General features: G+C 64.4%; 51 protein-coding genes (1 of these 51 cut by a window edge). 20 read left to right on the top strand and 31 right to left on the bottom strand.

The window, feature by feature from the left end; all coding sequences use genetic code 11:
• Positions 1 to 157 precede the first annotated feature (157 nt).
• Positions 158 to 1213 (top strand): sigma-70 family RNA polymerase sigma factor, encoded by a 1056-nt coding sequence (locus AB3X95_RS07500; RefSeq protein ID WP_368621007.1) that lies wholly within the window; start codon positions 158 to 160, stop codon positions 1211 to 1213.
• Here AB3X95_RS07500 and AB3X95_RS07495 read toward each other — a convergent pair.
• The 3 genes from AB3X95_RS07495 to AB3X95_RS07485 all read right to left on the bottom strand — a co-directional run bounded on the left by AB3X95_RS07495 (position 1169) and on the right by AB3X95_RS07485 (position 5772).
• Positions 1169 to 2443: an EAL domain-containing protein gene (locus tag AB3X95_RS07495; RefSeq protein ID WP_184226513.1), complete on the bottom strand. Its 1275-nt coding sequence runs from the start codon at positions 2441 to 2443 to the stop codon at positions 1169 to 1171. The two genes, AB3X95_RS07500 and AB3X95_RS07495, sit on opposite strands and share 45 nt — an antisense overlap.
• 320 nt (positions 2444 to 2763) lie before the next feature.
• Positions 2764 to 4149, bottom strand: coding sequence for a multidrug transporter subunit MdtD (gene mdtD / locus AB3X95_RS07490; protein WP_176121934.1), 1386 nt, complete (start codon positions 4147 to 4149; stop codon positions 2764 to 2766).
• 204 nt (positions 4150 to 4353) lie between these two features.
• Positions 4354 to 5772: a PLP-dependent aminotransferase family protein gene (locus tag AB3X95_RS07485; protein WP_176121691.1), complete on the bottom strand. Its 1419-nt coding sequence runs from the start codon at positions 5770 to 5772 to the stop codon at positions 4354 to 4356.
• A gap of 183 nt (positions 5773 to 5955) precedes the next feature.
• On the opposite strand from AB3X95_RS07485, the gene AB3X95_RS07480 reads away from it, so the two are divergent.
• A complete protein-coding gene (locus tag AB3X95_RS07480) occupies positions 5956 to 6261 on the top strand; it encodes a DUF2917 domain-containing protein (RefSeq protein ID WP_176105221.1) in 306 nt (101 codons plus the stop codon).
• Between the two features lie 78 nt (positions 6262 to 6339).
• Here AB3X95_RS07480 and AB3X95_RS07475 read toward each other — a convergent pair whose 3' ends face one another.
• On the bottom strand, positions 6340 to 7581 hold the full coding sequence (locus AB3X95_RS07475) for a citrate/2-methylcitrate synthase (RefSeq protein WP_368596498.1): 1242 nt from the start codon (positions 7579 to 7581) through the stop codon (positions 6340 to 6342).
• Positions 7582 to 7707: 126 nt separating this feature from the next.
• Here AB3X95_RS07475 and AB3X95_RS07470 point away from each other — a divergent pair, with 126 nt between their 5' ends.
• Entirely contained in the window at positions 7708 to 9117 is a 1410-nt protein-coding gene (locus AB3X95_RS07470) for a CoA transferase (protein ID WP_176365707.1), read from the top strand.
• 73 nt (positions 9118 to 9190) lie between these two features.
• Here the strand turns inward: AB3X95_RS07470 and AB3X95_RS07465 are convergent, their stop codons facing one another.
• Positions 9191 to 9937, bottom strand: coding sequence for a GntR family transcriptional regulator (locus AB3X95_RS07465; RefSeq protein WP_013090333.1), 747 nt, complete (start codon positions 9935 to 9937; stop codon positions 9191 to 9193).
• Between the two features lie 196 nt (positions 9938 to 10133).
• Between AB3X95_RS07465 and AB3X95_RS07460 the strand changes: the two genes are divergently transcribed.
• Positions 10134 to 10979: an aldo/keto reductase gene (locus AB3X95_RS07460; protein ID WP_176365687.1), complete on the top strand. Its 846-nt coding sequence runs from the start codon at positions 10134 to 10136 to the stop codon at positions 10977 to 10979.
• 93 nt (positions 10980 to 11072) lie between these two features.
• Here AB3X95_RS07460 and AB3X95_RS07455 read toward each other — a convergent pair whose 3' ends face one another.
• The 12 genes from AB3X95_RS07455 to AB3X95_RS07400 form a co-directional block, all read right to left on the bottom strand.
• Entirely contained in the window at positions 11073 to 11534 is a 462-nt protein-coding gene (locus AB3X95_RS07455) for a Rap1a/Tai family immunity protein (RefSeq protein ID WP_176121687.1), read from the bottom strand.
• A 328-nt stretch (positions 11535 to 11862) separates the two neighbouring features.
• Positions 11863 to 12111: a hypothetical protein gene (locus tag AB3X95_RS07450; protein WP_368621006.1), complete on the bottom strand. Its 249-nt coding sequence runs from the start codon at positions 12109 to 12111 to the stop codon at positions 11863 to 11865.
• A 405-nt stretch (positions 12112 to 12516) separates the two neighbouring features.
• Positions 12517 to 14706, bottom strand: coding sequence for an ABC transporter ATP-binding protein (locus AB3X95_RS07445; protein ID WP_368621005.1), 2190 nt, complete (start codon positions 14704 to 14706; stop codon positions 12517 to 12519).
• Positions 14703 to 15617, bottom strand: a complete 915-nt coding sequence (locus AB3X95_RS07440; RefSeq protein WP_368621004.1) for an ABC transporter permease — start codon at positions 15615 to 15617, stop codon at positions 14703 to 14705. Before AB3X95_RS07440 ends, AB3X95_RS07445 begins: the two co-directional genes overlap by 4 nt.
• Positions 15614 to 16642, bottom strand: a complete 1029-nt coding sequence (locus tag AB3X95_RS07435; RefSeq protein ID WP_368621003.1) for an ABC transporter permease — start codon at positions 16640 to 16642, stop codon at positions 15614 to 15616. Before AB3X95_RS07435 ends, AB3X95_RS07440 begins: the two co-directional genes overlap by 4 nt.
• 41 nt (positions 16643 to 16683) lie before the next feature.
• The gene (locus AB3X95_RS07430) at positions 16684 to 18357 is read right to left on the bottom strand and encodes an ABC transporter substrate-binding protein (RefSeq protein ID WP_176121682.1); all 1674 of its coding nucleotides are present in this window, start codon (positions 18355 to 18357) and stop codon (positions 16684 to 16686) included.
• A 288-nt stretch (positions 18358 to 18645) separates the two neighbouring features.
• Positions 18646 to 19689: a HoxN/HupN/NixA family nickel/cobalt transporter gene (locus tag AB3X95_RS07425; RefSeq protein WP_176121681.1), complete on the bottom strand. Its 1044-nt coding sequence runs from the start codon at positions 19687 to 19689 to the stop codon at positions 18646 to 18648.
• A gap of 50 nt (positions 19690 to 19739) precedes the next feature.
• Positions 19740 to 20267, bottom strand: a complete 528-nt coding sequence (locus tag AB3X95_RS07420; RefSeq protein WP_176105232.1) for a cupin domain-containing protein — start codon at positions 20265 to 20267, stop codon at positions 19740 to 19742.
• A gap of 159 nt (positions 20268 to 20426) precedes the next feature.
• Positions 20427 to 22535: an elongation factor G gene (gene fusA / locus AB3X95_RS07415; protein ID WP_368621002.1), complete on the bottom strand. Its 2109-nt coding sequence runs from the start codon at positions 22533 to 22535 to the stop codon at positions 20427 to 20429.
• Positions 22536 to 22869: 334 nt separating this feature from the next.
• Positions 22870 to 23385, bottom strand: coding sequence for a DUF192 domain-containing protein (locus AB3X95_RS07410; protein WP_176121679.1), 516 nt, complete (start codon positions 23383 to 23385; stop codon positions 22870 to 22872).
• Positions 23386 to 23529: 144 nt separating this feature from the next.
• Positions 23530 to 23724, bottom strand: a complete 195-nt coding sequence (locus tag AB3X95_RS07405) for a hypothetical protein (RefSeq protein WP_084585235.1) — start codon at positions 23722 to 23724, stop codon at positions 23530 to 23532.
• Positions 23725 to 24164: 440 nt separating this feature from the next.
• Positions 24165 to 24734, bottom strand: coding sequence for a pseudouridine synthase (locus tag AB3X95_RS07400; RefSeq protein ID WP_176105235.1), 570 nt, complete (start codon positions 24732 to 24734; stop codon positions 24165 to 24167).
• A gap of 261 nt (positions 24735 to 24995) precedes the next feature.
• On the opposite strand from AB3X95_RS07400, the gene icd reads away from it, so the two are divergent.
• Positions 24996 to 26252 (top strand): NADP-dependent isocitrate dehydrogenase, encoded by a 1257-nt coding sequence (icd, locus tag AB3X95_RS07395; protein ID WP_184226384.1) that lies wholly within the window; start codon positions 24996 to 24998, stop codon positions 26250 to 26252.
• Positions 26253 to 26445: 193 nt separating this feature from the next.
• Here icd and cspD read toward each other — a convergent pair whose 3' ends face one another.
• Complete coding sequence (gene cspD, locus AB3X95_RS07390; protein WP_176105238.1) at positions 26446 to 26652, bottom strand: cold shock domain-containing protein CspD; 207 nt, start codon at positions 26650 to 26652, stop codon at positions 26446 to 26448.
• A gap of 556 nt (positions 26653 to 27208) precedes the next feature.
• On the opposite strand from cspD, the gene clpS reads away from it, so the two are divergent.
• Positions 27209 to 27523 carry an ATP-dependent Clp protease adapter ClpS gene (gene clpS, locus AB3X95_RS07385; protein WP_008919570.1) on the top strand — a complete coding sequence of 105 codons (315 nt, stop codon included), beginning with the start codon at positions 27209 to 27211 and terminating at the stop codon, positions 27521 to 27523.
• Entirely contained in the window at positions 27520 to 29817 is a 2298-nt protein-coding gene (gene clpA / locus AB3X95_RS07380) for an ATP-dependent Clp protease ATP-binding subunit ClpA (protein ID WP_176105239.1), read from the top strand. The genes clpS and clpA overlap by 4 nt, the downstream gene beginning before the upstream one ends.
• 146 nt (positions 29818 to 29963) lie before the next feature.
• On the opposite strand, the gene dut is transcribed toward clpA, so the two are convergent.
• The 6 genes from dut to AB3X95_RS07350 all read right to left on the bottom strand — a co-directional run bounded on the left by dut (position 29964) and on the right by AB3X95_RS07350 (position 37418).
• Positions 29964 to 30410 (bottom strand): dUTP diphosphatase, encoded by a 447-nt coding sequence (dut, locus tag AB3X95_RS07375; RefSeq protein ID WP_176105240.1) that lies wholly within the window; start codon positions 30408 to 30410, stop codon positions 29964 to 29966.
• Between the two features lie 65 nt (positions 30411 to 30475).
• Entirely contained in the window at positions 30476 to 31492 is a 1017-nt protein-coding gene (locus tag AB3X95_RS07370) for an LLM class flavin-dependent oxidoreductase (protein ID WP_368621001.1), read from the bottom strand.
• An 81-nt stretch (positions 31493 to 31573) separates the two neighbouring features.
• Positions 31574 to 32791: a bifunctional phosphopantothenoylcysteine decarboxylase/phosphopantothenate--cysteine ligase CoaBC gene (gene coaBC, locus AB3X95_RS07365; protein ID WP_176121677.1), complete on the bottom strand. Its 1218-nt coding sequence runs from the start codon at positions 32789 to 32791 to the stop codon at positions 31574 to 31576.
• A gap of 123 nt (positions 32792 to 32914) precedes the next feature.
• A complete protein-coding gene (gene lspA / locus AB3X95_RS07360) occupies positions 32915 to 33421 on the bottom strand; it encodes a signal peptidase II (protein ID WP_013090301.1) in 507 nt (168 codons plus the stop codon).
• On the bottom strand, positions 33421 to 36258 hold the full coding sequence (gene ileS, locus AB3X95_RS07355) for an isoleucine--tRNA ligase (protein ID WP_368621000.1): 2838 nt from the start codon (positions 36256 to 36258) through the stop codon (positions 33421 to 33423). The genes lspA and ileS overlap by 1 nt, the downstream gene beginning before the upstream one ends.
• A gap of 164 nt (positions 36259 to 36422) precedes the next feature.
• Positions 36423 to 37418, bottom strand: a complete 996-nt coding sequence (locus AB3X95_RS07350) for a bifunctional riboflavin kinase/FAD synthetase (protein WP_176105244.1) — start codon at positions 37416 to 37418, stop codon at positions 36423 to 36425.
• A gap of 138 nt (positions 37419 to 37556) precedes the next feature.
• On the opposite strand from AB3X95_RS07350, the gene purN reads away from it, so the two are divergent.
• The 6 genes from purN to nadC all read left to right on the top strand — a co-directional run bounded on the left by purN (position 37557) and on the right by nadC (position 44518).
• Positions 37557 to 38210: a phosphoribosylglycinamide formyltransferase gene (purN, locus tag AB3X95_RS07345; protein WP_176121674.1), complete on the top strand. Its 654-nt coding sequence runs from the start codon at positions 37557 to 37559 to the stop codon at positions 38208 to 38210.
• On the top strand, positions 38207 to 39466 hold the full coding sequence (locus AB3X95_RS07340; protein WP_176105246.1) for an RsmB/NOP family class I SAM-dependent RNA methyltransferase: 1260 nt from the start codon (positions 38207 to 38209) through the stop codon (positions 39464 to 39466). The genes purN and AB3X95_RS07340 overlap by 4 nt, the downstream gene beginning before the upstream one ends.
• A 72-nt stretch (positions 39467 to 39538) precedes the next feature.
• Positions 39539 to 40927 carry a mechanosensitive ion channel family protein gene (locus tag AB3X95_RS07335; protein ID WP_368620999.1) on the top strand — a complete coding sequence of 463 codons (1389 nt, stop codon included), beginning with the start codon at positions 39539 to 39541 and terminating at the stop codon, positions 40925 to 40927.
• 200 nt (positions 40928 to 41127) lie between these two features.
• Positions 41128 to 42324, top strand: a complete 1197-nt coding sequence (locus AB3X95_RS07330; protein ID WP_176121672.1) for an acyl-CoA desaturase — start codon at positions 41128 to 41130, stop codon at positions 42322 to 42324.
• Between the two features lie 131 nt (positions 42325 to 42455).
• Positions 42456 to 43595, top strand: a complete 1140-nt coding sequence (nadA, locus tag AB3X95_RS07325) for a quinolinate synthase NadA (RefSeq protein ID WP_368621103.1) — start codon at positions 42456 to 42458, stop codon at positions 43593 to 43595.
• Positions 43595 to 44518, top strand: coding sequence for a carboxylating nicotinate-nucleotide diphosphorylase (gene nadC, locus AB3X95_RS07320; protein WP_368620998.1), 924 nt, complete (start codon positions 43595 to 43597; stop codon positions 44516 to 44518). Before nadA ends, nadC begins: the two co-directional genes overlap by 1 nt.
• Positions 44519 to 44642: 124 nt before the next feature.
• Here the strand turns inward: nadC and nadB are convergent, their stop codons facing one another.
• The 4 genes from nadB to radC all read right to left on the bottom strand — a co-directional run bounded on the left by nadB (position 44643) and on the right by radC (position 48001).
• The gene (gene nadB / locus AB3X95_RS07315; RefSeq protein ID WP_176121670.1) at positions 44643 to 46241 is read right to left on the bottom strand and encodes an L-aspartate oxidase; all 1599 of its coding nucleotides are present in this window, start codon (positions 46239 to 46241) and stop codon (positions 44643 to 44645) included.
• A gap of 226 nt (positions 46242 to 46467) precedes the next feature.
• Positions 46468 to 46635, bottom strand: coding sequence for a 50S ribosomal protein L33 (rpmG, locus tag AB3X95_RS07310; protein ID WP_008919555.1), 168 nt, complete (start codon positions 46633 to 46635; stop codon positions 46468 to 46470).
• 10 nt (positions 46636 to 46645) lie between these two features.
• Positions 46646 to 46879, bottom strand: coding sequence for a 50S ribosomal protein L28 (rpmB, locus tag AB3X95_RS07305; protein ID WP_006050117.1), 234 nt, complete (start codon positions 46877 to 46879; stop codon positions 46646 to 46648).
• Between the two features lie 210 nt (positions 46880 to 47089).
• Positions 47090 to 48001 carry a DNA repair protein RadC gene (radC, locus tag AB3X95_RS07300; protein WP_368620997.1) on the bottom strand — a complete coding sequence of 304 codons (912 nt, stop codon included), beginning with the start codon at positions 47999 to 48001 and terminating at the stop codon, positions 47090 to 47092.
• A 211-nt stretch (positions 48002 to 48212) separates the two neighbouring features.
• Between radC and AB3X95_RS07295 the strand changes: the two genes are divergently transcribed.
• From AB3X95_RS07295 to AB3X95_RS07265, 7 genes are all read left to right on the top strand, one after another.
• Positions 48213 to 48668, top strand: coding sequence for a peptidylprolyl isomerase (locus tag AB3X95_RS07295; protein WP_008919553.1), 456 nt, complete (start codon positions 48213 to 48215; stop codon positions 48666 to 48668).
• Between the two features lie 2 nt (positions 48669 to 48670).
• On the top strand, positions 48671 to 49630 hold the full coding sequence (ispH, locus tag AB3X95_RS07290; protein ID WP_176121669.1) for a 4-hydroxy-3-methylbut-2-enyl diphosphate reductase: 960 nt from the start codon (positions 48671 to 48673) through the stop codon (positions 49628 to 49630).
• A 544-nt stretch (positions 49631 to 50174) separates the two neighbouring features.
• Positions 50175 to 51377, top strand: a complete 1203-nt coding sequence (locus tag AB3X95_RS07285; RefSeq protein ID WP_368620996.1) for a branched-chain amino acid ABC transporter substrate-binding protein — start codon at positions 50175 to 50177, stop codon at positions 51375 to 51377.
• Between the two features lie 228 nt (positions 51378 to 51605).
• Positions 51606 to 52556, top strand: coding sequence for a branched-chain amino acid ABC transporter permease (locus AB3X95_RS07280; protein WP_176105253.1), 951 nt, complete (start codon positions 51606 to 51608; stop codon positions 52554 to 52556).
• A gap of 26 nt (positions 52557 to 52582) precedes the next feature.
• Positions 52583 to 53752, top strand: coding sequence for an ABC transporter ATP-binding protein (locus tag AB3X95_RS07275; RefSeq protein WP_176105254.1), 1170 nt, complete (start codon positions 52583 to 52585; stop codon positions 53750 to 53752).
• A gap of 20 nt (positions 53753 to 53772) precedes the next feature.
• On the top strand, positions 53773 to 54564 hold the full coding sequence (locus AB3X95_RS07270; protein WP_027198609.1) for an ABC transporter ATP-binding protein: 792 nt from the start codon (positions 53773 to 53775) through the stop codon (positions 54562 to 54564).
• Positions 54564 to 55286, top strand: a complete 723-nt coding sequence (locus AB3X95_RS07265) for an ABC transporter ATP-binding protein (protein ID WP_176105255.1) — start codon at positions 54564 to 54566, stop codon at positions 55284 to 55286. The genes AB3X95_RS07270 and AB3X95_RS07265 overlap by 1 nt, the downstream gene beginning before the upstream one ends.
• A gap of 133 nt (positions 55287 to 55419) precedes the next feature.
• Here the strand turns inward: AB3X95_RS07265 and AB3X95_RS07260 are convergent, their stop codons facing one another.
• The 3 genes from AB3X95_RS07260 to AB3X95_RS07250 all read right to left on the bottom strand — a co-directional run.
• Positions 55420 to 55713, bottom strand: a complete 294-nt coding sequence (locus AB3X95_RS07260; protein WP_176105256.1) for a GYD domain-containing protein — start codon at positions 55711 to 55713, stop codon at positions 55420 to 55422.
• Between the two features lie 256 nt (positions 55714 to 55969).
• Positions 55970 to 56443: a GNAT family acetyltransferase gene (locus tag AB3X95_RS07255; RefSeq protein ID WP_176124448.1), complete on the bottom strand. Its 474-nt coding sequence runs from the start codon at positions 56441 to 56443 to the stop codon at positions 55970 to 55972.
• A gap of 19 nt (positions 56444 to 56462) precedes the next feature.
• On the bottom strand, positions 56463 to 56972 hold the 3' end of the coding sequence (locus AB3X95_RS07250; RefSeq protein ID WP_176124447.1) for an acetylornithine transaminase. It continues 675 nt past the right edge of the window; the window shows 510 of its 1185 coding nt (coding positions 676-1185); its start codon lies beyond the right edge, outside the window — the gene reads right to left on this strand; the stop codon is at positions 56463 to 56465.

Genomic DNA, 56972 nt, shown 5'->3' with positions numbered 1-56972 from the left:
CAGCGGCCCGAGTTGTGACAGAAAATTTTTTGCGCCGAGCTGTCACATCACCCGTTGCCCATGCGTCAAGCTCAGGAATACCGAACACGACGCGCGCCTGACCCATGCCACTGGTGTACAGCCGCTTTTTCACGACGCAACATCTGGAGGTCTACGCATGACGGAACAGGGAATCGACAAGGCATCCAGTTTCGAGGCCGCGCGCGCCCGTCTGCTGGCGCTCGCATATCGGATGCTTGGCAGTCGTGCGGAGGCCGAAGACGTGGTGCAGGACGTCTGGCTCAAATGGCATCTGGCCGATACGCAGGCGGTGCAAACGCCGGTCGCGTGGCTCACCACGCTCATCACCCGCACGGCGATCGACCGTCTGCGGCACGCGCAGCGCGAGCGCGCGTCGCAGGCTAGCGGCTGGTTGCCGGAGCCGTGGCTCGACGAGCTCGCACCATCGGCGGAGGAGTTGGCATTGCGTGCGGCCGATATGTCATATGGCGTGATGTTGCTGCTCGAACATCTGAAGCCAGACGAACGCGCGGCGTTCGTCCTGCATGAAGCGTTCGAGTGCGGTTATGCCGAAATCGCGTCGATTCTCGAGCGCACACCGGCCTCTTGCCGGCAAATGGTTCATCGCGCCAAGGAGCGTCTGAAACGGGCGGGCGCGCCGTTGGAGCGGCCCGATCCAGCGGTGCATGGGCGAATCGTCGAGCGATTGCGCGCGGCGCTCGAAGCGCAAGACCGGGCAGGCTTGCTGCAGCTTTTCAACGACGCGCCGCAACTGATCAGCGACGTACCTCTGTACGCTACGCCCACTCCATTCCCTACGGCCAACCTGGCCCTTCGGGCACAAGGGCCAACACCTGGAGCCGAAGCGCAGCGCGCCGGCGAACCGGGCTCAGGTCCGAAGTGGATCGCTGTGGTTACATCGCTCGCGCAACAGGCGAGCTATACCGAGGTGGTGTCGATGGCGGGTGCCGTGTGTATCGCACTGTTCTGCGACGGCGATATCGTCGGGCTAATCGACGTGGTGACGGACGGCGCAACGGACCTTTCGGCGAGAATCGTCTCGCTGCGCATCGTGGCCAGCGCCGCGCATTTGCGGGCGGCCAACCGAATGCTGGGCCGTGAGGCGGTCAAGGAACTGCTTGCCCGCATCAAGGGCCATCCGGAGGTGTCAGCTGCGGTGAGCCGCGACTTCCCAGTTGATGTCGACGCATAGCACCTGCGTACCATGCGAGTTATGCGCGGCAATCGAGGCCGTGACGCACAGATGCGCTTCGTTGATCGACAGATACGGCGGTGTTAGATGAACCCGCCCCGGTTGACGCATCGCCTGAATGAAGTACGGGCGGCGCTCCCAACTGGCGCCTTCGGAATGCAGCAGCGGGCTGAAGCGCTTTGCGCGTTGCGATGTGCGGCCCGGCGGCAGCACGTTGTCGCCGATCTGCCGGCCCGATCCGTCCAGGACAAAGCAGCGCGCCGTTTCTCCCAGCGCGAGCAGAGGTGCGGTCGCCTGCGTGATCGATTCCCCGGCAATCAACTGAGCTGCGGCAGCCTCGAGCGCGGTGACATACGGCGCGAGCCGCGCGGATTGCGCTTTCTCTCTAGCGGCAACGCGTTCGCGCAGCGAAGCGGAAAGCGAATCCATCAGGCTAGCGGCAACCTGCGGCTTGACGGGTTCGACGCTCGGGCCCGCGAAAAATGCGCCCTGGACGAAGTCCACATTGCATTCGAGCGCGATCAGCGCGTCACGCTCGGTGCTCAGACCGCCCATCAGCACCAGTTGCCCGGATTCGTGCAACAGGGAGACGAGGCCCGGCAACACGCGTTCGATGTGCGAGTGTTCACTCGCTTGCGCGAGGATGCAGCGGTCGAGCGTCACGATGTCCGGCCGCAGATTCCACACGCGGTCGATGTTCGAATGCTTGGCGCCAAAGCCGTCGAGCGCGATCAGAAAACCGGACTTGCGCAGCGAATCGATGATTTCGGCGAAGCGCGTGGTTTCGCCGCCGGCCTGTTCGGACACTTCGAGCACCACGCGTTGCGGCGGCAGGCCGAGCGTCTTCAGGCTGGCAAGCAGCGCGTCGCCGTAGCTGGTGTCCATCAGCGCGGCCGGATGCAGGCTGAGGAAGAGCCATTCGTCGTGGCTGTCGAACGCGTTGAAGTTGCCGAGGTGCAGCGATTCGGCCAGCCGTCCGAGTTCCAGCAGGTCGCCGCGTCGCGCGGCCTGCGTAAAGACTTCGTGCGAGGGCACTTGCTGCTCATGCTCGTCGTGCACGCGCAGCGACGCGTGATACCCGATCGCGCGCCGGTGCGAGACCGAGAAGACCGGTTGAAACACGCTGAAAACGGTGTAGCCGCCATACAGAACGGTACGGCGGGAGCCTTCGTCGCCGGCCATCGGGCGTGGTGGCTGGAAGCCGGGATGTTCGAGTTCGATCATGCTCATCATGTCGGTCGTGTGGAAACGGCGGCGCTTGCGGGGCTCGGCAGGAGTTCGCACGCGCAGACTAAGAGTTTACAGGATAGTCGAGCAAGAACTATGCGCGTGTACCAACAATGCTCGAGCGCCCACCAGCAATGCTCCGAGGAAAACGTGCCGCGCCCGCGCCGCTACGAAGGCGACGACACGCACTTCGCTGGTGCGGCACGCGCCCTGTTGCGGGTCGCTGACGCTGTTCAAGGATGCTGCGTGCGGGCCGCGCGGAGCGATGCCAGGAAATCCGTTTGTGAGCGCGCGAGGATGCGACGTCGTGGAGCGCGCGGCTTTCAGGTTCGCTCTGAAGGATCGGTCTTCGTCGCTGGCGTGCGGATCTCCGGCGACAACTGCGCAAAGATCCATGACGAACATGCGGTAATCACGCCGACACACAGGAACGTTGCATGAAACGCCGGCAGCGAATTCGCGGCGGTCACACGCTGCATGATGCCGGTAAAGGTCGTCAGCAACGCACCGGCCACGGTCACGCCGAGACTCATCGAAAGCATCTGCACGAGCGAAAACAGGCTATTGCCGCTGCTCGCGCCGCCGGTGCCCAGGTCCTTCAGCGTCAACGTGTTCATCGCGGTGAACTGCATCGAGTTCACGCCGCCAAAGATCGCCAGTTGCACGAGCCGCAGCCACAGCGGCTGATTCGTGCTCGTGAGCGCGAAACTCGCCATCATCAGACCCACCAGAATCGTGTTCGCCATCAGCACGCGCCGGTAGCTGTACTTCTGAATCAGCGTCGTCACGAGACGCTTCGTTGCCATGCCCGCGGCCGCCACGGGCAGCATCATCAGCCCGGCTTCGAATGCGCTATAGCCGAGGCTCACCTGCAACAGCAGAGGAATCAGGTAGGGCATCGAGCCGCTGCCGATCCGCGCGAACAGATTGCCGAGCAGCCCGACGCTAAACGTGTGAATCTTGAACAGATCGAGCGGAAAGATCGGCACGGGCTCGCGCACCGCGTGCAGACCATAGGCAACGAAGCACGCCATGCTCAGAATCAGCAGCACCAGCACCGTCGCATGTTGAATGCCGAACTCGGTGCGGCCATCAAGCGCGAACGAAAGTGCCACCATGCCCACCACCAGCAGCAGGTAGCCGCCGAGGTCGAATTTGCCAGTGTGTTCGTTGCGGCTATCCGGCATGAAAATAAACGTGGCAATGCAGCCCACGATGCCTACCGGCACGTTGATCAGAAAGATCCAGTGCCACGACGCGATTTTGACGAGCCAGCCGCCGAGCGTCGGTCCGATCAACGGTCCGATCAGGCCCGGGATCGCCACGAAGGCCAACGCCGGCAGATAGCGCTCCGCCGGAAAGGTACGCAGCACCGCGAGCCGCCCAACCGGCAGCAGCATCGCGCCGCCCACGCCTTGCAGAATGCGGAACAGCACCAGTTGGTTCAGCGTGCGCGCGTTCGCGCACAGCAGCGAGCCCACCGCGAACACGAGGATCGCACTGAAGAACACGCGCCGCGTGCCGAGTCTGTCGGCGAGCCAGCCGGACACGGGGATCATCACCGCCATTGTCAGCGAGTAGGCAATCACCACCGATTGCATGCGCAGCGGCAACTCGCCGAGGCTTGTCGCCATCGCGGGGAGTGCGGTGTTGACGATCGTCGAATCGAGCGTCTGCATGAAGAAGCCGGTGGCGACCAGCCACAGCATCACCGTCAGTGCGCGGGGCGACGGGCCAGAGGGGAGGTTGGGAGCGAGGGCGGGCGGAGTCGGCGTCGTAGACATATGAAGCGGCTGGGCGCGCTCGGTCGGGCTGGGACTCGCTATTCTAGGGAAAAGCGAGTCCTGACGCAGCGAGCGGCGAAGTCTTGCGCAGGTGTCGGCGCTGCGTCTCGGCGGCGCTCTGCGCCGTGTTCACACATCAGCCGGCAACTGCGCCGCCGCCTGAAAAAACGCCTGCGCCCGTGGCTCGTTGCCAAACGCCACATGAATCCTGATCCACGGGCTCGCCTCCCGATTCGGCCTGAAGTGTTGTCCAGGCAGCACCGTCACACCGAGCGGCACACCGCATTCAACGAGCCGCTCGGCGTCCGCGACATGGGGCACGCGCGCCCACACGAACTTGCCGCCCGCTGGTTCTTCGAAAATTTCCCAGCCGGAATCTTCGAGTGTCTGGACGGTCGAGCCGAGCGCGCCGCGCATCTGGCGGCGCAGTCGCTCCAGATATTTGCGATATGCGCCGCGCTCCAGCATCGACACCGCCACCGCTTCGGCAAACCGCGAGCCGCCGATGCTCGTCAGCATCTTGATATCGACCAGATCCTTGATGATCGCGTGACTCGCAACCACGCAGCCGATCCGTAGCGACGACGACAGCGTCTTCGACAGTCCGCCGATGTAGATCACCTGTTCGAGTTGGTCGAGGGTCGCGAGGCGATCGGTGAGCTCGGTCTGAAAATCCGCGTAGATATCGTCCTCGATGATCTGGAAGCCATGCTCACGCGCCAGTTGCAGCAAACGGAACGCGACCTGCGGTGCGACCGTGGTGCCGGTCGGATTGTGGAACACGGTGTTGATGAGCAGCAATCTGGGCCGGTGCAGCTTCAGTTGCGCCTGCATCGCATCGAGGTCGGGACCGCTGCCGGTGCGCGGAATGCCGATCAGCTTCATGCCGTGCAGTCGCAACAGGCCGTAGAGGTTGTAGTAACCGGGGTCCTCGACAAAGATCGTGTCGCCAGGCTTCAGCATGTAGCGCACGAGCAGATCGAACGCCTGGCTCGCGCCATTGGTGATCAGAATCTGCGACGCGTCCGCCTGGATGCCCAACTGGCCAATACGGCCGCGCAACTGTTCGCGCAAGACGGGATTGCCGAGCGGCGTCGCGTATTCGACCATGCTCGCCGGATCGGTTCGCGACACGTGGCGAATCGCCTGCGCAATGCCATCGATGTCGCGCCAGCTTTCGGGAATGAAGCCGGTGCTGAGCTTCAGCGTCTCGCCCGGAAAGTTGAATTGCTCGAGCAAATGGTCCGACTCGACATCGGCGCGGCGCGGGTCCGACGTGCCTTGGCAACGCATGTCCGTCGGCTGGCGATCGGCGACGTAAAAGCCGGAGCCGTGGCGCGAGTCGACATAGCCGAGCGACACCAGCCGGTCGTATGCCTCGATCACCGGGAAGCGGCTCACGCCGAAGTCGGCGGCGAACTGGCGGATCGACGGCAGCTTCGAGCCAGGATGCGCATTGCGCGAACGGATCCACGCCGAAACGCCCGTGACGATCTGCTCGGTAAGCGGTACGCCGTTGTCCCGATCGAGCTGGATTTCGAGTTTCATACGCTTGCCTTTTGCTGCCGGCCCGCGAGCGCGCAAGCTCGTAACCTGCGTCGGGCGAGCCATGCCAACTGTTCGGTTTTTTAACTGAACAGTTCCGATGAAAGTGTTCGGAACTGTGCATGGGTTTCCGATCATCGCACGCCAATAATCGGTACAACAGAAAGTTCTTCGAGGAGAACGGCGATGCGAGAAGTGCGAGTTTTCGAACTGGAACATGGCGAGCCCGTCACGGCCTGGCGCGTTGCGCGCCCGTCGATTTTCAAGATGATCAGCGGCAAGGTCTGGCTGACCGTCGAGGGCGAGCATGAAGATCACTGGCTCGCGGCAGGGCAGTCGATCGAGTTGGCGCGCGGATCGGTGGCATGGATCAGCGCGGGGCGGGAGGGGGCGCGTTTCGCGCTGGCGAGTGGCTCGCAACGCAAGCTGCCGACGCTGCTACTCGGCTGGCCGGTCCCGGCTTGGCTGGCGCGTCGGCCGGGCGTGGTCTGATGCGGGGCGAACGGCGAGCCGCCGCTTTGCAGGTCCGACGTAGCGCCTAAGCAGACCGTAGCAGCCCGTAAGCAGGCCCTAAGCAGCCTCTCCCGCCTGATACTCCCCGATATACCGCGCTCGCGGCCGGATCAACCGGCCATCGCGCGTCTGCTCCATCGCGTGCGCGATCCAGCCGACCACCCGCCCGAGCGCAAAGAGCGTGAACGCGGCGCCAGTCGGCAAGCCGAGCACGCGCTCGAGCGCCGCAAGCGCGAAATCCACGGTCGGCTCGGCGCCGGTCGTGTCGCGCACCGCACGTGCAAGCTGCAGCACCTCGTTGAGCGGCGAGCGGGCCGGCGCGCAGTCGGCGAGCATCGTCAGCAACAACCGCGCGCGCGGATCGCCGTCCGGATAGAGCGGATGACCGAAGCCCGACAGCACCGGACCTTGCGCGCCGTGCTCGTGCCGCGCGAGGCGGTTCGCCAGATAGCGGTCCAGATCGGGCGAGCGCGACGCTTCATCGAGCAGGGCCGCAATGCGCACGGTTTCGCCGCCGTGACGCGGCCCGGAGAGCGCCGCGAGGCCTCCCGCGACCGCGCCGAACAAGTGCGTGCCCGTCGACGTGATGCAGCGGACCGTGAACGTCGACGCGTTCAGCTCGTGATCCGCGCACGCGACCAGCGCCGCGCGCAGCAGCCCGCTTTGCGGCCGGCTGCGCACCCGCCAGGCCGTCGCGATCTGCCGATGCAGCGGTTCGTTCGACGGCGCCGCCGGCAGCATCGCGGCGGCCAGCAGCCGCATCACGGCGCATGCGGTGTCCAGTTGGGCGTCGCGGCCGAGCGCCCACACGCGCGGCATCTGCGCGGCGGCGGCCGGCAGCAGCACGAGCGCGCGATCGAGCGGCGTGCTGTCACTCCACAGCTTGAGCCACGCGGCCCATTGCGCGGGGGCGAGCGGCACGGCGGGCGCATCGGCGATGCGCCGCGCGCTGCATTGCCACAGCAGCGCCGCGACGTCTTCGAGTGACGCACTGCGTGCAAGCTCGATCGCATCGTGCCCGCGATACAGCAGCCGACCGTCCGCGACCAGCGTGATCGACGATTCGAGCACCGGCACGCCCCAGTCGAGCACCTTCTGCGCGACCTTGCCCGCTCGCTTGCCGTCCGCCTTGCGACGCGCAAGGCGCCGCACCTCGGCGGCATCGTAGAGGCGATGCCTGCCTTGCGCATCCGGCGACGAGCCGAGCATGCCGCGGCTCACGTACGCGTACAGCGTCGGCAAGCTGACGCCGAGCGTCGCGGCCGCTTCGGCGGCGGTCAGATAAATCGGGGCTGACATGAAAGCGAGTGGAAACCGAAGAAATCAATATATATTGATTATCATAATCAAGATTGATTGCAGCAAGGCGCAAATTTAGACTCGTTGCACCTGCTTTCTGTGCGCGCGGTCAACGCGCCCGATGCCATGACACCTGAACTCGCCCTCAAGCACATCTGGACCCTCGCCGGCTGCGATCCGGTCGCGCTGCACGCCGTGTCGCTTGCCGGCGCGGACCCCGGCTTGCCTTCGGTCTATCGCGTCGGCAGCCTCGCGTCGTCGACCATCGCGGCGACGGGCCTCGCGGCCGCCGAATACTGGCACCTGCGCAGCGGACACAGGCAACGGGTGTCGGTGCAGATGCGTCGCGCGCTGGCGGCGTTTCGCAGCGAACGCTATCTGCGGATCGACGATGGGCCGCCGCCCGCGCTGCGCGATCCGGTCACTGGCTTCTACGAAACGGGCGACGGCCGCTGGATCCAGCTGCACACGAATTTTGCGCATCACTTGAAGGGCGTGCTCGACGTGCTCGGCTGCGACAACGGCCGGGAGTCGGTGGCGGCCGCGATTCGCGGCTGGGAGGGCGCGACGCTCGATCAAACGCTCGCCGACGCGGGCCTATGCGCCGCCTTGATTCGCACGCCCGACGAATGGGCCGCGCTCGAGCAGGCCAAAGCAATCGCGCGCTTGCCGCTGTTCGAGATCGAGCGCATCGGCGATGCGCCGGCCGAGCCGCCGCGCCACGCCGACGCCGACGCCGAACCGGGAGTCGATCGTCCGCTCGCGTGCGTGCGGGTGCTGGATCTGTCGCGGATCATCGCCGGACCGGTGGCCGGCCGCGCGCTCGCGCATCATGGCGCGGACGTGATGACGATCAACGGGCCGCATCTGCCGAACATCGCGCCGCTCGTGATCGACAACGGCCGCGGCAAGCGTTCGGCGCTCGTCGATCTGCGCGACGCCGCTGGCTGCGACACGTTGCGCGAACTCGCGCGCGATGCCGACGTGTTCCTGCAGGCCTATCGTCCGGGCGCGCTCGCGGCGCGCGGCTTCGGGCCGGACGAGCTGGCGCGCCTGCGGCCTGGCATCGTCTATGTGTCGGTGTGCGCGTACGGGTACACGGGGCCGTGGGCGCAGCGACGCGGCTTCGATAGCCTGGTGCAGTCGGCGAGCGGCATCGCGTGGACCGAGCGCGCGGCGGCGGATTCGGCCGAGCCGCGGCATCTGCCGTGTCAGGCGCTCGATCACGCGACCGGCTATCTGGCCGCGTTCGGCGCGATGGTCGCGCTCGCGCGGCGGGCACGCGAGGGTGGCAGCTGGCACGTGAAGGTGTCGCTTGCGCAGACCGGGCGCTGGCTGCAGTCGTTCGGGCTGCTGGCCGATGGACAGCAGGCGCCCGAGATGTCGCTCGACGATGTGCGCGACTGCGTCGCGAGCGTGCAATCGGAGTTTGGGTGCGTGCTGGGCGTTCAGCCCGCCGAAGAACTGGAACAGACGCCGGCGTTTTATGCGCTGCCGCCGGCGCGCATCGGCGCGCACGAAGCCCGGTGGACGTAACAGGGCAGCGTGCGCCGCATTGGAGTTTGAAGCGCGGCGCGCCCGGCTGCGGGACCATTCACCGAGCCGCAGCCTACTTCCTCAACTCCGCCACGAAGTCGTAGTAATCGTTGCGGCAGTACGTGTCCGTCAACTCGATCGCGCGCTGATCCGCCGTATAGCCCACGCGCGTGATCAACAGCAACGCCTCGTTCGGCGCGATGCTCATCTGCTGCGCGATCTCGTCGCTCGCGTTCACCGCGCGAAAGTGCTGCAACGCGCGCACGATCGTCAATCCGCGGTTCTCCAGATACGTGTACAGCGAGTCGCCGATTGCTTGCGGATCGGGAATCACCGCGGCCGGGAACGTCGAATTCTCGACCGCCATCACGATGCCGTCGGCGAGTCTCAGCCGCCGCAGCCGTGTGACCGCGGCGGCCGGCGACAGCCCCAACTGGATCACCTCGTCGCGATTGGCCGGCGAGATTTCCCGCGACAGCCACTTCGAACTCGGTGTGAAGCCGCGCCGCCGCAGCATTTCGCTGAAGCTCGACAGGCGCGACAACGGATCTTCATAGCGCGGCGTGATGAAGCTGCCCGCGCCCTGGGTGCGGCGAATCAAACCCTGCTCGACGAGCAGCGCGATCGCCTTACGCGAAGTGATGCGCGATACGCCGAGCGCCTCCGACAGCACCCGCTCGGAGGGGAGCGCCTCACCGGCGTTCCAGCGGTTTTCGTGGATCGCGCTGCCGAGCTTGCGGGCAAGTTGCAGATAGAGCGGCGTGTCGTTTTCCGGGTCCGGGCGCAGGTCGCGCCAGCGGTCTTCCGAGGCAGAGGTCATGGGGCTCACGCAAGATGGGCAAGCGGCAATTTTAAAACATCGGCGCGCCCCGTTATAGCGGGCTTTTGCCTGGCGCGCCGTCGTGAGGCCGCGGAGCCGCTAAACTCATCTCCAGGTTTTTCGTAGCATGCGTTGCGCGGTGAGGCCGCGCGCAATTGCATCGCATCCGGATCGAGCCACTTTCGAAGGAGTCAGCATGACGAGCGAAATCGTAAGCGTGAGCTTGCCGGGCGGCGAGTGCATTCCGGCGCTGGGGCAGGGCACGTGGGAGATGGGCGAGCGGCAAGCACGACGCGCGGCGGAAATCGATGCGCTGCGCTGCGGCATCGAACTCGGCATGACGCTGATCGACACCGCCGAAATGTACGGCGACGGCGCGACCGAGTCGCTGCTCGGCGAAGCGCTCGCCGGTTTGCGCGACAAGGTGTTTCTGGTCAGCAAGGTGTATCCGCACAACGCCAGCCGGCGCGGCGTGATCGCCGCGTGCGAGCAGAGCCTGAAGCGTCTGAAGACGGACCGGCTGGATTTGTATCTGCTGCACTGGCGTGGCTCGGTGCCGCTCGCGGACACCGTCGATGGCTTCGAGGCGCTGCGGCGCGCGGGCAAGATCCGTCATTGGGGCGTGAGCAACTTCGATACCGACGACATGGAAGAACTCGTCGCGACGCCAGGCGGTGACGCGTGCGCGACCAACCAGATTCTGTACAACGTGGCGCGGCGCGGGCCGGAGTTCGATCTGCTGCCATGGCTCGCCGCGCGCGGCATGCCGGCGATGGCATACAGCCCCGTCGATCATGCGCGGCTGCCGAAACGCTCGCCGCTCGACGACATCGCCGACGCGCGCGGCGTCTCCGTGTTTCAGGTGGCGCTCGCGTGGGTGCTGGGCAAGCCCAATGTGTGCGCGATTCCGAAGGCGGCGCGGGTCGAGCATGTGCGCGACAACTATCGCGCGTCGCAACTGGTGCTGGAAGCCGGCGAACTCGCCGCGCTCGACGCGTACTTCAAGCCGCCGCGCGGCAGGCGTGCGCTGGAGATGTTGTAAGCGCCGGCGCGGCCGCCGTCCATTGCGGAGCGGCGGCGCGCGAGGCTCTGAGCGAGGTGGGCGCGGATGACGCCGCGCGCGCCGACGCGGCGCTCAGGTGCAGGGGTGGTGCTGATGCACGGAGCCGAGCACGGCGACTTCGGCGGGGGTGTGCTGCAGTGCGTCGTCCGGTACCTGAGCGGCATCGGCGAGGAAGTCGTCGACGATCGACGACACCGGCACGTCGCGCAGACATAGCGACACGCGCTGGGTTTCGTTGGCGGGGAAGGTGGCGCGTTGAGCGAGGAACAGCACGCCGTATTGATAACCGTGGATGATGCCGCGGATCGCGCTGACGCATTGCCCTTGCGCGACGTTGTCGTGGCGCTGTTTGCAGTTCTGTACGAGCGAGTAGGCGGAGAAGCTCGGATCGACCGGTGGCGCCGCTTGCGACAGGGTTTGCGCCATTGGCTGCGCGGGGGTTTGCGCATTGGCGAGCGATGCGAGGCCCACGGTGGTAGCCATCAGCACGGCGGCTGCCGTGCGGGTCGCGGAGGGGGGAACACTTCTATGCATGTTGTGGGCCCTCATATCGAACGATGAATTTGATATGAGGCGGTCGTCTCGGATTGGTTCCATGACACTCACACGCAGGGGAGGTTGTGTCCCCGCCGCTCGCGGTGCGGTTCGCGCGACGATGCGAGGCGCGGCTCGCGCACTCTCCGGGCCATTCCGTCAGCGCGCGCCGCAGGCGGGCGGGCCGCTCCGACCGGCCTGCGGCGGTGACGCCCGACCGGGGGATCGGGACGCCACCGCCGTTGCCAGCGGATAGCGGACAGTATGCCGGGACATGTCGCCGGCGGGTAGGGCGCGGGGGCCCCCTACCCGGGGCAACGGGCGACGCCTAGTGCCCGTTCCCACCGCCGTTGCCACTGCCGCCGCTGCCGCCACCCTTGCCTCCGTGACCGCCGCCGAAGCCTCCGCCAAAGCCTCCGCCGAACCCGCCACCGAAGCCACCGCCAAAGCCACCACCCGGACCCCCGCTGAAGCCTCCGCAACTGCAACCGCCGCTCCCGCTGCCGCCGCTGCTTCCGCCACCAGCACCGCCACCGCCGCTACTGCCGCCTCCACCGCCGCTATTTCGGGTTTTCATCGCGCGTCTCCAGCTGCCAAAGCGGCGGCCGACCTATGCACGCGGGTCTTGTCGAACCCCGAGTCCGTCGTGTCGAAGTTGGCCGCGCGTCGCTGCCGTGCTGATCGCTTGATATCGCGTCATCGCATGGTGACGCTCGTCGTGCGGATGTGCGCGGCGTTGCGCGCCCGGTTTGGCTTCGAATCTCTGGCCGCAAATTTAGCGATATCCATGCCACGCGTCGCAGAGCCTTGAAGCGACGCGGGCGATCCCGGGATGTACGATGCGCACGCCGGAAAAACGCCTGAAAACGTTGCGACGATGAAACGCGCGGACACAAGAGCGTGTTCCGACGCGGGATTCGTCAAGGGGACGCTTTGCTTGGTGACGCCGCGTCACGCGACGTCGATGAAGTTCGAGTCGACGCTAGCTGGCGTTTTCCGACGCGTCGTCGGAAGAGGCGCCGTTCGTCGGGTCGCCCGCGTTGTCGTCGCGCCGCTCGCATTGCAGCTCGCGCAGTGTGGCGACCGGAATATGGCAGCGAATCCGGTGCGCGGAAGGCGAGTCGGCGCCGCCGCTGGCGTCGAGGAACGGCGGGTCCTGCTGTTCGCAGATCGCGCCGAGCTTGCGCGGACAGCGCGTATGAAACACGCAGCCCGACGGCATCGCGCCGGGCCCGGGCAACTCGCCCGTCAGATGGATGCGCGCACGTCGATGTTCCTCGCCGGACGCGCCTTCGCCCGGCAGCGTCGGCACGGCGGACAACAGCGCCTCGGTATAGGGATGCTGCGGTCCATTGAACACGGCCGCCGCCGGGCCGATTTCGAGGAGCCGGCCGAGATAGAGCACCGCGATGCGATCCGACACATAGCGCACAACGTGCAGATCGTGCGAGATGAACACGTAGCTGACGCCGCGCTCGCGCTGCAGATCGGCGAGCAGGTTCAGGATCGCGGCCTGCACCGACACGTCGAGCGACGAAGTCGGCTCATCGCACACGACGACGCGTGGTTCGCCGGCAAACGCGCGCGCAATCGCGACGCGCTGCTTGAGCCCACCCGATAGCTGGCGCGAACGTGCGTCGAGATAGCGCTCGGGCAGCCGCACGGCGTCCGTCAGCGTGCCGAGCCTTTCGTCGATCTGGGCTCCGCGCAGCGCGGTGAAGCGCGCGAGCGCACGACCGATCAGCCGCTTGACCGAATGCGCGCGATTGAGCGCCGAGTCCGGATTCTGGAACACGATCTGCAGCGACTTCAGCTGCTCGTCGCTGCGTCGCGTGACGCGCGCGGCGAGCGGTGCGCCGTCGAGTTCGAGCACGCCGCCGGCATCGGGTGCGAGCAAGCCGAGCATCAGCCGCGCGAGCGTCGTCTTGCCGCTGCCCGACTCGCCGACGAGGCCGAGCGTCTCGCCGCTCGCGAGTTCGAGCGACACGTCGTCGACCGCGCGCAACGGCGCACCGGATACGTGGAATGTTTTCGACAGGTTGCGAGCGCGCAGGACCGGCGCAGAGAACGCGCGCGCTGCCGCGTTGGATGATGCCGAGACCACCGGCGCGTCGCTCGATGCAGCCCGCGGCAACTCGATCGCGCGCTCGTGATAGTGGCAGCGCGCCATCTGATCGCCATGCGCAGCGCCGAGCCGATAGGGCGGCGGCGCGTCGCGGCGGCAGCGTTCGTCGGCGAGACGGCAGCGTTGCGCATAGATGCAGCCCTGCGTGACCGAGCCCGGCAGCGGCAGGCCGCCCGCGATCGTATCGAGCCGTTCGCGGTCCTTGCTGCGTCCGGCGCTCGGCAGGCAGCGCAGCAATCCGACCGTGTATGGATGACGCGGCCGCGCGAACACGTCCTGGGTCGCGCCTTCCTCGACCAGCTTGCCCGCGTACAGCACGCCGATGCGTTCGCACATGCGGCCGATCACCGCGAGGTTGTGGCTGATGAACAGCACCGCGGTGCCGAACTCCTCGCGCAACTGCGCGACGAGGTCGAGCACTTCCGCTTCGACGGTCGCGTCGAGGCCGGTGGTCGGTTCGTCGAGAATCAGCAGCGCGGGGTTCGACGCGAGCGCCATCGCGATCACGACGCGCTGCTGCATGCCGCCCGACAACTGATGCGGATAGCTGTCCATAACGCGTTCGGGCGCCGCGATACGCACGCGCTGCAACATCTCGAGCGTGCGATGCAACGCTTCGTCGCGTGCGACGCCGGCCGCCTCGAATGCTTCGGATATCTGGCGGGCAATCGTCAGCGACGGGTTGAGCGCGCGCCCAGGGTCCTGATAGACCATCGAGACGGTCGTCGCCCGCATGCTGCGCAGCGCATCGGCGCCGAGCTTCTGCACGTCCGCGCCGGCGATCACGATCTTGCCGGCCTTCACCTTGCCGTTGCGTGGCAGGTATCGCAGCGTCGCCATCGCGACGGTCGACTTGCCACAGCCCGATTCGCCGACAAGCCCATACGCCTCGCCGCGCCGCACGCGAAACGACACGTCCTGCAGCACTTCGCGATCGCGTCCGCGAATCCGGTAGGTGACCGTCAGGCCGACCACGGTCAGCGCATCGGTGCGATCGCTCTTCGACACGTCGAACGCGGCGAACGAGGAGGGCGGCGCGCCGTTCATCGGTCGAGCACTCCCTGCACGCTGTCGGCGATCAGATTGACGCCGACCACCAGCGACGCGATCGCGCCCGCCGCGAACACGACGGTCCACCACGCGCCGCCCGCCATCAGCGTGTACGACTCGGACAGCGCGAGCCCCCAGTCGGCCGACGGCGGCTGGATGCCGAAGCCGAGAAACGACAGCGTCGCGACCGCGAAGATCGCATAGCCGAGCCGCACCGTTGCTTCGACGACGATCGGCGGAAGCACATTGGGCAGGATCTCCACGAACATGATGTACGGGGCGCGCTCGCCGCGCAGCTGCGCGGCGGCCACGTAGTCGAGATGGCGCTCGGCGAATACGGCGGCGCGCACGGTGCGCGCGGTGATCGGCGTGAAGGTGAGACCGATCACGAGAATCACCGTGAGATTCGATGCGCCGACCGCGGCGAGCGCGAGCAGCGCGATGATCACGAGCGGCAGCGCGAGCGCCGCGTCGATCACGCGGCCGATCACGTCGTCGACCCACCCGTCGAAGTAGCCGACCAGCAGGCCGAGCGCGGTGCCCGCCGCGGTGCCGAGCAGCGTCGCGAGCGGCGCGATGGTCAGGATGTCGCGCGCGCCGACGATCACGCGTGAGAATACGTCGCGGCCGAGCTGATCGGTGCCGAACCAGTGCGTGCGATCGGGCGGTGTAAGCGAATTGAGCGGATCGGACGCGTACGGATCGAGATGCACGAACCAGGGCCCGGCGATCGCGCAGACGATCCACCACGCGACGATCAGCGCGCCCACGATGAAGGTCGGCGAACTCAGAAGCAGCAGGAGGCGCGGGAAGCGTGGCTCGGCGGGCGCGCGTGGCGTGGCTCCCGGCGCGCCCGGCGCGGGTGAGCCTGGTGGCGTCGAAGAAGCCGGCGGCACGGTCGTATTCATTCGGCGGTCCTCACCCGCAGCCGCGGATTGAGCAGCACGTGCAGCGCATCGGCGACCAGATTCGCGAGCGTATAGACGACGCCGATCGTCAGCACGCCCGCTTCGAGCATCGGAAAGTCCTTCGCCTTGGCGGCGTTGTAGATCAGCGAGCCGATCCCCTGGTAGCGGAACAGCGTTTCGACCACCACGAGTCCGCCGATCATGTAGCCGAGCTGGGTGGCGGCGACGGTGATCGTCGGCAGCAGCGCATTGCGCAGCACGTGCCGCCAGATCACGACGTGGCGCGGCAGGCCCTTGAGGATCGCGGTGCGCGTGTAGTCGGCGTCGAGCGCTTCGACGGTGCCCGCGCGCGCCATCCGCGCGATATAGCCGAAGAATACGAAGACGAGCGGCAGCACCGGCAGCACCAGATGCCGCAGCTGTTCGAGCACGCTTGCATCGGGCGGAAACGAGGCCTCGATCGGCAGCCAGCGCAGCCACACGCCGAACACGAGGATCAGCACGATCGACGACACGAACTCCGGCACCACGGTCGCCGACAAACCGGCAATGCTGATCGTGCGATCGAGCCAGCGCCCCGCATGCATCGCAGACCACACGCCGCCCGCAATGCCGAGCGGCACGACGACGATGAACGCGAAGAGGCCGAGCTTCGCCGAATGCGCTAGCGCATCGGCGATGAACGGCCCGACCGGTTCGCGATACGCGTACGACAGCCCCATGTCGCCGCGCACGAAATGCGTGATCCAGTCGATGTACTGCGTGAGCAGCGGCCGGTCGGCGCCGAGCTGATGATTGAGCGCGGCGACCGCGCGCGCATCGGCGAGCGGCCCGAGCACCGCGCGGCCGATATCGCCGGGCAGCAACTGGCCGCCCGCGAACACGATCAGCGACAGGAGCCACAGCGTGATCAGCGACAGACCCGCGCGCGTCGCCAGAAAACGCGCGATGCGGCCCGCGTTGCCGTTCGTCGCGCGCGGCAAACGCGATGGATTCGAGGCGGGAGAGGGCGCCGGAGCCGACATCGTGAGTTCTCCTGCGAAAGGTGCGTTGAGCAGCGCGGTACTTACGCGCTCAGCGTCGCGCGATCGAAATACAGCTGCGCGAGCGCGGTGAAGCGCACGCCGTTCACCCCCTTGCGCATCGCGATCAGCTGATCGTAGAAGAACGGGATGATCAGCGGCGTTTCGTCGAGCAGCAGCGTCTGGATCTGTCCGGAGAGTTTCTTCTGCGTGGCGAGGTCGATCGCCGCGACGAACTGCGCGACCAGTTGATCGTATTGCGGATTCTTGAAGTGCGCAGCATTCCACGTGCCGTTGCTCGTGAGCGTCGCGTTGAGGAACACGTTCGGCACGCCGCGATGACCGTAGTCGGTGATGCCGAGCGGCGAGTCGAGCCAGTCGGATTTGCCCGGCGTGCCCGCGCCGTAGTACAGCGACTGGCTCTCGACCTTCAGGTTGATGCGCACGCCGATCGCCTTCGCGGCGTTCTGCACGACGACCGCGAGGTCGGGGATCTCCATGTATTTTTCGGTGGTCAGCGTGACATCGAAACCGTTCGGCACGCCGGCTTGCGCGAGCAGTTGCTTCGCCTTCGCGACATCGATCTTGCGTTGCGGCACGCCTGCGTCCGACGACGGAAACACCGGCGCGAACGGGCTGTCGTTGCCGAGTTGCGCGCGACCCTTGAAGAGACCACGCACGAGCACGTCGCGATCGAGCGACAGCGCGAGCGCCTGGCGCACGCGTTTGTCCTTGAAGAGCGGGCTGTCGTTGCGCATATGGATCTGCCGATGCGCGCTCGACTTCACGCCCACTGCCTTGTAGTCTGGATTGTTCAGAATGGCCGCGCCGCCCTGCACGGTGAAGGTGCCCATCACGTCGGCCTGGTGGCCTTGCAGCGCGAGCAGTTGCGCCTGTTCGTCCGCATAGAACGAAAACTGTACCCGTTGGGGTAACGCTTTGTCGCCCCAGTAGTCGGGATTGCGCACGAACGATGCGCCGACCTTCGGCTGATATTTTTCGAGTTTGAACGGGCCGGTGCCGATGAAGCTCTTTTCGTAGTTGCCCGCGAAGTTCGCGGGCAGGATCACCGCGTTGTAATTATCCGAGGAAACGTAGTAGGGGAAATTGCCGATCGGCGCGTCGAGATGAAACTCGACCGTGTGTTCGTCGACGACCTTCGCACCGCCTTTCGACAGCACGCCCTTCAATACCGACAACGCGGCCGAGCCGCTCGCGGGATCGGCGAGACGGTCGAAGGTGGCGACCACGTCTTTCGCGCCGAAGCTCTGGCCGTCGTGGAATTTCACGTTGGGGCGCAGCCTGAACGTCCACACGTCGCCCTTGTCGTTCGGCTTCCACGACAGCGCGAGCGCGGGTTTGAGCATCAGCTTCTCGCCGTCGTCGTCGATCAGGAATTCGCCGGTCTGGTTTAGCAGCGCGAGGCTCGCGGCGTCGGTGACCGTCAGCGGATCGACGGCGCCCGCCGGCGTCAGATGCGCGACGCGGATCGTCTGGTTCGACGGGGCCGGCGCACCTTGCGCCCTCGCTCGCGGCGCGCCGAGCAAGCCGCCGCCCGCGACTGAAAGACCGATCACGCTCGCGTAGCGCAGCAGTTCGCGGCGCGTGATGCGGCCGGCGAGGAATTCGTCGAGGGCGTGGTTGCCGTAGGCGTCGGCGGTGAGGCGGGCTGTGTTTAGTGCGTCAGATGCGAGAAGTCGGTCCGCTGGCGTTTTCATCGATGGCGTGTCCAGTCCGTTCTGTTGCCGGTTCCGAAGCGTCGCGCGAGCGGCGCGACAGCGCGAGAAAAGCCGTCTCAGTGTAAGCGATTGCTCGCGGCTCTGGCGCGCCGGCGGCGCACCGCGCCAGCCGATCGGGCGATAAACGGCGCGCGGTGTGTCGTCGTCGCAACGCTTGCGCGATGCATGCTTGCGAGCGGTGCGCGCCGTAGCGGACAGAACGACGGCATCGCGCTGGAATCCTTACCGATCGCCTCGCATGGGTCGAGTGAGTTATACCGGAACGAGTCATTTGGGCGCCGCGCTTGTTGCCGCGCCTGTCGCCGCGGTTGGCCGTCTCCAGCGATGAAACAGCACCGAGCCGATCCAGCACGCCATGAAGGCCGCGACGATCGCATAGCCGAGCGCGCCAAAGTGATCGTTGATGCGGGCGATCGCATCCAACACCCCGCCGCTCCAGCCGAAGCGGTCCGACAGTAGTCCCAACGCCTCGATGCCGCCGATCACGATCGCGACCACCGCCGACACGAACGTGATGCTCGCGTTGTAGTACAGCTTGCGCTTCGGGTCATCCATCGCCCAGCCGTATGCGTGCACCATCAGCACGTTATCGGTCGAATCGACGAGCGTCATGCCGGCCGTGAAGAGCGCGGGGAACACGAGGATCGAGTAGAGCGGCAGACCGGTGCTCGCCTGCGACGCTGCGATCGCGAGCAGGCCGATCTCGGTCGCGGTATCGAAGCCGAGGCCGAACAGCACGCCGACCGGGTACATGTGCCAGCTTCTGGTCACCAGCCGGAACAGCGGCCGTAACGCACGCGACAGCAGCCCGGCTGGGGCGAGCGAATCGGTTGACGCGGTCGCCACGGCGCCATCGTGTTGCGCGTGCCGGTAGCGACGCCACACATCGCGCAGGATCACGAGATTGACCGCCGCGAGCACCAGCAGGAACGTCGCCGAAACCAGCGTGCCGAGCGTGCCGCCGAGTTCCTTGAGGCTCTCGAAGCGCCCGTGCAGCGAATGCGTGGTCCACGCGATGCCGATCGTCGCCGCGATCACGATGGTCGAGTGTCCGAGCGAAAACGCGAGCCCGATGCCGAGCGGCCGCTTGCCTGTTTGCATCAGCTTGCGCGTGACCGCGTCGATCGCCGCGATGTGGTCGGCGTCAACCGCATGACGCAGACCGAAGCCATACGCGAGCAGCGCGGTGCCGAGCAGCAGCGGGTAGTGGCGAAATGCGATCAGCGCCCACAGCCAAGTGCCGAGGTTGGCGGCGATCAGCGCCGCGTAGAGCGTGACGAGGCGACGGCGCAGAGAAGCGGTAGGCGTCATGTGGCGCGGGCGGATCAGTCAGCAGGTGAGTGAGCAGGCAAATGAGCGACTCAGTGATCGTGCGGATGCTTGTGGATCGGATCGACCCAGTAGACCGTTTCCGGCTGCTCGACAGCATCGATGTTCAGATTGACGACGACCGCTTCGTTGTCGCTGCGTACGAGCACGCATTCGAGCGGCTCGTCGGTGCTCGCGTTGATCTCCTGATGCGGCACGTAGGGCGGCACGAAGATGAAGTCGCCAGGACCGGCCTCGGCGGTGAATTCCAGATGCTCGCCCCAGCGCATGCGCGCCTGGCCGCGCACCACGTAGATCACGCTTTCGAGCGCGCCGTGATGATGCGCGCCGGTCTTCGCGTTCGGATGGATCGTCACGGTGCCGGCCCAGATCTTCTGCGCGCCGACGCGCGCCGCGTTGATCGCAGCCGCGCGGTTCATGCCCGGCGTTTGCGCGGTGTTGGTATCGAGCTGATCGCCGCGGATGACCTTCACGCCGTGCTCGCGCCAGTCGATCTGCCCGCCGGTTTCGGCGGTCTCGTGCTCGGCCCGGTAATGCGGATGTTCGTGATCCTGGCTCATCGTGTCCCCTCCTTGGCTTGCTTGCCGCGTACCTGTTCGACATTCTGGCACGTTCAATAAACGGCTGCGTGGCGTGATGATGGCAAGGGCGCCACGAAAAAAAGCCCGCTCACAAGGAGCGGGCTTCGACTCAAGACACTCGGCGGTGCCGCGTCAGCGTCATTGCTTCTTCGCGTTGATCACGGCCTCGGCGACGTTGCTCGGCGTTTCGGCGTAATGCTTGAACTCCATCGTATAAGTCGCGCGGCCCTGAGTGGCCGAGCGCAGCGACGTCGAGTAGCCGAACATCTCGGCGAGCGGCACCTCCGCACGCACCAGCTTGCCGCCGCCGCCCGCGATGTCTTCCATGCCTTGCACCATGCCGCGCCGGCTCGACAGGTCGCCCATCACGTTGCCCATGAAGTCCTCGGGCGTTTCCACCTCGACGGCCATCATCGGTTCGAGCAGCACGGGCTTCGCCTTGCGCATCGCATCCTTGAACGCCATCGAGCCAGCCATGCGGAACGCGTTTTCGTTCGAGTCGACGTCGTGGTACGAACCGAAGGTCAGCGTGACCTTCACGTCGACGACCGGATAGCCCGCCAGCACGCCGGCTTTCAGCGTCTCCTGGATGCCCTTGTCGACCGCCGGGATGAATTCGCGTGGGATCACGCCGCCCTTGATCGCATCGACGAACTCGTAGCCCTTGCCCTGTTCGGAAGGTTCGAGCGCGATCACCGCGTGGCCGTACTGGCCGCGGCCGCCCGACTGCTTGACGAACTTGCCTTCGACGTCCTCGACCTTGTTGCGCACCGTTTCACGATAGGCGACCTGCGGCTTGCCCACAGTTGCTTCGACGCCGAACTCGCGCTTCATCCGGTCGACCAGAATTTCCAGGTGCAGTTCGCCCATGCCGGAGATGATCGTCTGTCCGGATTCCTCATCGGTCTGCACGCGGAACGATGGATCTTCCTGCGCGAGACGATTCAGCGCGATGCCCATCTTCTCCTGATCGGCCTTGGTCTTCGGCTCGACGGCCTGCGAGATCACCGGGTCCGGGAAGATCATCCTTTCGAGGATGATCACATGATTAGGATCGCACAGCGTGTCGCCGGTAGTCGCTTCCTTCAGGCCGACGGCCGCGGCGATGTCGCCCGCGTAGACCTCCTTGATTTCCTTGCGCTCGTTCGCATGCATCTGCAGGATGCGGCCGAGGCGCTCCTTCTTTTCCTTGGCCGCGTTGTAGACCGTGTCGCCCGAATTGACGACGCCCGAGTACACGCGGAAGAAGATCAACTGGCCGACGAACGGGTCGGTCATGATCTTGAAGGCGAGCGCCGAGAACGGATCGTCGTCGTTCGGATGACGCTCGATCTCCTTGTCGTGCTCGTCGTGACCGGTGATCGCGGGCACGTCGACCGGCGACGGCAGATAGTCGATCACCGCGTCGAGCATCGCCTGCACGCCCTTGTTCTTGAACGCGCTGCCGCACAGCATCGGCACGATCTCATTGGCGATCGTGCGTGCGCGAATGCCCTGCTTGATTTCTTCTTCGCTCAGGTGATGCTCGCCGCCCAGGTACTTTTCGAGCAGCGTCTCGTTCGCCTCGGCCGCGGCCTCGACCATCTTGTCGTGCCATTTCTTCGCCGTTGCGGCGAGTTCAGCCGGAATGTCGCGATACTCGAACTTGATGCCCTGGCTCGCGTCGTCCCAGTAGATCGCCTTCATCTTGACGAGGTCGACCACGCCCTGGAAGTGCTCTTCCGCGCCGATCGGAATCTGGATCGGCACGGCGACGCCTTTCAGGCGTTCGCCGATCTGCCGCTGCACGCGGAAGAAGTCCGCGCCGACGCGATCCATCTTGTTGACGAACGCAATGCGCGGCACCTTGTACTTGTTCGCCTGGCGCCACACGGTTTCCGATTGCGGCTGCACGCCGCCGACCGAGTCGTACACCATGCACGCGCCGTCGAGCACGCGCATCGAGCGCTCGACTTCGATCGTGAAGTCGACGTGCCCGGGGGTGTCGATGATGTTGATCCGATGCTCGGGGTAGTTGCCGGCCATGCCTTTCCAGAACGCGGTCGTGGCCGCCGACGTGATCGTGATGCCGCGCTCCTGCTCCTGTTCCATCCAGTCCATCGTCGCCGCACCGTCGTGAACCTCGCCGATCTTGTGGGTCACGCCGGTGTAGAACAGGATCCGTTCGGTGGTGGTGGTTTTGCCGGCATCGATGTGAGCGCTGATGCCGATATTCCGGTAGCGCTCGATTGGAGTCTTGCGGGGCACGTGAATCTCCTTGTAATGGCGCGCCTGAAACGCATGCCGGGCGACCGCGTCAGCCGCCCGGGGAGTCTGGGTGGTGCTTTATGTGGCGTTACCAAATCGAGATTACAAGGATAGCGCTTCGATTGGTCTTTTGCATGAATCCTGCCAGCCGGCGCGAAGGCTGGCCGCGCGGGGCTGTGCGGGCGGAAAAAAACCCGGAGCCTCGGGTTGAGGCGCCGGTTTTTTGCGGGAAAGCAGGGCGGGACGGCCGGGGTGGCCAGTGGCAGCTTACGGAGACGCTCGGGTGGCCATCTGCGGGGCGCCGCGCAGGGGCGCAGCCCGGCGGTGAGGGGCGTTACTGCGTGACACCCGGCACCGGCGGCAAGCCCTGGATCTGCATGCCCGGCTTGATGCCCTTCGCCGTGAACCAGCCCTTGGGCATTTCCAGCGCGAACACGCCGTTGTGCGTCGGGCAGTGGTTGTTGGTGGTCTCGGCTTGCATCTCGTCGATGTCGGTGATCGTGCCGTCGGCGCGTATGAACGCGATCGACAGCGGAATCAGCGTGTTCTTCATCCAGAAGCAGTGGCCCGCGTTCTCGTTGAACACGAACAGCATACCTTCGTTCGGCCCGAGCTTCGTGCGATACATCAAGCCCTGTTCGCGATCCGCGTCGTTGGCGGCGACGGCCGCATCGATCACGAACATACCAGCGGTCAGCTTGACCCGCGGAAACTCGCCCGGCTGCTTGGCGCCCGGCGGCATCTGCTGCGCCAGGGCGGGAGCCGTGGTAGCGGCGAACGACAGCGCCGCGAGCGGCAGTGCAACGGCAACGGCGAAACGCGCCACCGACGAGCGGATGGAAAATCGCACGACAAGACTCCTTGCTGAAATCGACCCGCGCATGTTACGCGAGCGCATCAAAAACAAAAAGGCAGATCGCCTTGCGGTGATCTGCCTTACAACGCCGTAAGAACGGCAATGAAGCTAGTTCTTTACTGCGTTTTTACAAGCAACTTACTCCGAAGCTGCCGAAGCTGCAGCAGCTGCTGCTGCCTTCTTGTGCGACTTCTTGTGAGCGTGCTTGGTGGTCTTCTTTGCCGACGAGGCTGCTGCTGCCGGAGCTGCCGAAGCTGCTTCCGGTGCCGATGCTTGTGCGAATGCTGCCGTTGCGAAGAGGCCAGCGACCAGAGCGGCGATCAGTTTGTTCATTTTGTGAATCCTCAGCTTGAGTTAATTAACCAAATGACCCGGCAAATGTAGAGTCATGACGGTAAACGTGCCATCCACCTTTCGGTTGACAGCCGCATCGAACAAATTTTTCGACGCGTCTGCTAGCGTTCGGACTTTCGTACTCGCCGCGCAAAAACGGCTTATGCAAAGGTCTTTAAGGCTGAATGCCGGATAGCTTCGGCGGCATCTGCGTCGAATAACGCGTGGACTTGTACGGTGGTTGACGTGAATTGCGCGGAAATTTTTGTCGTCATCACGCGCGATCGAACTGCATCACGCAGGCTCGCGCGAGCTCATTTGTTTCACGCATTCCGGGCTTGCGTTTCACGCATTGTTTTGTGTGCTGCTACAACGAGTTAGCGTTGATTGTCACGGCCGTGAAACGTGTTTCCAGTGATCACGTGCAGGCTGATTCGCGTTCAGGCGACGCCATCCCACGGCGCGTTCGCTCGCAACTCGACGCTCTCACCCGGTTGTAGTCCGAGTGAAAAAATGTCAAGCGCACCGATGCCGACGCGCACGAGACGCAGCGTCGGAAAACCGACCGCGGCCGTCATGCGACGCACCTGACGGTTCTTGCCTTCTGTGATCGACAGTTCGATCCACGTGGTCGGGATCGCAGCGCGATAGCGGATCGGCGGCGTGCGCGTCCATAGCGAGCCAGACGGTTCGACATAGCTCGCCTGACATGGGCGTGTCACGTAGTCACCGAGATCGACGCCGCGTGCGAGCTGTTTCAACGCGGCGTCGTCGACCGCGCCTTCGACTTGCGCCCAATAGCGTTTGACGAGCTTGTGACGCGGCTCCGCGATGCGCGCCTGCAGCGCGCCGTCGTCGGTGAGCAGCAGCAGGCCTTCGCTATCCGAGTCGAGGCGGCCGGCCGGATAGACACCGGGTACCTTGACCCAGTCTGCAAGCGACGCGCGCGTCTCATGTGGCGAAAATTGACAGATGGTGCCGAACGGCTTGTTGAGGGCGAGAAGGCGCATAGGAGAGCGAGACGGCAGAGCGGTACGGCGCGATGATAATGCATAAATCGGCAGGCAGATTCTTGTATCTTATAGAGGAGCGTGGCGCGGTCGAGGGGGCGTCGATGTTGGAAAGCACGGAGCCCGCGGCGGCCGCGTCGTGCCAGGGGCGTGGGCTAGAATAGCGGCCAGGCCGCTCGCGGCGGTTCGGCATTGCGTGGCGAGCGTATCTCTTTCGCAGTCTCCCATCAGCTTTTGCACGGCTTTCACTGGAGTCCGATCATGCCGTATCAGCACATCAAGGTTCCGGCAGGTGGCGATAAGATCACCGTCAACGCCGACTTCTCGCTCAACGTTTCCGACGAGCCGATCATCCCGTACATCGAAGGCGACGGTACCGGTCTGGACATCACGCCGGTCATGCTCAAGGTCGTCGATGCGGCGGTCGAAAAGGCGTACGGCGGCAAGAAGAAAATCCACTGGATGGAAATCTACGCGGGTGAGAAGGCGACCCGGGTGTATGGCCCGGACGTATGGCTGCCGGAGGAAACGTTGCAGGCGGTCAAGGAATACATCGTATCGATCAAGGGGCCGCTCACCACGCCGGTCGGCGGCGGCATCCGCTCGCTGAACGTCGCGTTGCGCCAGGAACTGGATCTCTACGTGTGCCTGCGTCCGGTGCAGTATTTCAAGGGCGTGCCGTCGCCGGTGCGCGAGCCCGAGAAGACCAACATGGTGATCTTCCGCGAGAACTCGGAAGACATTTACGCGGGCATCGAATGGCCGGCCGAATCCGAACAGGCGAAGAAGATCATCAGGTTCCTGCGCGAAGAAATGGGCGTGAAGAAGATCCGCTTCCCGGATTCGTCGGGCATCGGCATCAAGCCGGTGTCGCGCGAAGGGACCGAACGTCTGGTGCGCAAGGCGATCCAGTATGCGATCGACAATGAACGCCGCTCGGTGACGCTGGTGCACAAGGGCAACATCATGAAGTACACCGAAGGCGCGTTTCGCGACTACGGCTACGCGCTCGCGCAGAAAGAGTTCAACGCGGAACTGATGGACGGCGGTCCGTGGATGAAAGTCAGGAATCCGAAGACCGGCGGCGACGTCGTCGTGAAGGACGTGATCGCCGACGCGTTCCTGCAGCAGATCCTGCTGCGCCCGGCCGAATACGACGTGATCGCCACGCTGAACCTGAACGGCGACTACATCTCCGACGCGCTCGCCGCGCAGGTTGGCGGCATCGGTATCGCGCCGGGCGCGAATATGTCGGATTCGGTTGCGATGTTCGAGGCGACTCATGGCACGGCGCCGAAATACGCGGGCAAGGACTACGTGAATCCCGGCTCGGAAATCCTGTCGGCGGAAATGATGCTGCGCCACCTGGGCTGGTTCGAGGCGGCGGATCTGATAATCAGATCGATGGAAAAATCGATCCTGCAAAAGCGCGTGACTTACGATTTTGCCCGTCTGATGGAAGGCGCGACCCAGGTGTCGTGTTCCGCATTTGGGCAAGTGATGATCGAAAATATGTAATTGATGCGCCGGGATTATCCAGTTTGCATAAAAACCCCGGCGCCAGCAAACGGCCGGGGTATTTTTATACCCGGGATTTTCGCGCGATTTTCCGGCGGAAAAATCCGCTGCAACAGAAAGCCACCGCAAAAAAGAAACCCGGCAAGAAGCCGGGTTTCAAAAAGGACGGGTAACGAACCGCCGCAGAGCCGCCTCAGGCAGGAGTCTGAATGTTCGATGCCTGTTTGCCTTTCGGGCCTTGCACAACCTCGAAGGTGACCTTCTGACCTTCCTTCAGGGTTTTGAACCCATTCATCTGGATGGCCGAAAAGTGTGCAAACAGATCCTCGCCGCCCTCATCAGGCGTGATGAATCCGAAACCTTTGGCGTCGTTAAACCATTTGACCGTACCGGTTGCCATTTCCAACTTCCCCTGTAACTCATGTCACTACCACGAGCCCTCGAAAAGCCACGACTGCGCGAGGCAGTCGTCCCCTCCTCACAAGCTCACCATCGGCATTTTTTCGAAATTATGGCTTAGTGAAAAAAGTGCCAGCTTGATTGTTGGGGCTCTTTATTCGAGTGTCAAGAAAATTTTGAGACGTCGTTGTCGCGTTGCAAACAGGCCGCTTTCCAGGGTTTTTACCGCTTCCGTATGTGCGGTGGCGCAAGCGGCGTGGCTTGAAAAGTCGCATAATCGACTCACATGCTGACTGTGCCCGCGGCGCCGACGCCCAGCGCGGCGAGCGCTCGCAGCCAGTACCGGCAGGTTGTGCGATACTCGATCCGACCGCGGCGCAGCACGCACCGCGCATGACAGGATGGGGGCCGGCACCGCAATCGGCCCGTCGATAACGCGAGAGGCCGGCCGATCATGACAGCGTCGTGACCGCCGGGCGGCAGCGAACGGGCTCATCGGCCGGGCGGCCGGGTTTTGACAGGATTGCGGGCCTGTCCTAGTTGTTTAGAATGGGTGTATGGCGATTATCCCGGACAAGCAGGACGGCACCGTACTGGAACGGCAGGAGCAGAAACTCAAGCCGCCGTCCATGTACAAGGTGGTGCTGCTGAATGACGACTTCACGCCGATGGAATTTGTCGTGATGATCGTGCAGGAATATTTCAATAAAGATCGTGAAACCGCAACGCAGGTCATGTTGAAGGTGCATCGCGAGGGCAGGGGAGTTTGTGGGGTCTATACGCGGGACATCGCGTCGACCAAAGTCGAGCAAGTCGTTACCCACGCACGGCAGGCCGGGCATCCGCTGCAGTGTGTGATGGAGGAAGCATGATTGCCCAGGAACTGGAAGTCAGCCTGCATATGGCGTTCATGGAAGCGCGCCAGGCACGGCACGAGTTCATAACGGTCGAACATCTTTTGCTCGCGCTGTTGGATAACCCGACGGCGGCAGAGGTACTGCGCGCATGCGCGGCCAATATCGAGGATCTGCGTCAGAACCTGCGCAACTTCATTCATGACAACACGCCGACCGTGCCGGGCACGGACGACGTCGACACGCAGCCCACGCTCGGTTTCCAGCGTGTGATCCAGCGCGCGATCATGCATGTGCAGTCCACCTCGAACGGCAAGAAGGAAGTGACCGGCGCGAACGTGCTGGTCGCGATCTTCGGCGAGAAGGACTCGCATGCGGTGTACTACCTGCAGCAGCAGGGCGTCACGCGTCTGGACGTGGTTAATTTCATCTCGCACGGCATCGCCAAGACGAGCAGTTCGGACGCCGCGAAAGCGAGCGACGCGAATGCCGAGTCCGACGAAGCCGCCGCGCAGAAGGAAACGCCGCTCGCCCAGTTCACGCAGAACCTGAACCAGATGGCGAAGGACGGCCGCATCGATCCGCTGATCGGGCGCGAGTCGGAAGTCGAGCGCGTGGTGCAGGTGCTGTGCCGCCGGCGCAAGAACAACCCGCTGCTGGTCGGTGAGGCCGGTGTCGGCAAGACCGCGATCGCCGAAGGGCTCGCATGGCGCATCACGCGCGGCGAAGTGCCGGATATCCTCGCGGATGCCCAGGTGTATTCGCTCGACATGGGCGCGTTGCTCGCTGGCACCAAGTATCGCGGCGACTTCGAGCAGCGTCTGAAGACGGTGCTGAAGGAACTGAAGGAGCGTCCGCACGCCATTCTGTTCATCGACGAAATCCATACGCTGATCGGCGCGGGCGCCGCGTCCGGCGGCACGCTGGATGCGTCGAACCTGCTGAAGCCGGCGCTCTCGTCGGGCACGCTGAAGTGCATCGGCGCGACCACCTTCACCGAATATCGCGGCATCTTCGAAAAGGACGCGGCGCTGTCGCGTCGTTTCCAGAAGGTCGACGTGACCGAGCCGACCGTCGAGCAGACGGTGGCGATCCTGCGCGGGCTGAAGTCGCGTTTCGAGGAGCACCACGGCGTCAAGTATTCGTCGGGTGCGCTGTCGGCGGCGGCTGAGCTGTCGGCGCGCTTCATCACGGATCGTCATTTGCCGGACAAGGCGATCGACGTGATCGACGAAGCGGGCGCGGCGCAGCGCATTCTGCCGAAGTCGAAGCAGAAGAAGACCATCGGCAAGAACGAGATCGAGGAAATCATCTCGAAGATCGCGCGCGTGCCGGCGCAAAGCGTGTCGCAAGACGATCGCAGCAAGCTGCAGACGCTCGACCGCGACCTGAAGAGCGTCGTGTTCGGCCAGGACCCGGCCATCGACGCGCTGTCGGCGGCGATCAAGATGGCGCGAGCGGGCCTCGGCAAGCTCGACAAGCCGATCGGCGCGTTCCTGTTCTCCGGTCCGACCGGTGTCGGCAAGACCGAGGTCGCGAAGCAGCTCGCGTTCACGCTCGGCATCGAGCTGATCCGCTTCGACATGTCGGAGTACATGGAGCGTCACGCGGTGAGCCGGCTGATCGGCGCGCCGCCGGGCTACGTCGGTTTCGACCAGGGCGGCCTGCTGACCGAGGCGATCACGAAGAAGCCGCACTGCGTGCTGCTGCTCGACGAAATCGAGAAGGCGCATCCGGACATCTTCAACGTGCTGCTGCAGGTGATGGACCACGGCACGCTGACGGACAACAACGGCCGCAAGGCGGACTTCCGCAACGTCATCATCATCATGACGACGAACGCGGGCGCCGAGGCGATGGGCAAGGCAGTGATCGGCTTCACGAATCGCCGCGAGGCGGGCGACGAGATGGTCGACATCAAGCGCATGTTCACGCCGGAGTTCCGCAACCGTCTGGACGCGACGATCAGCTTCCGTGCGCTCGATGAGGAAATCATCATGCGCGTGGTCGACAAGTTCCTGATGCAGCTGGAAGATCAGCTGCACGAGAAGAAGGTCGATGCACTGTTCACCGATGCGCTGCGCAAGCATCTGGCGAAGCACGGTTTCGATCCGTTGATGGGCGCGCGGCCAATGCAGCGCCTGATCCAGGACACGATCCGTCGCGCGCTCGCCGACGAGCTGCTGTTCGGCAAGCTGATGAACGGCGGCCGCGTGACGGTCGACGTCGATGCGGACGACAAGGTGCAGTTGACCTTCGACGAGCATCCGGCGCCGCGTAATCCGAATCCTGAGGCGGTGGAAGTCGAGTGATGTCAGTCAGGCCGGCATTGAGTCAAGCTGGCCAGACGCCAAAAACAGAACGGCGCGGGTTTTATCCCGCGCCGTTTTTTATGCTCTGATCTTCTGCTCGCGGCGGCGTGCGCTTAACGCCGCTGCCGCCGCGGCGCAGCAATCGATCAATGCTTGCCGGTGCTGCCAAACCCGCCCGCGCCGCGCACGCTTTCCTCGAAGTCATCGACGATGTTGAACCTGGCCTGCACGACCGGGACGATCACCAGTTGCGCGAGGCGTTCCATCGGGTTCAGCACGAACGTCGTTTCGCCGCGATTCCACGTCGAAATCATCAGTTGCCCCTGGTAGTCGGAATCGATCAGGCCGACCAGATTGCCCAGCACGATCCCATGCTTGTGGCCCAGACCCGAGCGCGGCAGAATCAGCGCCGCATAGCCGGGGTCGCCGACGTGGATCGCGAGTCCGGTCGGTACCAGCGCGGTTTCGCCGGGTTTCAGCGTCAGCGGTTCGTCGAGGCAGGCGCGCAGATCGAGGCCGGCGCTACCGGTCGTCGCGTAAGCGGGGAGCTGTTCGCGCATGCGCTGATCGAGAATCTTCAGGTCGAGTTTCATTCAGGTTCGATAGTGGGGGTGGGTTTGGTGGAGGGGCGCACGGCTGACTGGCAAAACCTCTGCGATCAAGCCGCCTGGTTCGAGCCGAGCTGAAATGCGTCGGCGAGCAGTTCGTAGGAGCGCAAGCGCGCGCGATAGCTGCCCGCGACGGTCAGCACCATCAGCTCGTCGGCCTGGAACTGCTGGCGCAACTCCGTAAGCCGCTCGGTCACGCGCTCAGGCGTGCCGATGATGCTGCGCGGTTTTTCGCGGTCGATCACGAGCTGTTCGCGCTCGCCATATTCCTGCGCGATGCCTTGCTCGATCGACGGAATCGGTTCGTTCAGACCATATGCCATCTGCACGCGACGTAGATCGACGGCTTTTTCGAGGTCCGCGGCTTCCTGCTCGGTATCCGCGCAGATCACGAAGACCGCGGCCGCCAGATACGGCTGCGACGCCTCGTTGCCAGGCTGGAAGCGCTCGCGATACGCCAGCGCGACTTGCTTGCCGAAATGCGCGTTGATGAAATGCGCGAACGAGAAGCGGATGCCGAGCTGCGCCGCGAGCAGACCGCCGAATTCGCTCGAGCCGAGCATCCACAGTTGCGGGCGCGTATCGATCTGCGGCTGCAGCAGCACACCCTGCGCGAGATGATCGACGGGCAGCGCGCCGTGCATGAGGCCGAGCAGCTCGGCGACCTGCTGCGGAAAAAGCTCGCCGCGATTGTAAGCGCCGGCGGCGACCGCCTGCGCGGTGCGCATATCGCCGCCCGGCGCGCGTCCGACGCCGAGATCGACGCGGTTCGGAAACAGCGCCTCGAGCATCATGAACTGCTCGGCGACTTTGAACGGGCTGTAGTACGGCAGCATGATGCCGCCCGAGCCGATGCGAATGCGTTTGGTCACGCTGCCGAGGCGCGCCAGCATCACTTCAGGGCATGGGTTCGACACGCCGCGCAGGCCGTGGTACTCGGCGCACCAGTAGCGCGTGTATCCGAGGTCGTCGGCGAGTTGCGCGAGTTCGATGGTCGCGGCGATCGCGTCCGCCACCGAATGGCCGGCGATCACCGGTGTTTGATCGAGCACGGAGAGTAGCGTCATGGCAGTAGTGCTCCAGATGATTCCGGTCGGCTAGCCGGGCAAAGGCAGCAGGGCCACACGGGCCCAATGCCGCTCGCTCGTTCAGCCAACCGGACTGATGCCGGCCGGCACACGCTTCGCGATTTCCGCGATCAGCGCGCGCGCCAGCGTCTGCTTGTCGGCGCGTGGCAGCTTCGTCGCGCGGCCTGCTTCGAACAGAATCACTTCATTGTCGTCGAGCCCGAACGTTTGCGGCCCCAGATTGCCGATCAGCAGCGGCACGTTCTTGCGCGCGCGCTTTTCCTCGCCGTGGACTTCGAGATTGTCGCTTTCGGCGGCGAAGCCGACCGCGAACGGCGGCTTCGGCAGCCGGGCGACCGCCGCGAGGATGTCCGGATTTTCGACGAATGAGAAGCTCGGCAGCGTGCGCTCGGCGGTCTTCTTGATCTTCTGATCGCTCACGTGGTCGACGCGCCAGTCGGCCACCGCCGCGACGCCGATAAAGATGTCCGCTTGGGCGACCGCGCGCATCACCGCGTCGTGCATCTGCTGCGCGGTCTGCACGTCCTCGCGCAATACGCCCCACGGCGTTTCCAGCGCGACCGGACCAGCGACCAGATGCACGTCGGCGCCGGCCTGTTGCGCGGCGCGCGCGAGCGCGAAGCCCATCTTGCCGCTCGAGCGATTGGTAATGCCGCGCACCGGGTCGAGCGGTTCGAAGGTCGGCCCGGCGGTCAAGAGCACACGCCGGCCGGACAGGATCTTCGGCGCGAAGAACGACGCGATCGCCTCGTAGGTCGCGGCCGCTTCGAGCATGCGGCCATCGCCGATCTCCCCGCAGGCCTGCGGGCCCGAATCGGGTCCGAGCACTTCGACGCCATCCGCGCGCAATTGCGCGACGTTGCGTTGCGTGGCCGGGTTTTGCCACATCTGCCGGTTCATCGCCGGCACGACGAGCAGCGGGCAGTCGCGCGCGATGCACAGAGTCGACAGCAGATCGTCGGCCATGCCGTGCGCGAGCTTGGCGAGGAAGTCGGTCGACGCCGGCGCGATCACGATCGCATCGGCTTCGCGCGACAGATCGATGTGCGCCATGTTGTTCGGCACGCGAGCGTCCCACTGGCTCGTGTAGACCGGCCGGCCCGACAGCGCCTGCATCGTGATGGGGGTGATGAACTGCGTGGCCGCATCGGTCATGACGACCTGCACGGTCGCGCCTGCCTTGGTCAGCAGACGCGTGAGTTCGGCGATCTTGTAGCAGGCGATGCCGCCCGTCATGCCGAGGACGAGGTGTTTGCCTGCGAGTTCAGCGGTTGCCAACGAAAGCCTCCGACAAAGCGTGATCGCGAAGCGGCGCGAGGGCGTTGCCCGTCGCCGTCGCCGCGCGTTTCAAACCGGACGTGAGGCGCGGCTCTCGCAACCGCGTGCCTCACGTCGGCGACGTTAGCGTGTGCCGCGTACCCGCCGCAACTCGTCGATCACGAGCAGGATCGCACCGATCGTGATCGCGCTGTCGGCGAGATTGAACGCCGGCCAGTGCCAGCCGCCCACGTGGAAGTCGAGGAAGTCGATCACGTGGCCGTACGCGAGCCGGTCGATCACATTGCCGAGCGCGCCGCCGAGAATCAGCGCGAGCGCCGTGCAGAACATTTTTTGCCCGCTATGCCGCTTGAGCAGGTAGCAGATCACGAGCGCCGCGACCACGCCGAGCGCGGTGAACGCCCAGCGCTGCCAGCCGCCCGCCATCGCCAGGAAGCTGAACGCGGCGCCGCGGTTGAACACGAGAATCAGGTTGAAGAACGGCGTAACTTCGTGCGGCACACCGTAGGCGAACACTTTGCGCACCGCGATTTTCGTCAGCTGGTCGAACAGGATGACGATCAGCGCGATGCCGAGCCAAGGTGCGAGCGAGCCGCTCGCGGTGGACGTTTTCGACATGGTTCTCGCCATTATGCCGCGCTCCTCGTTTCGCCACTGCCGAACAGATTGCTGAAGCAGCGGCCGCACAGCGACGGATGCTCGGCATTCGCGCCGACGTCCGCGCGATAGTGCCAGCAGCGTTCGCACTTCAGGTACTTCGAGGCGATCACTTCGACACCTTCGTCCGCTTCGCTATCGACCTTGACGACGGTCGCCGCCGACGTGATCAGTACGAACTTCAGGTCGTCGCCGAGGCTCGCGAGCGCGTCGTAACGCGCGCCGCTCGCGCGGATTTCGACTTCCGCCTGCAGCGACGAGCCGATCAGGTTCGCGACCCGCGCCTCTTCGAGCGCCTTGGTCACGTCGCCGCGGACCGCGCGCAGCAGCGTCCACTTGTCGAGCAGCGCGCCCGCGTCCGGCACGGCCGGGTACGCGTGGTAAGTCTCGGTGAAGATCGTTTCGCTGTCCGGCTGGAACACCTTCCACGCTTCTTCCGCGGTAAACGACAGGAACGGCGCCATCACGCGCAGCAGGCCGTGTGCGATGTGGTAGAGCGCGGTCTGCGCCGAGCGGCGCGCGACCGAATCCGCCGCGGTCGTGTACAGGCGGTCCTTCAGCACGTCGAGGTAGAAGCCGCCCAGGTCTTCCGAGCAGAACGTCTGCAGCTTGGCGACGACCGGGTGGAACTCGTACTTCTCGTAGTGCGCGAGGATGTCGTTCTGCAGATTCGCCGACAGCGCCACCGCGTAACGGTCGATCTCGAGCCAGTCTTCGACGGGACGTGCGTGCTGCGCGAAGTCGAAGTCCGACAGGTTCGCGAGCAGGAAGCGCAGCGTATTGCGGATACGGCGATAGCCTTCCGTCACGCGCTTCAGGATTTCCTCGGAGATCGCGAGTTCGCCCGAGTAGTCGGTCGACGCGATCCACAGGCGGATAATTTCCGCGCCGAGGCGGTTCGCCACTTCATGCGGATCGATGCCGTTGCCGAGCGACTTGCTCATCTTGCGGCCTTCGCCGTCGACGGTGAAGCCGTGGGTGAGCAGCGCGTTGTAGGGCGGGCGGCCATCGAGCATCGACGCGGTCAACAGCGACGAATGGAACCAGCCGCGATGCTGGTCCGAGCCTTCGAGGTACAGGTCGGCCGGGAACTGCAGCTCGTCCTTGTGCGAGCCGCGCAGCACGTGCCAGTGCGTGGTGCCCGAGTCGAACCACACGTCGAGCGTGTCGCGGTTCTTTTCGTACAGGTTGGCGTCGTCGCCGATCAGCTCGCGCGGATCGAGCGATTGCCATGCCTCGATGCCTTCCTTCTCCACGCGCTGCGCGACCTGTTCGAGCAACTCCAGCGTGCGCGGATGCAGCTCGCCGGTTTCCTTGTGCACGAAGAACGCCATTGGCACGCCCCACTGGCGCTGGCGCGACAGCGTCCAGTCCGGGCGGTTCGCGATCATGCTGAAGAGGCGCTGCTTGCCCCACGACGGATAGAACGCCGTGTTCTCGATGCCTTCGAGCGCGGTCTCGCGCAGCGTCTTGTCGCCGTCGTTCGGCTTCACGTCCATGCCGGCGAACCACTGCGAAGTGGCGCGGTAGATGATCGGCGTCTTGTGGCGCCAGCAGTGCATGTAGCTGTGCGTGTACTTTTCGGTGCGCAGCAGCGCGCCGGCGCCTTGCAGCGCCTCGACGATCTGCGGATTCGCCGCCCAGATCGACAGGCCGCCGAACAGTGCGAGCGATTCGATGTAGCGGCCGTCGCCCATCACCGGGTTGATGATGTCCGAGTCGGCCATGCCGTGCGACTTGCACGACACGAAGTCTTCCACGCCGTACGCGGGCGACGAGTGCACGATGCCGGTGCCGGTTTCGGTCGTCACGTAGTCGCCGAGATAGACGGGCGCGGTGCGCTTGTAGCCCGGGTGCGCGGACGCGAGCGGGTGGTTGAAGCGCAGGTTCACGAGCTTTTCGCCCGGCGTCGTCGCGACGACCGTGCCTTCGAGGCCGTACAGCTTCAGGCACGCCTCGACGCGTTCCTCGGCGAGGATCAGCAGGCCGCGCGGCGTGTCGACGAGCGCGTAGACGATTTCCGGGTGCAGGTTCAGCGCCTGGTTGGCGGGAATGGTCCACGGCGTGGTGGTCCAGATCACGATGCCGCCTTCGTTGCGCGGCAGCGCGGCAAGGCCGAACGCCTGCGCGGTCTTTTCCGGTTCGGCGAAGCTGAATAGCACGTCGATGGTCGGATCGGTCTTGTCCTTGTACTCGACTTCCGCTTCAGCGAGCGCCGAGCCGCAGTCGAAACACCAGTTGACCGGCTTAAGGCCGCGGAACACGTAGCCCTTTTCCATGATTTTCGCGAGCGCGCGGATTTCGCCGGCTTCGTTCGCGAAGTTCATCGTCTTGTACGGATTGTCCCAGTCGCCGAGCACGCCCAGGCGGCGGAAGCCGGCCTTCTGCTTCTCGATCTGCTCGGTCGCGTAGGCGCGCGCCTTCTGCATCACTTCGGCCGCCGGCAGCGACTTGCCGAACTGCTTTTCGATCTGGATTTCGATCGGCATGCCGTGGCAGTCCCAGCCCGGCACGTAGACCGCGTCGAAGCCCGCCAGATTGCGCGCCTTGACGATCATGTCCTTCAGGATCTTGTTCACCGCGTGGCCGAGGTGGATGTCGCCGTTCGCATACGGCGGCCCGTCGTGCAGGATGAACTTCGTGCGGCCCTTGGAGGCGGCGCGGATCTTGTCGTACACCTTGCGTTCCTGCCAGTCCTTGACCCATTGCGGCTCGCGCTTGGGCAGGTCGCCGCGCATCGGAAACGGCGTGTCGAGCAGGTTGACCGGGTAGCGGGACTGCGGTTTCGAATCGGCTTTCTTGTTGCTCATGATGTGGGTGGCGGTGAATTCGTTTCTATGCGTAGCGGCGCGCGGATTACGCGCTGCGCGAGGAGCGGGGCGCGCCCGGCAGGCGGCTCCGCGTGAAACCCGGATGCCCTTCGATGCGCGGCGACGGTTCGTGCGGCGCGGCGCGCCGGCCCGAACCGCGGCGGTTATCTAATTCGGTCGGTGGCCGAGGTGGCGAAACCGGTGGAACGGCTGCCCGGCGTGCCGGCGCCGACCGCGGCGAACCATGCGCGCGCATTGGCGACGTCGCGCGCGATCGCGGCGGTAAGCGTTTCGAGGTCGACGAACTTCTCCTCGTCGCGCAGCTTCTTCAGAAATTCGACGCGCACGAGCTTGCCATACGCGTCGCCGTGCCAATCGAGCAGGTGCACTTCCAGCAGCACGCGGCCGGAATCGTCGACGGTGGGGCGCAGGCCGAGGCTCGCGACGCCCGGCAGCGGGTGCTCGGCGATGCCGTGCACCTGTACGACGAAGATGCCGGCCAGAGCCGGACGCTTGTGCGCGATCGGCAGATTAAGCGTCGGAAAGCCGAGATCGCGGCCGAGCTTCATGCCATGGGTAACGTGGCCGCTGATCAGATAGTCGCGGCCGAGCGCGGCGCGCGCCGAGTCGAGGTCGCCCGCGACCAGCGCCGCGCGCACGCCCGAGCTCGAGATGCGCGCGCCCGACGGATCGGCGACCGTCGCCATCTGTTCGACCTCGAAGCCGTAATGCTTGCCGGCCTCGCGCAGCGACGCGAAATCGCCGGCCCGCTTCGCGCCGTAGCGAAAGTCGTCGCCGATCATGATCCAGCGCGCGTGCAAGCCGTTGACGATGATCCGCTCGACGAACGCATCTGGCGACTGGCTCGCGAACGTGTGATTGAAGTGCTCGACGACGACCCGGTCGACTCCGTTGGTGCGCAGCGCCTCGAGCTTGTCGCGCAGCATCGCGATGCGCGGCGGCGCGCCGGCCGGGTTGAAGAACTCGCGCGGGTGCGGCTCGAAGGTCATTACGCAGACGGGCAGGCCGCGCGCGTTGGCGGCCGCGCGCACGTGCGCGAGCAGAGCCTGGTGGCCGCGGTGGACACCGTCGAAGTTGCCGATGGTCAGCGCGCACGGCGCGCGGCTCTCGGCATTGGGAAGACCGCGGAAGACTCTCACGATAGCGGGTTGCAGCGGTTGCTGCGATTGCAATAGGGACGCGGGCAGGGTGCCGCAAAACAATCGATTATAAACGCTTGGCGCAATAGACGGCTGCGCGGTCGCGGTCGGGCGATTGCCGAATGATAAAATCCGCGCATGAAAAAACTCGTCATTCTGATTTCCGGGCGGGGTAGCAACATGGAAGCCATCGTGCGCGCTTGCGCGAGCGAAGGCTGGCCGGCGCGGGTCGCCGCCGTGATTGCCAACCGTCCCGATGCCGCGGGGCTCGCGTTCGCGGCGTCGCATGGTATCGCCACGGCGGTGGTCGACCACCGCCAGTTTCCGGATCGCGACAGCTTCGACGCGGCGCTGGCCGAGCAGATCGACGCTATCGCGCCGGACCTCGTCGTGCTCGCGGGCTTCATGCGGGTGCTGACCGAGCGCTTCGTGGACCATTACGCCGGGCGCATGCTGAACGTGCACCCGTCGCTGCTGCCGAGCTTTCCGGGCCTGAAGACTCACCAGCAGGCGCTCGACGCCGGCGTGCGGTTCCACGGCGCGTCGGTGCATTTTGTCACATCAAAGCTGGATCACGGGCCGATCGTCGTGCAGTCGGCCGTGCCCGTCGAGGCGGGCGATACCGCACAGACGCTCGCGGCACGCGTGCTCGCCACCGAGCACATCATTTATCCACGCGCGGTGCGCTGGTTCGTCGAAGGGCGTCTCGCTCTGGACGGCTCGCGCGTCACGCTTACGCCGTCAGAGCCGCAATGGCTCTTTGCCGGTTACACCGCCGGAGAGGGCGCATGAGATTGCATGGTTTCCTGATTGGACAAACTGAAACGCTGCTGGCCGAAGTACTGCGGCTGAACGGCCCCGCGGACGCCACCACGAGCCGCTTCTTCCGCGCGCATCCGAAGCTCGGCCACGCCGAGCGCGGTGTGATCGCCGAGGCGGTGTTCGCCGTGCTGCGCCGCCGGATGGAGTTCGCGCATCTGGCCGAAAGCGGCACCGGCAGCCCGGCGCGCCGCATGGCCCTGCTGGGCCTGATGCAGACGGTCGGACGCTCGGCGTTGAAGCCGTTCGTCAGCGAGGCCGAGGCGACGTGGCTCGAACACGTGTCGAAGATCGACCCGGAAAGCCTGCCGCTGCGGATTCGCCTGAATCTGCCCGACTGGATCTGCCAGGCTTTGAGCACGCGCTTCGAGGGTCCCGAGCTCGCGCAGCTGGCCGCTGCGCTGAACTACCCGGCGCCGCTCGATCTGCGCGCGAACCCGATCAAGGCGAGCCGCGACGACGTGCTGGGCGCGCTGTCGAAGGCCGGCATCGAGGCGGGCGCGACGCCGTTCGCGCCGCTCGGCGTGCGCGTGGTCGGCAAGCCGGCATTGACGAAGCTCGACGCGTTCCAGCAGGGCTGGCTTGAAGTGCAGGACGAGGGCAGCCAGCTGCTGTGCTCGCTGGTCGCGCCGCGGCGCGGCGAGATGATCGTCGATTTCTGCGCGGGCGCGGGCGGCAAGACGCTGGCGCTCGGCGCGGCGATGCGCTCGACCGGCCGACTCTACGCGTTCGACATCTCCGAGCGTCGTCTCGCGAAGCTGAAGCCACGGCTCGCGAGGAGCGGCCTGTCGAACGTGAATCCGGTACTGATCGACAGCGAACACGACGCGAAGATCAAGCGTCTGGCTGGCAAGATCGACCGCGTGCTCGTCGATGCGCCGTGCAGCGGCCTCGGCACGCTGCGCCGCAATCCGGATCTGAAGTGGCGCCAGTCGCCGGAGTCGATCGCCGAGCTGGCGCCGAAGCAGGCGTCGATTCTCGCGAGCGCGGCGCGTCTCGTGAAGAAGGGCGGGCGGCTCGTCTATGCCACGTGCTCGATTCTCGACGCGGAAAACGAGGCGGTCGTGCAGCAGTTCCTCGCCGACCACACTGATTTCGCGCTGGTGCCCGTGCGCGACGTGCTCGCCGAGCAGCGCATCGAGCTGGAGATGGGCGACTACCTGTCGCTGTGGCCGCACCGCCACGCGACCGACGGCTTCTTCGCCGCCGTGCTCGAGCGCCAGAGCTAGGCAACCGGCTGCAGGCCGGCGCGCGCGGATTGGCCGATGAATCCGCACGTGCCGGCGATTTCGGCGACATCCATGCACACGACTTTTCCCCACATGTTCAGCGATATCGCGCGCGACTTCGGTCAGCCCGTGATGCTGTGGCAGGTCGCGATCCTGCTCGGGACGCTGCTCGTCGCGTGGCTGCTCGCGCGGACGCTGCGCCGCCGGATCAAGCGGTCGCAAGCGCCGCGCTACGAGAGCCTGCGCTTCGGCATGGAAAGTCTGGATCGAGCGGCTTTTCCGCTGATCGGCGCGGCGCTCGTGTGGCTCGCGCGGGCGATCGCCAGCCAGTTCATGGACACCGCGCTGCTCGATCTGGCGCTGGTGCCGCTCGTCGGCATCGGGCTGATCTACATCGTGTTCTTCTTCGCGCGGCGGGTGTTCAACCGCGAAGGGGGCGAGCATCCGTGGCTGTTTCTAGTCGAGAAAATCGTGTCGGTGGTCGTTTGGGTCGGCATGGTGCTCACGCTGTTGGGCATTCAGAACGCCGTGATCGCATGGATGGACAGCGTGCGCTTCCGCGTCGGCAATGCGCATATGACGCTGCTGTCGCTGATCACTGGGCTGCTGTGGGTCGCGGTCACGATGATCGTCGCGATGTGGCTCGGCTCGTCGTTCGAAGATCGCCTGATGCGCTCCAGGACGCTCGACGCGAACCTGAAGGTGGTGGTCGCGCGCGTCGGCCGTGCGGCCTTTGTGCTTGCGGCTATCCTGATCAGCCTGTCGTTCGTCGGCATCGACATCACGGTGCTCGGCGTGTTCGGCGGCGCGCTCGGCGTCGGCCTCGGCTTCGGCATGCAGAAGATCGCGAGCAACTACGTGTCGGGCTTCATCATCCTGCTCGACCGCTCGTTGCGGATCGGCGACGCGATCAACGTGGGCGGCCTGCAGGGCCGCGTCACGCAGATCCGCACGCGCTATACCGTCGTGCGCGGACTCGACGGTATCGAAACGCTGATTCCGAACGAGAAATTGATCACCGACGTCGTGCAGAACCAGTCGTCGTTTCTGACTCGTGGCCACGCGAGGGTGCCCGTGCAGATCGCCTACACATCCGACGTCGAGCAGGCGATGACGCTGCTCGCGCTGGCCGCGGCCGACGTGCCGCGGGTGCTGAGCGATCCGGCGCCGACGCCATTTCTGGTCGGTTTCGGCCCGGACGGCGTCAATCTCGAGTTGGGCTTCTGGATCGAAGACGCGGCGAGCGGCACACGCGGCGTGCTCTCGGCGGTCAACCGCAACATCTGGCGTCTCTTTTCCGAGCACGGCATCAGGATTCCGCTTGCGCAACGCGAGGTGCGCATCGTCGGTCGGGCAGGCGGCGCAATGCCGCACCCGGCAGCAATGACCGATCCTGCGCACGACGCCGCGACCGGTTCAGCGCTCAGGCCCGCCGACGGGGCTACCAACGACGGTCGTTAGGCCCAGCTTTTGGCCGTCGCAGGTGATGCGCCAGCGCTGAGGCAATCGCTATCAACTTGATAGCGCACAAAAAATCCCTATTTGTTACAAACACTTGGAACGCTTCCAGTAGAATAACGTCCTATCCCGCTGTATGCTTTCACTTTCATGACACACGCGCCGCGTGTGCTTCGTATCTCTCGTTCTGCAGGTAACTTACCTTGTTGAATTCTTTGCTTGATTTCCTTGCCCACGGACTGCTGCATTTCTCGTGGTGGCAACTCGTCGTGTTCACGCTGATCGTGACGCACATCACGATTATCGGCGTGACCGTCTATCTGCATCGCTGCCAGGCGCACCGCGCGCTGGATCTGCACCCGATCGCGAGCCATTTTTTCCGTTTCTGGCTGTGGATGACCACCGGCATGCTGACCGGCCAGTGGGCGGCGATTCACCGTAAGCATCACGCGAAGTGCGAAACCGAAGAAGATCCGCACAGCCCGCAGACACGCGGCATCTGGAAAGTGCTGCTCGAAGGCGCCGAACTCTATCGCACCGAAGCGAAAAACGAAGAAACGATGCGCAAGTTCAGTCACGGTACGCCGAATGACTGGCTCGAGCGCAACGTCTACACGAAATACCCGATCCTCGGCGTGAGCCTGATGATGGTGATCAACGTCGCGCTGTTCGGCGTCGTCGGTCTGACCATCTGGGCCGTGCAGATGGTGTGGATTCCTTTCTGGGCCGCGGGCGTGGTCAACGGTCTTGCGCACTTCTGGGGCTATCGCAACTTCAATTCGTCGGATGCGAGCACCAACATTTTCCCGTGGGGCATCATCATCGGTGGCGAGGAACTGCATAACAATCACCACACGTACGCGACGTCCGCGAAGCTGTCGAACAAGTGGTATGAGTTCGACATCGGCTGGATGTACATCCGCATCATGCAGGCGTTTCGTCTGGCCAAGGTGAAGAAGATCGCGCCGACGCCGCGCCTGACCACCGGCAAGCTCGTGCTCGATCAGGACACGCTGCAGGCTGTGCTCGCGAACCGCTACGAAGTGATGGAGCGTTACGCGAAGGCGATCAAGCGCGCGTACCGTCAGGAGCTCGCGCATCTGAAGGAAGTCGGCGCGCGCGAGAAGTATCAGGTGATGCGCGGTGCGCGTAGCTGGTTCCACAAGGAAGAGGCGGGCCTTAATGAGCCGCAGAGGCTCCAGCTGCCGCAGATTTTTGCTAGCAGCCAGAAGCTGAAGACCTACATCGATATGCGCAACGAACTGGCGGCGATGTGGGAGCGCTCCAACGCGTCGCGCGAGCAATTGCTGGCGCAATTGCAGGACTGGTGCCATCGCGCCGAGCAGAGCGGCATCAAGGCGCTGCAAGACTTCGCGATGCGACTGCGTCGATATGCCTGAAATCTATTAAAATTTCAGGACGTCACAAAACCCCGCGTTGGCGGGGTTTTGCGTTTTTGGGCCGTGGAAAATGCATTGCGCGTGTTGCGCGAGGGGCAAGCCGCGGCGGCCAGGTGAGGGCAGAGGAGATGATGGAGCAACAGGCGATCAGGACCGTCGAATTCGATCGGCCTCAGGCGCAGGGCACGACCTGCGGGATCGGGCAGGCGTGGGCGAAGGTGCCCGAGACGCCGTCCGCGGAAGAGAAGCGGGCGCTGAAGGCGCGCATCCGCGAATTGCTCAAGCGCGAGAAAGCGGTGCTGGTCGCGCATTATTATGTCGACGCCGAATTGCAGGAGCTCGCAGACGAAACCGGCGGTTGCGTGGCCGATTCGCTGGAAATGGCGCGCTTCGGGCGCGATCACGAAGCGCAGACGCTGGTGGTCGCGGGCGTGCGCTTCATGGGTGAGACCGCAAAAATTCTCAGTCCGGACAAGCGCATTCTCATGCCGGATCTGGACGCGACCTGTTCGCTCGACCTCGGCTGTCCGGCCGACGAGTTCTCGGCGTTCTGCGACGCACACCCGGACCGCACGGTGGTCGTGTACGCGAACACGAGCGCAGCCGTGAAGGCGCGCGCGGACTGGATGGTAACGTCGTCGATCGGTTTGGAGATCGTCGCCGATCTGCATGCGCACGGCGAGAAGATCATCTGGGCACCGGACCGTCATCTCGGTAGCTACATCCAGGGCAAGACCGGCGCGGACATGCTGATGTGGCAGGGCTCGTGCCTCGTGCACGACGAATTCAAGGGCATCGAGCTCGATCTGCTGCGCGCCGAATATCCGCACGCGAAGGTGCTCGTGCATCCGGAGTCGCCGGCCAACGTGGTCGCGCTGGCGGACGTCGTCGGCTCGACCACGCAGTTGATCGACGCTGCACGGAAGCTCGACGCGACGCACTTCATCGTCGCGACCGACCTCGGCATCCTGCACAAGATGCAACTCGCCGCGCCCGGCAAGACACTGATTGCCGCGCCGACGGCCGGCAACAGCGCGACCTGCAAGAGCTGCGCGCATTGCCCGTGGATGGCGATGAACGGCCTCGCGAATCTGGCCGATGTGCTCGAGCGCGGCCATAACGAGATCTTCGTCGATCGCGCGATCGGCGAGCGGGCGCGTCTGCCGATCGACCGTATGCTCGATTTCGCGGCGCGTCACAAGAAGCGCGTGCAGGCGAGCGGCGATCTCGCGCGCGACGCGCAACTCTATTCGAACGTGGGAGCAGCGTAATGACGGTGGTGCAGAAGGCGCCTGAGCAAGCAGTGGCGCGCGATGGGGCCAACGCAACATCGCCGCTTTTCGCCGAGATTCACGCGCAGTACGGCGAGGCGTTCGACGCTGCGCTCGCGCGCAACGTCGCCGATGCGCTCGCCGAAGATATCGGTAGCGGCGATCAGACCGGCCGCCTCGTGCCTGCCGATGACGTTCGCAACGCGCGCATCATCGTGCGCGAGGAAGCGGTGCTATGCGGCGTGCCTTGGTTCGACGCGGTGATGCGTGCGGTCGATCCGCGCATCGAAGTTCAATGGCGTTACCGCGAGGGCGACCGCATGAGCGCCGATACGACGGTCTGCGATCTGCGCGGGCCGGTACGCGCGCTGCTGACCGCCGAGCGTAACGCGATGAATTTCCTGCAGCTGTTGTCGGGCGTGGCAAGCGCAACCCGCCGCTATGTCGACGCGATTGCCCACACGAGCACCCGCGTTTTCGATACGCGCAAGACACTGCCGGGTTTGCGGCTCGCGCAGAAGTACGCGGTGCGCGTCGGCGGCGGTGCCAATCAGCGACTCGCGTTGTACGACGGCATTCTGATCAAGGAGAACCACATTGCGGCGGCCGGCGGAGTGGGTGCGGCGATGGACGCGGCTCTCGTGTTGAATGCGGGCGTGCCCATCCAGATCGAAGTCGAAACGCTCGAACAACTGGAAACCGCGCTCGCGCATCGAGCGGAGTCGATTCTGCTCGACAACTTCTCGTTCGCCATGATGCGCGACGCGGTTCGCGTCACGGCCGGCCGCGCGGTGCTCGAGGTGTCCGGCGGCGTCAATTTCGAGACCGTGCGCACGATCGCGGAGACGGGCGTGGATCGCGTGTCGATTGGTGCGCTGACCAAGGACGTGCGCGCGACCGACTACTCGATGCGAATCGTTTGAGCGTCGCGCGTCTTGGCGCATCGATCGACGCCCATGACGACTAAACAAGACCATTGCCGGAGTTTGCCGGCAATGGCCTTGTTATTTGCGGCGCCGTTTCAGCGTATGCTCCGGCGCGATGCCATCAGGCATTCGGCCTTCGGACATACTTTGGCGTGAGCACCGTCGGCAGCGCCTTGGGCAATGTGGCCGGCCAGTCGCGACTGAAATGCAGGCCGCGGCTTTCGCGCCGCGAGCGCGCGCCGTCCACGATCAGGGACGCCACGTCGACCAGATTGCGCAGCTCCAGCAGATCGCGGCTTACCTTGAAGTTCGCGTAGTACTCGTGGATTTCGTCGCGCAACAGCGCGAGCCGGTGCTTCGCGCGCTCGAGCCGCTTGTCGGTGCGCACGATGCCGACGTAGTTCCACATCAGCCGGCGCAGTTCGTCCCAGTTGTGCGCGACCACCACTTCCTCGTCCGGATCGGACACGCGGCTTTCGTCCCACGCCGGCAGCGGCGCGTGCACGGCGGCGGCGAAGCCTTCCGCTTCGATCGCCTCGGCAGCGGCGCGGCCGATCACGAGGCATTCGAGCAACGAATTGCTGGCCAGCCGGTTCGCGCCGTGCAGGCCGGTGCAGGACGTTTCGCCGACCGCGTAGAGACCCGCGAGGTCAGTGCGCCCCGCCAGATCGGTGACGACGCCGCCGCACGTGTAATGCGCGGCCGGCACCACCGGAATCGGCTCTTTCGTGATGTCGATGCCGAACTCGAGGCAGCGGGCGAGGATCGTCGGGAAATGCTCGTGCAGGAACGCGGCCGGCTGGTGGCTGATGTCGAGGTACACGCAGTCGATGCCGCGTTTCTTGATCTCAAAGTCGATCGCCCGCGCGACGATATCGCGCGGCGCAAGCTCCGCACGCTCGTCGTGATTGGGCATGAAGCGTGTGCCGTCGGGCAGCTTCAGAATGCCGCCTTCGCCGCGCACTGCTTCCGAAATCAGGAACGACTTCGCGTACGGGTGAAACAGGCACGTCGGGTGGAACTGGATGAATTCCATGTTCGCCACGCGACAGCCGGCGCGCCATGCCATCGCGATGCCGTCGCCGGTCGCGGTGTCGGGGTTGGTCGTGTACAGGTACACCTTGCCCGCGCCGCCGGTCGCGAGCACCGTATGCGGCGCTTCGATCGTAACGGTGCGGCCGCTTTGCAGATCGAGCGCATACAGACCATGGCAGCGCCGGCCGGGCAAGCCGAGGCGTTCGGACGTGATCAGATCGATCGCGTGATGATCTTCGAACAGCGTGATGTTCGGATGATGGCGCACCTGCTCGCTGAGCGTTGCGACGACCGCATGGCCGGTCGCGTCGGCCGCGTGAATGATCCGGCGATGGCTATGGCCGCCTTCGCGCGTCAGATGAAAGCCCAGCTCGGCGGCGTCGTCTTTCGTGAATGGCACGCCCTGTTCGATCAGCCATTCGATCGCGGCGCGCCCATGCTCGACGATAAAGCGCGTCGCAGCCTCGTCGCACAGACCGCCACCCGCGATCAGCGTGTCGCGCACGTGATTTTCGACGCTGTCCGCGGAATCCAGCACCGCGGCGATACCGCCTTGCGCCCAGTCGCTCGCGCCCTCGGTCAGCGATCGCTTGGCGATCACAGCAACGCGCCGTGTCTGCGCGAGGTTGAGCGCGACGCTCAAACCAGCCAGACCGCTACCGACAATCGCCACATCGAATTCCATTACCCACATCTCCGTCTTTCATTTTGCGATGACGGCGTGCGAACCGCACGCCGCGAAAACGACAAAGGATACGCGCCACGACGCACTAGCGAAAGCAGGCCGAACGGAATAGGGCGATTTGCGCGCGCATTGCTGCGCTATCGCGAAGCCCGCCCAAAAACAAAAAAGCCTCGCACGGATGCGAGGCTTTTCATGTTTTTGCCTTCGTCAGGCTGGAGAGCCAAGATTACTTGATCTTGGTTTCCTTGTAGTCAACGTGCTTGCGGATGACCGGATCAAATTTCTTGATCAGCATCTTTTCCGGCATGTTGCGTTTGTTCTTCGTGGTCGTGTAGAAGTGACCCGTGCCTGCGGTCGATTCCAGCTTGATCTTGTCGCGTGCGCCTTTCGCCATGATTTACTCCTTAGGCTTCACCGCGTGCGCGCAGGTCTGCGAGCACAGCGTCGATACCGTTCTTGTCGATCAGGCGCAGGCCGGCGTTCGAAATACGCAGACGCACCCAACGGTTTTCGCTTTCCACCCAGATACGGCGGCTTTGCAGGTTCGGCAGGAACCGGCGCTTGGTCTTGTTATTCGCGTGGGAAACGTTGTTGCCGCTCATCGGCGCTTTCCCAGTTACTTGGCATACGCGTGCCATGAGAGCACTCCTAATACGCTAATTCTGAGTTCGAACGCCGTGAAAGTTTCCCGAAAAGAGCCGCGCTGAGAGTGTGCGAACTTGCGCCGAATTTGCATCGAGGCACTTCGCTACCACAGCCGCCTGACCTTTGCGGAACGCCTTGATGGCTTCGGAACAGGGGGTTGGAAATAGGCAAACCGGAATTCTAGCAGAAAAAAAGCCGCAAAATCAAACCTTATTTGCGACGCGGGGCACGGCGCCGTGAGGTGGCCCTTCCGCTTCCCGCGCTCCAGCGGGCTTGCGTGCGAGCTCCGGCCAGCCGGCGCGGGCGAACGAGTATACGCTGTCCGCCCCGATCACCAGATGATCGATCAGTTGCACATCGACGAGCGCGAGCGCGTCGCGCAGTGTCTGCGTGAGGCGGCAGTCGCTCGCGCTCGGCTCGACGGCGCCGGACGGATGATTGTGCGCAACGATCAGGCTGGCCGCGTTCGCGGCGAGCGCCCGCCGCACGATCTCGCGTGGATACACCGCCATCCGCGTGAGCGAGCCGCGCGCGCTTTCCTCGCAGCGGATCAGCCGATGCCGCGCGTCGAGAAACAGCGACACGAACACCTCCTGCGGCTGTCCGCCGATCAGAAGGCGCAGATAACTTTCGACCGCTTCGGGCGAATTCATCAGCTGGCGCTTGCGCATCTTGTCCACGAGGGAGCGGCGCGCCATTTCCATGATCGCGAGCAATTGCGCCTTTTTTGCCGGGCCAATGCCGCGAATGCCATCGAAATCCTGATAAGTCGCGTCGAGCATCGCGCGCAGTGAGCCGAAGCGATCGAGCAGCGTCCGTGCGACGCTGAACACGTCGTGACCGGGCAGGCCGGAGCCGAGCACGAGCGCGATCATTTCGGTGTCGGACAGCACGTCGGGGCCCTGGTCGATCAGTCGCTCGCGTGGCATGTCGCGCCGGAGCCATTTGCCCCGGAACAGTTGCCGCCGGCTGCGGACCGCCGAGTCGGCGGTTTCTGAGGGAGTCCTGGCCGACCGATTGGAGGCGGCTTTCGCGCCGCCCGTGGCGCGTGGGCGCGGCTTCGGTCGCAGTTTTGCCGCGGGTGTTTCGTCGATTGTGCTGGCGAAATCAGCCATATATATAGAGTCCTCCGCGTAAGGTTGACGGCGCACACGCGGCGCAACGCGCCGGAGTGCCGTGCCACCCTCACGCGCGACGGACTCAAGCCGGCGCCCGCTAGGTGGCTTACAATAGACGCTTTGCGCACGGCACCCCGACGGTTTGCCACACGCGTCGACTGCGCCCGCGGCGCACGCGTGCAGCGCGCTTCGACTGAGCGAGCATTGCATGAGCATCATCGATATTTCCGAGGTGAAACCCGGTTCACACGTCACGCTGCATTACCGGCTTTCCCTTGCCGATGGCGCCGAAGTGATCAACACGTTCAACGACAAGCCGGCCACGTTGCTGCTCGGTGCAGGTCAACTGGCGCCGCCGCTGGAAGATATTTTGCTGGGTTTGAAGGTGGGCCACCATTCGACCTTTCAGCTAGCGCCGGGTCAGGCGTTCGGCCCACGCAATCCGGATCTGATCCAGCGCGTGTCCCTCGCCACGCTGCGGGAGAACAGCGTGATCGGCGAGGATTTTTCCCCGGGTGACCTGGTCGAATTCAACGCGCCGGGCGGCGGGCGCTACGCCGGCGTGCTGAAGGAAGTCGGCGAAACGTCCGCCCTGTTCGATTTCAATCACCCGCTTGCCGGCCAGGCGCTGGCGTTTGAAGTGAAAATCATCGGGATTTTGTAAACATGAGCATCACGGATACGACTCTTGCCGAAGCGGAGATCCTGCTGGCCCAGCCACGCGGTTTCTGCGCCGGCGTCGACCGGGCGATCGAGATCGTCGAGCGGGCCATCAAGCTGTATGGCTCACCGATCTACGTGCGTCACGAAATCGTCCATAACGCCTATGTGGTCGAAGACCTGCGCAAGAAGGGTGCGATCTTCATCGAGAACCTGGAGGAAGTGCCGGCTGGCAACACGGTGATCTTCAGCGCGCATGGCGTGTCGAAAGCCGTGCGTTCGGAGGCGGAGTCACGCGGGCTGCGGGTGTACGACGCGACCTGTCCGCTCGTGACCAAGGTGCATATCGAAGTCGCCAAGATGCGCCAGGACGGTTTCGACATCGTGATGATCGGCCACAAGGGCCACCCGGAAGTGGAAGGCACGATGGGTCAAGCGGCCGAGGGCATGCATCTGGTCGAGGACATCGAAGACGTGCGGGCGCTGCAGCTCGCCGATCCCGAGCGGATCGCGTTCGTCACCCAAACCACGCTGTCGGTCGACGATGCCGCCGAAATCATCGGCGCGCTGAAGGCCAAGTATCCGTCCATCCGTGAGCCGAAGAAGCAGGACATCTGCTACGCCACGCAGAATCGCCAGGACGCCGTGAAGTTCATGGCGCCGAAGTGCGACGTCGTGATCGTCGTCGGCAGTCCGAATAGCTCGAATTCGAACCGCTTGCGCGAGCTCGCCGAGAAGCTCGGCGTACCGGCCTACATGGTCGATTCGCCCGATCAGATCGATCCGGTCTGGGTGGAGGGCAAGCGCCGCATCGGTGTGACCGCCGGTGCGTCGGCGCCCGAGGTGCTCGCCCAGGCAGTGATCGCGCGTCTGCGTGAACTGGGTGTGCGCAACGTGCGCGCGCTCGAAGGCATCGAGGAAAACATCGCGTTTCCGCTGCCGCGCGGGCTCGGTCTGCCAGCCTGACAATCCGTTAGCATCGCTGAAAGGAAAGCGCGCCCTCGGGCGCGCTTTTTTTATGGCGCAAGTCTGTGGCGTCACTGAGAAAATTAGGTGCCGGATCGAACGAATTCGCACGTTTCAGTGCTCTCGCGCACAAACTATTTTGAATTGTGATCGGGTGTTTTATTGATTTTCGAGCGATGCGCCCCCGTTTTAACCTAGGCAAAGCGCTTAAGACGAATTAATCATGCACTGAATTGGTGCTCTTGCCGCGCGTGGGATAAAAGGACATATCCGACGCAAGCCCCGGCCTGGCCGGCATTCAGGCCGAGGGGCCGCAACACTTGATGCCATCGGGTTCCGCGACGGTGCAACTGATGCACGTAAACGGATCGCAACCGGGTTGCTCTTTTCCGCGGATTTTGCTTTCAATATCAGGTTGCAATGCAGGAAAACCCCACCGGTTCAACAATATTGCCACCCGCATAATTGGAGTTACAATGCGCGCGTTCTCAAGGCCTTGAGGTCCTGGACAGTGGATTTTGCAAGGCGCAGGAGACCTTACTTGATGCGAGTCAAATTTGCTTACGCCGTGTCCATCGCGGCCGCGGTTGCGATGCTGACCGCGTGCGGCAAGAAACAGGATGGCGAAGCGGGAGCGGGCGCATCGGCGGCTTCGTCCGCTGCGGTTGCCGCCGCGAGCGAAGCGACTATCGTAAAGATTGGTCACGCGGCCCCGTTGACGGGCGGCATCGCGCACCTGGGCAAGGACAACGAAAATGGGGCGCGCCTCGCGGTCGAGCAAATCAATGCGCAGGGTCTGACGATCGACGGTCGCAAGATCCAGCTGCAACTCGACGCGCAGGACGATGCGGCGGACCCGAAAACGGGCACCGCCGTCGCGCAGAAGCTGGTGGACGATCACGTGGTCGCGGTGATCGGGCACCTGAACTCCGGGGTCTCGATTCCGGCTTCGAAGATCTATAGCGACGCGAGCATCGTGCAAATCTCGCCGTCGTCTACCAATCCGGCGTATACCCAGCAGGGGTTCAAGACGACTTATCGAGTGGTCGCGACCGACGCGCAGCAGGGTCCGGCGCTCGCCAATTACGCGATGAAGGCGCTGGGCGCCAAACGCATCGCGATCGTGGACGATGCGACCGCCTACGGCAAAGGTCTCGCGGACGAATTCGCGAAGACCGCCGAGGCGAGCGGCGCGAAGATCGTCGCGCGGGAGGCGACGAACGACAAGGCCACAGATTTCCGGGCCATTCTCACGAAGATCAAGAGTGTTCAGCCGGACGCGATTATGTTCGGCGGCATGGACGCGACGGGCGGGCCGTTTACGAAGCAGGCGGCGGCGCTCGGTATCAGGGCAAAAATCCTTGGCGGCGACGGTGTGTGTACCGACAAGGTAGGTGAGCTGGCGGGTACCGCCGTGCAAAACCTGGTCTGTTCGGAAGCAGGACTCGCGCTTTCGAAAATGACCAATGGAGCGGACTTCGAAAAGAAGTACGAGGACCGCTTCCACACGCCGGTGCAGATTTACGCGCCGTTCACGTATGACGCTGTGTACGTGATCGTCGATGCAATGAAGCGCGCTAATTCGATCGAGGCGCCCAAGGTGCTGGCTGCGATGCCTTCGACCGATTACAACGGGGTAATCGGCCACATCGCGTTCGACGACAAGGGTGATTTGAAAGAGGGCGCCATTACACTTTACGACTTCAAGGACGGCAAGAAAGCAGTGCTCGACGTCGTAAAGATGTGATGACGGGAAGTTCGGCCTGACGGCACCGACACCATCCAACGGTGCCGTTTTTGCATCCGCCCAAGGGGAGCTCGCGACCGCATCACGGTCGTCAGGGCAAGCCGGCAGCGGATAACCCTTACCGGTCTTTTACATCAGTACCCGCAGTGCCGTTGAGATTCGTAGTGCATCACCGCCCACCGGCAGATGAAATACGCGAATCCAGTCGCACGGGCTAAGGAGCAATAAATGGATATCTTCATCCAGCAGATCCTGAATGGACTGGTGCTTGGCAGTGTCTACGCCATCATCGCACTGGGCTACACGATGGTTTACGGCATTCTGGGCATCATCAACTTCGCTCACGGCGATGTGTTGATGGTGGGCGCGATGGTTGCGCTCTCCGCCATAGGTGTGCTGCAGAACCACTTCCCCGGCCTCGGCAACGTGCTGACGCTGGTCATCGCGCTGCTCATCGCGGCCGCAGTCTGCGCGGTGGTAGGCTACACGATCGAGCGCGTGGCCTACCGGCCGTTGCGCCGCGCACCGCGTCTTGCGCCGCTAATCACCGCGATCGGTGTGTCGATTCTGCTGCAGACGCTCGCGATGATGATCTGGTCGCGCAATCCGCTGCCGTTCCCGCAGCTGTTGCCCACTGACCCGATCAACGTGATCAAGGCCACCGACACGACGCCCGGCGCCGTGATCTCGATGACCGAAATCGTGATCATCGTGGTGGCGTTCATCGTGATGGGCGGCCTGCTGCTGCTCGTGCATAAGACCAGGCTCGGCCGCGCGATGCGCGCGATCGCCGAGAATCCGAACGTCGCGAGCCTGATGGGTGTGAGCCCGAACTTCGTGATTTCGGCGACCTTCATGATCGGCTCGGCGCTCGCGGCGCTCGCCGGCGTGATGATCGCGTCCGAATACGGCAACGCGCACTTCTACATGGGCTTCATCCCTGGCCTGAAGGCCTTTACCGCGGCGGTGCTCGGCGGTATCGGCAATCTCGGCGGCGCGATGGTCGGCGGCGTGCTGCTCGGCCTGATCGAGCAGTTGGGCGCCGGCTATATCGGCAACCTCACGGGCGGCGTGTTCGGTAGTAACTACCAGGACGTGTTCGCGTTCATCGTGCTGATCGTCGTGCTCGTGTTCCGTCCGTCGGGTCTGCTCGGCGAACGTGTCGCGGATCGCGCCTGATCCCGGGCCACAAGGAGTCAACAATCATGACCTCAATTCAACCGATCGAGCCGTCCACAACGCTCATCCCCGAAAAGAACCGCACGAAGACGCTGACCATCGGCATCCTTACGACGATCTTCGTGATCGCCGCGCCGATGATCATCGGCGCGGCGGGCGGCAACTACTGGGTCCGCGTGCTCGACTTCGCGATGCTGTACGTGATGCTCGCGCTGGGCCTGAACGTGGTGGTGGGCTTTGCCGGCCTGCTCGACTTGGGCTACATCGCGTTCTACGCGATCGGTGCCTACACGGCCGCGCTGCTGAGTTCGCCGCACCTGTCGACGCAATTCGAATGGATCGCGGCGCTCGCGCCGCACGGTTTGAACGTGCCGATCTGGATCATCGTGCCGATCGCGATGTCGCTGGCCGCGATGTTCGGGATTCTGCTCGGCGCGCCGACGCTGCGTCTGCGCGGCGACTACCTGGCGATCGTGACCCTCGGCTTCGGGGAAATCGTGCGGATCTTCATGAACAACCTCGACCGTCCGGTGAATATCACCAATGGGCCGAAGGGGATCACCGGGATCGCTCCGGTGCAGATCGGCGGCTTCAGCTTCGCGCAGTCGCACTCGCTGTTCGGCATGCAGTTCCCGGCGGTGTACCTCTACTACTACCTGTTCGTGCTGTGCGCGCTGTTCGTAATCTGGACGTGTACGCGTCTGCAGCATTCGCGTATCGGCCGCGCGTGGGCCGCGATCCGCGAAGATGAAATTGCCGCCAAGGCGATGGGCATCAACACCCGCAACGTGAAGCTGCTCGCATTCGCGATGGGCGCGTCGTTCGGCGGCTTGTCGGGCGCAATGTTCGGTGCGTTCCAGGGCTTCGTGTCGCCGGAATCGTTCACGTTCTGGGAATCGGTCGTGGTGCTCGCCTGTGTGGTGCTCGGCGGCATGGGCCACATCCCCGGCGTGATTCTCGGCGCGGTGCTGCTCGCGGTGTTCCCCGAGTTCCTGCGTTCCACGATGGGTCCGCTGCAGAACATGATCTTCGGACATGAAGTCGTCGATACCGAAGTGATCCGTCAGCTGCTGTACGGTCTGGCGATGGTCGTGATCATGCTGTATCGCTCGGAAGGCCTGTGGCCCGCGCCGAAGCACGAAGACAAGATTGCGAAGCTGGCGAAGCGTAGCGGCAAGAAGCCGGTGCGCGCATAAGGTCCGGTGGAGAAAAAGACATGAGCGATAACGTAAGCAACAACGCGGCAATCCGTCTGTCGGTGAAGGGCGTCAACAAGCGCTTCGGCGGTTTGCAGGCGCTTTCCGAGGTCGGCCTGCAGATCCGCGCGGGTGAAATCTACGGTCTGATCGGCCCGAACGGCGCCGGCAAGACGACCTTCTTCAACGTGATCACGGGTCTGTACACGCCGGATTCGGGCGAGTTCAAGCTCGACGGCGAGAACTACACGCCGACCGCGGTCTATCAGGTCGCGAAGGCGGGCATTGCGCGCACGTTCCAGAACATTCGCCTGTTCGGCGGCATGACCGCGCTCGAAAACGTGATGGTCGGCCGTCATGTGCGCACCAAACACGGTCTGCTCGGCGCGGTATTCCAGACCCCGGCCGAACGCCAGGAAGAGCGCGAGATCAAGGAGCGCGCGCTCGAACTGCTCGACTACGTCGGCATCACGCAGTACGCGGACTACACGTCGCGCAACCTGTCGTATGGCCACCAGCGTCGTCTGGAGATCGCGCGTGCGCTGGCGACCGATCCGAAGCTGCTCGCGCTCGACGAACCGGCGGCCGGCATGAACGCCACCGAAAAGGTCGAGCTGACCAAGCTGCTCGACAAGATCCGCGCAGACGGCAAGACGATTCTGCTGATCGAACACGACGTGAAGCTCGTGATGGGCCTGTGCAACCAGATGACGGTGCTCGACTACGGCAAGGTGATCGCACAGGGTCTGCCGCAGGACGTGCAGAAGGATGCGAAGGTGATCGAAGCTTATCTGGGTGCGGGGGTCCACTGATGTCCACGACGCAAGCAATGTTGAAAATCAAGGGCCTGCAGGTCAACTACGGTGGCATCCAGGCGGTAAAGGGTGTTGACCTCGAAGTCGGGCAGGGCGAACTCGTCACGCTGATCGGCGCGAACGGCGCGGGCAAGACCACGACGATGAAGGCGATCACCGGCCTCAAGGCGTACGCGGCCGGCGACATCGAGTACATGGGCCAGTCGATCAAAGGCCTGCCCGCGCACGAGCTGCTCAAGCGCGGTCTCGCGATGGTGCCGGAAGGTCGCGGCATCTTCGCGCGTATGTCGATCGTCGAGAACATGCAGATGGGCGCGTATCTGCGCAACGATGCCGACGGTATCAAGTCGGACGTCGAGCGCATGTTCGGCTTCTTCCCGCGTCTGAAGGAGCGCGCCTCGCAATACGCGGGCACGCTGTCGGGCGGTGAGCAGCAGATGCTCGCGATGGCGCGCGCGATCATCTCGCGTCCGAAACTGCTGCTGCTCGACGAACCGTCGATGGGTCTGTCGCCGATCATGGTCGAGAAGATCTTCGAAGTGGTGCGCTCGATTTCCGCTGAAGGTATGACGGTGCTGCTCGTCGAGCAGAACGCGCGTCTCGCTCTGCAGGCGGCCAATCGCGGCTACGTGATGGACTCCGGTCTGATCACGATGTCGGGCGACGCGAAACAGATGCTCGACGATCCGAAGGTTCGGGCCGCTTACCTGGGTGAATGAGTGGGTGAACGAGTCGGTGAATAAGTAGCTGATGAGTTGGACGTGTGCGGTTTTTGCGCACACCTCCGGCTTGCAACGCGCCTCACGATGCAACGTCGTGCGGCGCGTTTTTTCTTGCTGACCCGTGCGTGAATTATGGGAGTTTCCCGATAACCGCACTGATTTCGTCCTTGGTGAACGCACGCAGTGTTTGCGAGCGGACATTGCCGGCCGAGCCGAGCGCGAAGCCGAAGGCGAGGAAGCTCTGCTCGTCTGCCGCTTCGACGACCGAGACAATGTCGTATTCCCCCAAGGTCCAGTAGATCTGCTTCATCTCGCAGCCAAAAGTTTTCGCCATCTCCGCCGTCTGCCCGGCTCGCTGCGCTGTGTTCTTGATCGCGCGGATCCCCTGATCCGTGAATTGCAGGAGCACCACATAAGTCGCCATGAAGATTCCCCTTAGGATTCAAACGCGTTGGGACTCGGATGCATGAGCCGCCGCGGGGAGCGTCGCGAACCGCCGCGAACGTCTCATTCAGCCCGGCGTCGTCTCTTGCGTAAACGATTCTAGGCAATTCGTCTGCCCGCCATCTGCTATTTGTCCGAATCCGCCGATATGTGCGCCGCACGTGAGAGAACCATGAAAAAGGCCGCATGCGCGAACCAGCGCATGCGGCCTTCTTTAATCAGGTGTACGACGCGAATCAACCCGCCGGGGCTGCGTCCGCGTATTGGCCGAGCCGCTTGCCGAGGCTGATCACCGCATCGGCGCGATAGCCGAGCGCATCGTAGAACGCGCGCACTTCAGCCGACGCCGACGACAATACCTGCAAGTTCAGCTTCGGACAACCAAGCTTCGTCAGCTCGCTCTCGACGTGCGCGACGAGCCGCGTGCCGATGCCATGACGTCGCAGCGATGCGTCGACCGCAAGCGAATACAGCCAGCCGCGGTGTCCGTCATAGCCGCCCATCACGGTGCCGACGATGCGGCCATCGAGCACCGCGACGAAGAACAGCTCCGGTTGCGTCGCGAGCTTGTTCGCGATCGACAGGCGCGGATTGCGCTGCGGTCGCGTCACGTCGCGATATTCGGGAAACACCTGCTGCCATAGCGCGATCACCGCTTCGGTATCGCTCGCGTCGAAGCGGCGGATCGACAGCGTCGTGTTCGTCGTCATCGGTGCGCTCCGTGGCTGACTACAGCGAGTCGAGAACCGAGCGCAGCATCGCCAGCATCTGGTCGATCTCTTCGGTCGTCACGTTCAGCGCCGGCATGAAACGCAGCAGGTTCGGACGCGCGGCGTTCAGCAGCACGCCGTCGGGCTGCATTTCGCGCGCCTTCTCGACGATCTGGTTGCCGATGTCCTTGCCGAGCAGCAGCGCGCGCAGCAGACCCTCGCCGCGCTCGCCCTTGAAGCCGCGTTCCTCGGACAGCTCGAGCAGCTTCGTGCGCAGATATTCGCCGCGCGAGCGCACGCCTTCGAGGAAGCCCGGCGCCGTCAGCTGCGAGATCACCGAGTAGCCGACCGCGGTCATCAGCGGATTGCCGTTGTAGGTGCCACCCTGATCGCCCGCTTCGAACACGGCGATTTCCGCCTTCGACAGCAGCGCCGCGAGCGGCACGCCGCCGCCGATGCCCTTGCCGAGCGTCATGATGTCCGGCTCGATGCCCGACAGCTGATACGCGAACAGCGTGCCGGCGCGACC

The sequence above is a fragment of the Paraburkholderia sp. BR13444 genome, from assembly GCF_040948755.1.
Taxonomy (GTDB): Bacteria; Pseudomonadota; Gammaproteobacteria; order Burkholderiales; family Burkholderiaceae; genus Paraburkholderia; species Paraburkholderia youngii.
The sequence above is the reverse complement of the archived record's forward strand: the minus strand, read 5'-3'. Positions and strand labels throughout refer to the sequence as shown.

Coding starts and splice junctions, on each gene's coding strand:
- AB3X95_RS07500 (WP_368621007.1), top strand. CDS start 158: ATGACGGAACAGGGAATCGACAAGGCATCCAGTTTCGAGGCCGCGCGC.
- AB3X95_RS07495 (WP_184226513.1), bottom strand. CDS start 2,443: ATGAGCATGATCGAACTCGAACATCCCGGCTTCCAGCCACCACGCCCG.
- mdtD (WP_176121934.1), bottom strand. CDS start 4,149: ATGCTGTGGCTGGTCGCCACCGGCTTCTTCATGCAGACGCTCGATTCG.
- AB3X95_RS07485 (WP_176121691.1), bottom strand. CDS start 5,772: ATGAAACTCGAAATCCAGCTCGATCGGGACAACGGCGTACCGCTTACC.
- AB3X95_RS07480 (WP_176105221.1), top strand. CDS start 5,956: ATGCGAGAAGTGCGAGTTTTCGAACTGGAACATGGCGAGCCCGTCACG.
- AB3X95_RS07475 (WP_368596498.1), bottom strand. CDS start 7,581: ATGTCAGCCCCGATTTATCTGACCGCCGCCGAAGCGGCCGCGACGCTC.
- AB3X95_RS07470 (WP_176365707.1), top strand. CDS start 7,708: ATGACACCTGAACTCGCCCTCAAGCACATCTGGACCCTCGCCGGCTGC.
- AB3X95_RS07465 (WP_013090333.1), bottom strand. CDS start 9,937: ATGACCTCTGCCTCGGAAGACCGCTGGCGCGACCTGCGCCCGGACCCG.
- AB3X95_RS07460 (WP_176365687.1), top strand. CDS start 10,134: ATGACGAGCGAAATCGTAAGCGTGAGCTTGCCGGGCGGCGAGTGCATT.
- AB3X95_RS07455 (WP_176121687.1), bottom strand. CDS start 11,534: ATGCATAGAAGTGTTCCCCCCTCCGCGACCCGCACGGCAGCCGCCGTG.
- AB3X95_RS07450 (WP_368621006.1), bottom strand. CDS start 12,111: ATGAAAACCCGAAATAGCGGCGGTGGAGGCGGCAGTAGCGGCGGTGGC.
- AB3X95_RS07445 (WP_368621005.1), bottom strand. CDS start 14,706: ATGAACGGCGCGCCGCCCTCCTCGTTCGCCGCGTTCGACGTGTCGAAG.
- AB3X95_RS07440 (WP_368621004.1), bottom strand. CDS start 15,617: ATGAATACGACCGTGCCGCCGGCTTCTTCGACGCCACCAGGCTCACCC.
- AB3X95_RS07435 (WP_368621003.1), bottom strand. CDS start 16,642: ATGTCGGCTCCGGCGCCCTCTCCCGCCTCGAATCCATCGCGTTTGCCG.
- AB3X95_RS07430 (WP_176121682.1), bottom strand. CDS start 18,357: ATGAAAACGCCAGCGGACCGACTTCTCGCATCTGACGCACTAAACACA.
- AB3X95_RS07425 (WP_176121681.1), bottom strand. CDS start 19,689: ATGACGCCTACCGCTTCTCTGCGCCGTCGCCTCGTCACGCTCTACGCG.
- AB3X95_RS07420 (WP_176105232.1), bottom strand. CDS start 20,267: ATGAGCCAGGATCACGAACATCCGCATTACCGGGCCGAGCACGAGACC.
- AB3X95_RS07405 (WP_084585235.1), bottom strand. CDS start 23,724: ATGAACAAACTGATCGCCGCTCTGGTCGCTGGCCTCTTCGCAACGGCA.
- AB3X95_RS07400 (WP_176105235.1), bottom strand. CDS start 24,734: ATGCGCCTTCTCGCCCTCAACAAGCCGTTCGGCACCATCTGTCAATTT.
- icd (WP_184226384.1), top strand. CDS start 24,996: ATGCCGTATCAGCACATCAAGGTTCCGGCAGGTGGCGATAAGATCACC.
- cspD (WP_176105238.1), bottom strand. CDS start 26,652: ATGGCAACCGGTACGGTCAAATGGTTTAACGACGCCAAAGGTTTCGGA.
- clpS (WP_008919570.1), top strand. CDS start 27,209: ATGGCGATTATCCCGGACAAGCAGGACGGCACCGTACTGGAACGGCAG.
- clpA (WP_176105239.1), top strand. CDS start 27,520: ATGATTGCCCAGGAACTGGAAGTCAGCCTGCATATGGCGTTCATGGAA.
- dut (WP_176105240.1), bottom strand. CDS start 30,410: ATGAAACTCGACCTGAAGATTCTCGATCAGCGCATGCGCGAACAGCTC.
- AB3X95_RS07370 (WP_368621001.1), bottom strand. CDS start 31,492: ATGACGCTACTCTCCGTGCTCGATCAAACACCGGTGATCGCCGGCCAT.
- lspA (WP_013090301.1), bottom strand. CDS start 33,421: ATGGCGAGAACCATGTCGAAAACGTCCACCGCGAGCGGCTCGCTCGCA.
- ileS (WP_368621000.1), bottom strand. CDS start 36,258: ATGAGCAACAAGAAAGCCGATTCGAAACCGCAGTCCCGCTACCCGGTC.
- purN (WP_176121674.1), top strand. CDS start 37,557: ATGAAAAAACTCGTCATTCTGATTTCCGGGCGGGGTAGCAACATGGAA.
- AB3X95_RS07340 (WP_176105246.1), top strand. CDS start 38,207: ATGAGATTGCATGGTTTCCTGATTGGACAAACTGAAACGCTGCTGGCC.
- AB3X95_RS07335 (WP_368620999.1), top strand. CDS start 39,539: ATGCACACGACTTTTCCCCACATGTTCAGCGATATCGCGCGCGACTTC.
- nadA (WP_368621103.1), top strand. CDS start 42,456: ATGGAGCAACAGGCGATCAGGACCGTCGAATTCGATCGGCCTCAGGCG.
- nadC (WP_368620998.1), top strand. CDS start 43,595: ATGACGGTGGTGCAGAAGGCGCCTGAGCAAGCAGTGGCGCGCGATGGG.
- nadB (WP_176121670.1), bottom strand. CDS start 46,241: ATGGAATTCGATGTGGCGATTGTCGGTAGCGGTCTGGCTGGTTTGAGC.
- rpmG (WP_008919555.1), bottom strand. CDS start 46,635: ATGGCGAAAGGCGCACGCGACAAGATCAAGCTGGAATCGACCGCAGGC.
- rpmB (WP_006050117.1), bottom strand. CDS start 46,879: ATGGCACGCGTATGCCAAGTAACTGGGAAAGCGCCGATGAGCGGCAAC.
- radC (WP_368620997.1), bottom strand. CDS start 48,001: ATGGCTGATTTCGCCAGCACAATCGACGAAACACCCGCGGCAAAACTG.
- AB3X95_RS07295 (WP_008919553.1), top strand. CDS start 48,213: ATGAGCATCATCGATATTTCCGAGGTGAAACCCGGTTCACACGTCACG.
- ispH (WP_176121669.1), top strand. CDS start 48,671: ATGAGCATCACGGATACGACTCTTGCCGAAGCGGAGATCCTGCTGGCC.
- AB3X95_RS07285 (WP_368620996.1), top strand. CDS start 50,175: ATGCGAGTCAAATTTGCTTACGCCGTGTCCATCGCGGCCGCGGTTGCG.
- AB3X95_RS07280 (WP_176105253.1), top strand. CDS start 51,606: ATGGATATCTTCATCCAGCAGATCCTGAATGGACTGGTGCTTGGCAGT.
- AB3X95_RS07275 (WP_176105254.1), top strand. CDS start 52,583: ATGACCTCAATTCAACCGATCGAGCCGTCCACAACGCTCATCCCCGAA.
- AB3X95_RS07270 (WP_027198609.1), top strand. CDS start 53,773: ATGAGCGATAACGTAAGCAACAACGCGGCAATCCGTCTGTCGGTGAAG.
- AB3X95_RS07265 (WP_176105255.1), top strand. CDS start 54,564: ATGTCCACGACGCAAGCAATGTTGAAAATCAAGGGCCTGCAGGTCAAC.
- AB3X95_RS07260 (WP_176105256.1), bottom strand. CDS start 55,713: ATGGCGACTTATGTGGTGCTCCTGCAATTCACGGATCAGGGGATCCGC.
- AB3X95_RS07255 (WP_176124448.1), bottom strand. CDS start 56,443: ATGACGACGAACACGACGCTGTCGATCCGCCGCTTCGACGCGAGCGAT.